The 55,720-nt window shown below is 64.1% G+C and carries 57 protein-coding genes, 3 tRNA genes and 1 pseudogene (1 of these 61 cut by a window edge); 30 read left to right on the forward strand and 31 right to left on the reverse strand.

The features are described 5' to 3' along the window. The coding region (locus CH306_RS09800) for a sugar phosphate nucleotidyltransferase (RefSeq protein WP_256981115.1) at positions 1–93 on the reverse strand (93 nt) is incomplete at its 3' end. A 150-nt stretch (positions 94–243) separates the two neighbouring features. Between CH306_RS09800 and CH306_RS29040 the strand changes: the two genes are divergently transcribed. The 3 genes from CH306_RS29040 to rfbB all read left to right on the forward strand — a co-directional run bounded on the left by CH306_RS29040 (position 244) and on the right by rfbB (position 2,043). Further along, positions 244–438: a maleylpyruvate isomerase N-terminal domain-containing protein gene (locus CH306_RS29040; protein WP_179273023.1), complete on the forward strand. Its 195-nt coding sequence runs from the start codon at positions 244–246 to the stop codon at positions 436–438. Between the two features lie 93 nt (positions 439–531). Then, a complete protein-coding gene (locus tag CH306_RS09810) occupies positions 532–762 on the forward strand; it encodes a hypothetical protein (protein WP_094646474.1) in 231 nt (76 codons plus the stop codon). Between the two features lie 276 nt (positions 763–1,038). Further along, the gene (gene rfbB / locus CH306_RS09815; protein ID WP_037188736.1) at positions 1,039–2,043 is read left to right on the forward strand and encodes a dTDP-glucose 4,6-dehydratase; all 1,005 of its coding nucleotides are present in this window, start codon (positions 1,039–1,041) and stop codon (positions 2,041–2,043) included. A gap of 8 nt (positions 2,044–2,051) precedes the next feature. On the opposite strand, the gene CH306_RS09820 is transcribed toward rfbB, so the two are convergent. Genes CH306_RS09820 through CH306_RS09840 form a run of 5 tightly spaced genes read right to left on the reverse strand, consistent with a single transcriptional unit; the run spans position 2,052 to position 7,606 of the window. Further along, entirely contained in the window at positions 2,052–2,888 is an 837-nt protein-coding gene (locus tag CH306_RS09820) for a glycosyltransferase family 2 protein (protein ID WP_094646475.1), read from the reverse strand. After that, positions 2,885–3,352, reverse strand: a complete 468-nt coding sequence (locus CH306_RS09825) for a GtrA family protein (protein ID WP_032395526.1) — start codon at positions 3,350–3,352, stop codon at positions 2,885–2,887. Before CH306_RS09825 ends, CH306_RS09820 begins: the two co-directional genes overlap by 4 nt. Continuing rightward, positions 3,349–4,290 (reverse strand): NAD-dependent epimerase/dehydratase family protein, encoded by a 942-nt coding sequence (locus tag CH306_RS09830; RefSeq protein WP_032395525.1) that lies wholly within the window; start codon positions 4,288–4,290, stop codon positions 3,349–3,351. The genes CH306_RS09825 and CH306_RS09830 overlap by 4 nt, the downstream gene beginning before the upstream one ends. Continuing rightward, positions 4,287–5,339, reverse strand: coding sequence for a glycosyltransferase (locus tag CH306_RS09835; protein WP_179273022.1), 1,053 nt, complete (start codon positions 5,337–5,339; stop codon positions 4,287–4,289). Before CH306_RS09835 ends, CH306_RS09830 begins: the two co-directional genes overlap by 4 nt. Positions 5,340–5,353: 14 nt before the next feature. Then, a complete protein-coding gene (locus CH306_RS09840) occupies positions 5,354–7,606 on the reverse strand; it encodes a hypothetical protein (protein ID WP_094646476.1) in 2,253 nt (750 codons plus the stop codon). 149 nt (positions 7,607–7,755) lie between these two features. Here CH306_RS09840 and CH306_RS09845 point away from each other — a divergent pair, with 149 nt between their 5' ends. The 4 genes from CH306_RS09845 (at position 7,756) to CH306_RS09860 (ending at position 12,994) form a co-directional block, all read left to right on the forward strand. Beyond that, entirely contained in the window at positions 7,756–9,558 is a 1,803-nt protein-coding gene (locus tag CH306_RS09845; protein ID WP_094646477.1) for an N-acyl-D-amino-acid deacylase family protein, read from the forward strand. Then, entirely contained in the window at positions 9,555–10,160 is a 606-nt protein-coding gene (locus CH306_RS09850; RefSeq protein WP_094646478.1) for a TetR/AcrR family transcriptional regulator, read from the forward strand. Before CH306_RS09845 ends, CH306_RS09850 begins: the two co-directional genes overlap by 4 nt. After that, a complete protein-coding gene (locus tag CH306_RS09855) occupies positions 10,157–10,990 on the forward strand; it encodes an alpha/beta fold hydrolase (protein WP_094646479.1) in 834 nt (277 codons plus the stop codon). The genes CH306_RS09850 and CH306_RS09855 overlap by 4 nt, the downstream gene beginning before the upstream one ends. A gap of 111 nt (positions 10,991–11,101) precedes the next feature. Next, entirely contained in the window at positions 11,102–12,994 is a 1,893-nt protein-coding gene (locus CH306_RS09860; protein ID WP_094646480.1) for a glycosyltransferase, read from the forward strand. Here the strand turns inward: CH306_RS09860 and CH306_RS09865 are convergent, their stop codons facing one another. Genes CH306_RS09865 through CH306_RS09885 form a run of 5 tightly spaced genes read right to left on the reverse strand, consistent with a single transcriptional unit; the run spans position 12,995 to position 17,159 of the window. Then, positions 12,995–13,858: a TylF/MycF/NovP-related O-methyltransferase gene (locus tag CH306_RS09865; RefSeq protein WP_094631896.1), complete on the reverse strand. Its 864-nt coding sequence runs from the start codon at positions 13,856–13,858 to the stop codon at positions 12,995–12,997. It abuts the gene before it with no gap. Between the two features lie 52 nt (positions 13,859–13,910). Beyond that, positions 13,911–14,813: a galactofuranosyltransferase GlfT1 gene (gene glfT1 / locus CH306_RS09870; RefSeq protein ID WP_032395519.1), complete on the reverse strand. Its 903-nt coding sequence runs from the start codon at positions 14,811–14,813 to the stop codon at positions 13,911–13,913. Further along, positions 14,806–15,645: a galactan export ABC transporter ATP-binding subunit Wzt/RfbE gene (wzt, locus tag CH306_RS09875; RefSeq protein ID WP_094646481.1), complete on the reverse strand. Its 840-nt coding sequence runs from the start codon at positions 15,643–15,645 to the stop codon at positions 14,806–14,808. Before wzt ends, glfT1 begins: the two co-directional genes overlap by 8 nt. A gap of 11 nt (positions 15,646–15,656) precedes the next feature. Continuing rightward, positions 15,657–16,538, reverse strand: coding sequence for a galactan export ABC transporter permease subunit Wzm/RfbD (gene wzm, locus CH306_RS09880; protein WP_032395645.1), 882 nt, complete (start codon positions 16,536–16,538; stop codon positions 15,657–15,659). A 36-nt stretch (positions 16,539–16,574) separates the two neighbouring features. Next, positions 16,575–17,159, reverse strand: coding sequence for a bacterial proteasome activator family protein (locus CH306_RS09885; RefSeq protein ID WP_032395518.1), 585 nt, complete (start codon positions 17,157–17,159; stop codon positions 16,575–16,577). A gap of 176 nt (positions 17,160–17,335) precedes the next feature. Between CH306_RS09885 and CH306_RS09890 the strand changes: the two genes are divergently transcribed. After that, positions 17,336–18,541 (forward strand): cysteine desulfurase-like protein, encoded by a 1,206-nt coding sequence (locus CH306_RS09890; RefSeq protein ID WP_032395644.1) that lies wholly within the window; start codon positions 17,336–17,338, stop codon positions 18,539–18,541. A 75-nt stretch (positions 18,542–18,616) separates the two neighbouring features. On the opposite strand, the gene CH306_RS09895 is transcribed toward CH306_RS09890, so the two are convergent. After that, positions 18,617–19,606 carry an NAD(P)H-quinone oxidoreductase gene (locus tag CH306_RS09895; protein WP_094631898.1) on the reverse strand — a complete coding sequence of 330 codons (990 nt, stop codon included), beginning with the start codon at positions 19,604–19,606 and terminating at the stop codon, positions 18,617–18,619. 113 nt (positions 19,607–19,719) lie between these two features. Further along, the gene (mgrA, locus tag CH306_RS09900) at positions 19,720–20,754 is read right to left on the reverse strand and encodes an L-glyceraldehyde 3-phosphate reductase (protein ID WP_094646482.1); all 1,035 of its coding nucleotides are present in this window, start codon (positions 20,752–20,754) and stop codon (positions 19,720–19,722) included. A 77-nt stretch (positions 20,755–20,831) separates the two neighbouring features. Here mgrA and CH306_RS09905 point away from each other — a divergent pair, with 77 nt between their 5' ends. The 3 genes from CH306_RS09905 (at position 20,832) to CH306_RS09915 (ending at position 22,428) form a co-directional block, all read left to right on the forward strand. Continuing rightward, on the forward strand, positions 20,832–21,344 hold the full coding sequence (locus CH306_RS09905) for a MarR family winged helix-turn-helix transcriptional regulator (RefSeq protein WP_045198045.1): 513 nt from the start codon (positions 20,832–20,834) through the stop codon (positions 21,342–21,344). 59 nt (positions 21,345–21,403) lie between these two features. Next, positions 21,404–21,493: transfer RNA gene (locus tag CH306_RS09910), tRNA-Ser, on the forward strand. A 122-nt stretch (positions 21,494–21,615) separates the two neighbouring features. Next, positions 21,616–22,428: a formate/nitrite transporter family protein gene (locus CH306_RS09915; protein ID WP_094646483.1), complete on the forward strand. Its 813-nt coding sequence runs from the start codon at positions 21,616–21,618 to the stop codon at positions 22,426–22,428. Positions 22,429–22,436: 8 nt separating this feature from the next. Here CH306_RS09915 and CH306_RS09920 read toward each other — a convergent pair. Beyond that, positions 22,437–23,316: pseudogene (locus CH306_RS09920) on the reverse strand (pseudouridine synthase). A 141-nt stretch (positions 23,317–23,457) separates the two neighbouring features. Continuing rightward, a complete protein-coding gene (locus CH306_RS09925) occupies positions 23,458–23,808 on the reverse strand; it encodes an excalibur calcium-binding domain-containing protein (RefSeq protein ID WP_094631903.1) in 351 nt (116 codons plus the stop codon). A gap of 142 nt (positions 23,809–23,950) precedes the next feature. Between CH306_RS09925 and CH306_RS09930 the strand changes: the two genes are divergently transcribed. After that, positions 23,951–24,154, forward strand: coding sequence for a DUF3072 domain-containing protein (locus CH306_RS09930; protein ID WP_032395510.1), 204 nt, complete (start codon positions 23,951–23,953; stop codon positions 24,152–24,154). A gap of 291 nt (positions 24,155–24,445) precedes the next feature. Further along, positions 24,446–25,492, forward strand: a complete 1,047-nt coding sequence (locus CH306_RS09935; RefSeq protein WP_032395639.1) for an alpha/beta hydrolase — start codon at positions 24,446–24,448, stop codon at positions 25,490–25,492. Here the strand turns inward: CH306_RS09935 and hisC are convergent. Continuing rightward, positions 25,481–26,533 (reverse strand): histidinol-phosphate transaminase, encoded by a 1,053-nt coding sequence (gene hisC, locus CH306_RS09940; protein ID WP_094646582.1) that lies wholly within the window; start codon positions 26,531–26,533, stop codon positions 25,481–25,483. The two genes, CH306_RS09935 and hisC, sit on opposite strands and share 12 nt — an antisense overlap. A 93-nt stretch (positions 26,534–26,626) precedes the next feature. Between hisC and CH306_RS09945 the strand changes: the two genes are divergently transcribed. The 5 genes from CH306_RS09945 to CH306_RS09965 all read left to right on the forward strand — a co-directional run bounded on the left by CH306_RS09945 (position 26,627) and on the right by CH306_RS09965 (position 30,329). Further along, positions 26,627–27,391: a dienelactone hydrolase family protein gene (locus CH306_RS09945; RefSeq protein WP_032395509.1), complete on the forward strand. Its 765-nt coding sequence runs from the start codon at positions 26,627–26,629 to the stop codon at positions 27,389–27,391. A 123-nt stretch (positions 27,392–27,514) separates the two neighbouring features. Continuing rightward, positions 27,515–27,604 (forward strand) — tRNA-Ser (locus tag CH306_RS09950). A gap of 50 nt (positions 27,605–27,654) precedes the next feature. Then, a tRNA-Arg gene (locus CH306_RS09955) sits at positions 27,655–27,727 on the forward strand. A 130-nt stretch (positions 27,728–27,857) separates the two neighbouring features. Beyond that, positions 27,858–29,477, forward strand: coding sequence for a BCCT family transporter (locus tag CH306_RS09960; protein WP_094646484.1), 1,620 nt, complete (start codon positions 27,858–27,860; stop codon positions 29,475–29,477). 171 nt (positions 29,478–29,648) lie between these two features. Further along, positions 29,649–30,329: a hypothetical protein gene (locus CH306_RS09965; RefSeq protein ID WP_094646485.1), complete on the forward strand. Its 681-nt coding sequence runs from the start codon at positions 29,649–29,651 to the stop codon at positions 30,327–30,329. 134 nt (positions 30,330–30,463) lie between these two features. Here CH306_RS09965 and CH306_RS29485 read toward each other — a convergent pair whose 3' ends face one another. After that, positions 30,464–30,592 carry a hypothetical protein gene (locus CH306_RS29485; protein WP_256981119.1) on the reverse strand — a complete coding sequence of 43 codons (129 nt, stop codon included), beginning with the start codon at positions 30,590–30,592 and terminating at the stop codon, positions 30,464–30,466. A gap of 152 nt (positions 30,593–30,744) precedes the next feature. Between CH306_RS29485 and CH306_RS09970 the strand changes: the two genes are divergently transcribed. Next, on the forward strand, positions 30,745–31,335 hold the full coding sequence (locus tag CH306_RS09970; protein ID WP_094646486.1) for a GNAT family N-acetyltransferase: 591 nt from the start codon (positions 30,745–30,747) through the stop codon (positions 31,333–31,335). Between the two features lie 20 nt (positions 31,336–31,355). Here CH306_RS09970 and CH306_RS09975 read toward each other — a convergent pair whose 3' ends face one another. From CH306_RS09975 to CH306_RS09990, 4 genes are read right to left on the reverse strand one after another with little or no spacing between them, the layout of a single operon-like run. Next, on the reverse strand, positions 31,356–32,138 hold the full coding sequence (locus CH306_RS09975) for an SDR family NAD(P)-dependent oxidoreductase (RefSeq protein ID WP_094646487.1): 783 nt from the start codon (positions 32,136–32,138) through the stop codon (positions 31,356–31,358). 11 nt (positions 32,139–32,149) lie between these two features. Beyond that, a complete protein-coding gene (locus CH306_RS09980; RefSeq protein WP_094646488.1) occupies positions 32,150–33,481 on the reverse strand; it encodes an MFS transporter in 1,332 nt (443 codons plus the stop codon). Between the two features lie 23 nt (positions 33,482–33,504). After that, positions 33,505–34,944, reverse strand: a complete 1,440-nt coding sequence (locus CH306_RS09985) for an FAD-dependent oxidoreductase (protein WP_094646489.1) — start codon at positions 34,942–34,944, stop codon at positions 33,505–33,507. Then, the gene (locus CH306_RS09990) at positions 34,937–35,761 is read right to left on the reverse strand and encodes an SDR family NAD(P)-dependent oxidoreductase (RefSeq protein WP_254924417.1); all 825 of its coding nucleotides are present in this window, start codon (positions 35,759–35,761) and stop codon (positions 34,937–34,939) included. The genes CH306_RS09985 and CH306_RS09990 overlap by 8 nt, the downstream gene beginning before the upstream one ends. A 175-nt stretch (positions 35,762–35,936) precedes the next feature. Here CH306_RS09990 and CH306_RS09995 point away from each other — a divergent pair, with 175 nt between their 5' ends. Further along, positions 35,937–36,599: an IclR family transcriptional regulator gene (locus CH306_RS09995; RefSeq protein ID WP_179273031.1), complete on the forward strand. Its 663-nt coding sequence runs from the start codon at positions 35,937–35,939 to the stop codon at positions 36,597–36,599. Between the two features lie 19 nt (positions 36,600–36,618). Here CH306_RS09995 and CH306_RS10000 read toward each other — a convergent pair whose 3' ends face one another. Beyond that, entirely contained in the window at positions 36,619–37,038 is a 420-nt protein-coding gene (locus CH306_RS10000) for a nuclear transport factor 2 family protein (RefSeq protein WP_094646490.1), read from the reverse strand. A gap of 147 nt (positions 37,039–37,185) precedes the next feature. Between CH306_RS10000 and CH306_RS10005 the strand changes: the two genes are divergently transcribed. Further along, entirely contained in the window at positions 37,186–37,983 is a 798-nt protein-coding gene (locus CH306_RS10005) for an endonuclease/exonuclease/phosphatase family protein (RefSeq protein WP_094646491.1), read from the forward strand. Here CH306_RS10005 and CH306_RS10010 read toward each other — a convergent pair. Continuing rightward, positions 37,953–38,945, reverse strand: a complete 993-nt coding sequence (locus CH306_RS10010) for a LysR family transcriptional regulator (RefSeq protein ID WP_094646584.1) — start codon at positions 38,943–38,945, stop codon at positions 37,953–37,955. The two genes, CH306_RS10005 and CH306_RS10010, sit on opposite strands and share 31 nt — an antisense overlap. 138 nt (positions 38,946–39,083) lie before the next feature. On the opposite strand from CH306_RS10010, the gene CH306_RS10015 reads away from it, so the two are divergent. Together CH306_RS10015 and CH306_RS10020 are read left to right on the forward strand one after the other, a co-directional pair. Continuing rightward, positions 39,084–40,484 (forward strand): SLC13 family permease, encoded by a 1,401-nt coding sequence (locus CH306_RS10015; RefSeq protein ID WP_094646492.1) that lies wholly within the window; start codon positions 39,084–39,086, stop codon positions 40,482–40,484. Between the two features lie 114 nt (positions 40,485–40,598). Continuing rightward, complete coding sequence (locus tag CH306_RS10020) at positions 40,599–41,729, forward strand: PrpF domain-containing protein (RefSeq protein ID WP_094646585.1); 1,131 nt, start codon at positions 40,599–40,601, stop codon at positions 41,727–41,729. Positions 41,730–41,749: 20 nt separating this feature from the next. Here CH306_RS10020 and CH306_RS10025 read toward each other — a convergent pair whose 3' ends face one another. After that, complete coding sequence (locus CH306_RS10025; protein WP_032395496.1) at positions 41,750–42,646, reverse strand: LysR family transcriptional regulator; 897 nt, start codon at positions 42,644–42,646, stop codon at positions 41,750–41,752. A gap of 182 nt (positions 42,647–42,828) precedes the next feature. Between CH306_RS10025 and CH306_RS10030 the strand changes: the two genes are divergently transcribed. From CH306_RS10030 to CH306_RS10045, 4 genes are read left to right on the forward strand one after another with little or no spacing between them, the layout of a single operon-like run. Then, complete coding sequence (locus tag CH306_RS10030; protein WP_094646493.1) at positions 42,829–43,959, forward strand: PrpF domain-containing protein; 1,131 nt, start codon at positions 42,829–42,831, stop codon at positions 43,957–43,959. A gap of 45 nt (positions 43,960–44,004) precedes the next feature. Then, complete coding sequence (locus CH306_RS10035) at positions 44,005–45,120, forward strand: ABC transporter ATP-binding protein (protein ID WP_094631914.1); 1,116 nt, start codon at positions 44,005–44,007, stop codon at positions 45,118–45,120. Beyond that, complete coding sequence (locus CH306_RS10040) at positions 45,117–46,877, forward strand: ABC transporter permease (RefSeq protein WP_082073875.1); 1,761 nt, start codon at positions 45,117–45,119, stop codon at positions 46,875–46,877. The genes CH306_RS10035 and CH306_RS10040 overlap by 4 nt, the downstream gene beginning before the upstream one ends. Beyond that, on the forward strand, positions 46,877–47,983 hold the full coding sequence (locus tag CH306_RS10045; protein WP_094646494.1) for an ABC transporter substrate-binding protein: 1,107 nt from the start codon (positions 46,877–46,879) through the stop codon (positions 47,981–47,983). Before CH306_RS10040 ends, CH306_RS10045 begins: the two co-directional genes overlap by 1 nt. 53 nt (positions 47,984–48,036) lie before the next feature. Here the strand turns inward: CH306_RS10045 and CH306_RS10050 are convergent, their stop codons facing one another. Next, a complete protein-coding gene (locus tag CH306_RS10050; RefSeq protein ID WP_094646586.1) occupies positions 48,037–48,642 on the reverse strand; it encodes a TetR/AcrR family transcriptional regulator in 606 nt (201 codons plus the stop codon). Positions 48,643–48,703: 61 nt separating this feature from the next. Between CH306_RS10050 and CH306_RS10055 the strand changes: the two genes are divergently transcribed. Together CH306_RS10055 and CH306_RS10060 are read left to right on the forward strand one after the other, a co-directional pair. Further along, entirely contained in the window at positions 48,704–50,239 is a 1,536-nt protein-coding gene (locus CH306_RS10055; RefSeq protein ID WP_256981120.1) for an acetyl-CoA acetyltransferase, read from the forward strand. Further along, positions 50,223–51,032 (forward strand): enoyl-CoA hydratase-related protein, encoded by an 810-nt coding sequence (locus CH306_RS10060; protein WP_256981121.1) that lies wholly within the window; start codon positions 50,223–50,225, stop codon positions 51,030–51,032. The genes CH306_RS10055 and CH306_RS10060 overlap by 17 nt, the downstream gene beginning before the upstream one ends. 31 nt (positions 51,033–51,063) lie before the next feature. Here the strand turns inward: CH306_RS10060 and CH306_RS10065 are convergent, their stop codons facing one another. Next, a complete protein-coding gene (locus tag CH306_RS10065; protein WP_179273013.1) occupies positions 51,064–51,957 on the reverse strand; it encodes a serine hydrolase in 894 nt (297 codons plus the stop codon). Beyond that, complete coding sequence (locus CH306_RS10070; RefSeq protein ID WP_179273020.1) at positions 51,954–52,808, reverse strand: LysR family transcriptional regulator; 855 nt, start codon at positions 52,806–52,808, stop codon at positions 51,954–51,956. The genes CH306_RS10065 and CH306_RS10070 overlap by 4 nt, the downstream gene beginning before the upstream one ends. A 103-nt stretch (positions 52,809–52,911) precedes the next feature. On the opposite strand from CH306_RS10070, the gene bla reads away from it, so the two are divergent. After that, entirely contained in the window at positions 52,912–53,841 is a 930-nt protein-coding gene (bla, locus tag CH306_RS10080; RefSeq protein WP_094646499.1) for a class A beta-lactamase, read from the forward strand. Between the two features lies 1 nt (position 53,842). Here the strand turns inward: bla and CH306_RS10085 are convergent, their stop codons facing one another. The 4 genes from CH306_RS10085 to CH306_RS10100 form a co-directional block, all read right to left on the reverse strand. Then, the gene (locus CH306_RS10085; protein ID WP_045198085.1) at positions 53,843–54,295 is read right to left on the reverse strand and encodes a MarR family winged helix-turn-helix transcriptional regulator; all 453 of its coding nucleotides are present in this window, start codon (positions 54,293–54,295) and stop codon (positions 53,843–53,845) included. Positions 54,296–54,392: 97 nt separating this feature from the next. Then, positions 54,393–55,205 (reverse strand): HpcH/HpaI aldolase/citrate lyase family protein, encoded by an 813-nt coding sequence (locus CH306_RS10090; protein WP_094646500.1) that lies wholly within the window; start codon positions 55,203–55,205, stop codon positions 54,393–54,395. Further along, positions 55,202–55,687: a MaoC family dehydratase gene (locus CH306_RS10095; protein WP_369597439.1), complete on the reverse strand. Its 486-nt coding sequence runs from the start codon at positions 55,685–55,687 to the stop codon at positions 55,202–55,204. Before CH306_RS10095 ends, CH306_RS10090 begins: the two co-directional genes overlap by 4 nt. Further along, positions 55,684–55,720, reverse strand: partial view of an acyl-CoA dehydrogenase family protein gene (locus CH306_RS10100; RefSeq protein ID WP_094631921.1) — the final stretch only. Its footprint extends 1,130 nt past the window's final position; only the last 37 of its 1,167 coding nucleotides appear in the window; the start codon falls outside the window, past its right edge; the stop codon is at positions 55,684–55,686. Before CH306_RS10100 ends, CH306_RS10095 begins: the two co-directional genes overlap by 4 nt.

Consider the following 55,720-nt stretch of genomic DNA (forward strand, 5'->3'; position numbering starts at 1 on the left):
TTTGTCGTAGACCGGGACCAGCTGCTTGCTGACGCCCATCGTGATCGGATGAAGACGCGAGCCCGTGCCGCCCGCCAGAATGATTCCCCGCATGACGGCGAAGTCTTCCAGACCCTCCGATCACCCGCTCGCTTGTGCCGCTCCGTTTCCGCGCGCGATGTGGAATCCGCCTCTAAACTTCGTCCTGCCCCGCAGCTGTGGGGAACGGGACCGACTGACCACCGAGAACCGAGGACAAGCCACGTGACGACGACGAACCAGATCGCCACCGGTATCGATCAGGTCACCGCTCTGCTCTCCACAGTGACCGAAGCCGAACGCGCATCGGCGACGCCCTGCACCGAGTGGACCGTCGCCGACCTGACCGATCACCTGGTGAACACCGCTGCCAACCTGGTGACCATGGCTCGGGGTGGAGATATCGACTGGTCAGCGTGACCCGAGTCGTCCTCGGATCCGATTCCGCTGTGGACCGAGCGGACTCGCGAACTGCTGGCCGAGATCGACGCAGGTTCGCCGCTGCCGCTCGGCATGGTTGCCGCGGAACTCTCGGTGCACGCGTGGGATCTCGCGACCGCACTCGGTCGCGGCACCGATGATCTCGACCAGACCGTGCCCGAGGAGGGGATGGTGTTCATGTCGGCGAACATGACCGACGAACGGCGCGGTGGTGCCTTCGATCCAGAGCAACCGGCACCCGACGACGCGAACGCGTACGAGCGTTTGGCGGCTTTCGCCGGCCGCACCGTCCGAGGCTCCTGACAGTTCCGACGGCCGATCACTCAACCGAGTCGGCGACATCGGCCTACGTGATTCGGTAGGGCCGACACGGCACTCCCTCGTACGGTTCGGGCACTTCCAGTGCCAGCTGCGGGATTGCCCACATGAGGCCGAACAACAGCGCTATCGATGTCGCGAGACGAACAAGAATCTTCCCCAGACCCATCCGATTACTACTCCCCCGAAGTCGAGCAGAAGCTAGCACGCGTGGCAGACAAGATCGGCCCGCACGAGCATCCCCCGGTAAAGTGCCTGTTCATGAGAATTCTCGTCACGGGTGGGGCCGGGTTCATCGGCGCGAACTTCGTACATCAGACCCTCGCGCAGCGTCCCGATTCCCAGGTCACCGTGCTCGACAAGCTCACCTACGCCGGTAACAAGGCTTCCCTCGATCCGGTGGCCGATCGAATCGAGTTCGTGCACGGCGACATCGCCGACGCCGATCTCGTCGACCGCCTCGTGCGCGAGACGGACCTGGTCGTGCACTTCGCCGCCGAATCCCACAACGACAACTCGTTGACTGATCCCTGGCCGTTCGTACACACCAACGTCATCGGCACCACCACCTTGCTCAATGCGGTCCGCGAACACGACGTCCGCTACCACCACATCTCCACCGACGAGGTCTACGGCGACCTCGAACTCGACGACCCGGCGCGGTTCACCGAGTCCACTCCGTACAACCCGTCGAGCCCGTACTCGTCCACCAAGGCGTCGAGTGATCTGCTGGTGCGGGCCTGGACGCGTTCGTTCGGCGTCCGCTCCACCATCTCCAACTGCTCCAACAACTACGGCCCGTATCAGCACGTGGAGAAGTTCATCCCGCGCCAGATCACCAACATCCTCAGCGGCTCCCGGCCCAAGCTCTACGGCGCCGGGCAGAACGTGCGTGACTGGATCCACGTCGACGACCACAACAGCGCCGTCTGGGCCATCATCGACGGCGGCCGCATCGGCGAGACCTACCTCATCGGAGCCGACGGCGAAGCGAACAACCGCACCGTCCTCGAAGCGATTCTCGAAGAGACCGGCAACGCACCCGACGCCTTCGACTTCGTCACCGACCGCCCCGGCCACGACCTGCGTTACGCCATCGACTCGACCAAGCTCCGCACCGAATTGGGTTGGACGCCAACGTATGTCGACTTCCGTGCCGGCCTGAAGGCGACCGTCGACTGGTACCGCGAGAACGAGCAGTGGTGGCGACCGCAGAAGGACGCCACCGAGGCCGTCTACGCGGCGAAGGAGTCGGTCCTGCCCTGAAGCAGGGCCTAGCTGCTGCGCGACATCCGGTGGCGCAGCAGCAGGTACACCGCGCGACGCATGAACGACGTCATCAGTGCCTTGGCGTTTCCGATGCGAACGTCGTTGTCGGACAACAGGCTCGGGTCGCTGGCCTGTAGTGAGCGGTGGAAGTCGGCGGCCTGACGTGCCTGCTGCGTCGCAAGCTCCACACTCCACTGCCCCGAGTTGATGCGGAACGATGCCAGTGGTCGGGGAATTGCCACGATGTCGCCGCGGAGCGCGACAGCGATGAACGTGGCCTGATCGATCAGGTAGGGATGGCTGTTGTCCCACAGCCCGATTTCGCGGAGCTCCGCGAGCTTCATCATGACGCCGCCGGGTTCGCCGAAGATGTTGGCGCCGGCTCGGACTGCGGTTCGCGCGGCAACTCGACCCGAGACCGTTCCGTGCAGGCCGCCGAGCCCGCGGGCGGCGATCACCGTCTTGCCGTAGGCGTCGATCAACGTCCGCTGAGAGGCGACCAGAACGGCGGTCGGGTTGTCGTCGAATGCCTGGACCTGAGTCGCCAACGCGGTGGGCGCGATGGTGTCGTCGCCGCAGACGAGTTTGATCAATTCGCCGGTGGCCTCTTCGGTGACCCGATTCCAGTTGGCCTGCGCGCCGCCACCGGCCGGGGTCGTCAGCACACGAATGCGCGGGTCGTCGAATTTCTGCGCGACGGCGAGGGTGCCATCGGTCGACGAATGATCGGCGATGACCAGCTCGAAGTCCATGAAGGTCTGGGCGAGAATCGAATCGATGGTCTCGGCCAGGTACTCGGCGTTGTTGTACGCCGGGACGACGACGGATACACGGGGTGTCATGGTGTGGGGGCCTGGCTCTTTCTGCGGAACGAGAAGTCGCGGTAGCCGAAGAAGCTGACGACTGCCATCACTGCTGTGACGACCAATTGTGAAGGGATGGGCGGGAAGTGGAAGACGGATACGGCGATCGTCATCAGAGAGATGTTGGCGACGAACGCGCCGAAGTTCACGACGAAGAAGCGCAGCAGATCGCGTAGGAAGTGCCCACGCACGCGGAACACCAGGTATCGGTACATCGCGAACGCGCACAGCACGTTGCAGAGGTAGCCGAGCACGATCGCGGCGTGATATCCGTATCGCTCACCGATCAGCAACTGCCACAAGATGAACCACGCGGTACCCAGTGCAGTGTTGACGCCGCCGACGAGCAGGAACGCGATCTTCTGATTCTTGACGATGCGCATCAGCGGCCCCGGTGCGCCGTTCATCCCGGCCGGGGGAGCGGGGGTCTGTGGTTCGGTCATCGACCGACCCCCAATGCCTCACGGGTCGCGAACAGTGTGGAGGCGATTCCTGCGGGCAACGTGCGGTGCGTTCGACGATCGATCTGCGGCCAGACCGTCGAGCGCAGTCGCAGATCGCGACCTTGGAACACCGCGAGCGGCGACGCTGCCAGCACCACGTTCGGTCGACGGCGGAACACCGTCCGGCAGGCTCCGAGGATCGAGCCGATGGTGACGGCCTCACCGGAGGCGAAGATCTTTATCGTCGGCGAGTGTCGTTGCGTGGCAGACATACCGAGGGTGTCGGCGACCATCTCTGCCGCGTCGGACACGTAGAGATAGTCACGCAATGTGTCCATCGGTACGTAGATGGAGACGGGTGAGGCCATGAGGTAGCCCCGGCACAGGTGTGAGATCAGGCCCTGCGGTTTCGCGAGGTTCTGGCCGGGCCCGTAGAGGTTCGCGAACCGCCCGATGGCCACGTTGATCCCGGTGCGTTCACCGAACTCGGTTGCGATGGCCTCGGATTGCAGTTTCGCGAAGCCGTAGTCGCCCAACGGAACCGGCAGTGTCCCTTCGTGATGCGGGGCTCCGGTCGCGCCGGCGTAGACGCCTCCGGCGGACGAAGCGAGGAACACGGTTCCGGTGCCCGCGCGGTCGCCGGCGGCACTTTCGATGCGCGCCAACACGGCTCGGATCAGACCGTTCTCTTCGGCGAATTGCGCTGCGCTGGTTCCGTTCACACCCGCACCGGCGGCCCAGATCACGTTCCACGTACCGTCGGAGAAAGAGTCGAAGAACTCCGAACAGCGCTGCAGCAGAGCTTGTTCGGCAGATTCCCTGTCCGACCACGGAATGGTGCTGGTGTGCACTCGGTGCCCTCGACGACCGGCCTCGCGGGTCACCGCAGCGCCCAGGAGTCCGCCGCTGCCGACGATCCACGTGTGCGTTGCGGTCACGCCGACGGTGTGTTGTCGGTCGACTGTGGAGTTTCGCCTGATCCTGCAGGCGCGGTGCGTCCGAGTGGGCCGTTTCCCGGATCGGTGACGATCAGGTACGGCGGCTTGCCCATGGCCGTCTTGACGTTGACGCCCACGTACTCGGCCACCACACCGAGGGAGAACAGAGTCGCCCCGAACCCGAACAGCAGAATCACCATCGTCGATGCCCAGCCTCGCACCTCGGCACCGGAGTCGAAGACGAAGTACGACACCAGTACGTAGGCCACCAGAATCAGGCCGAGTACCGCGAAGGCGATGCCGATGAAGCTGACCAGCCTCAGGCCCTTGGTGCCGCTCGAGAGCACCATCCGCCAGAAATGCGAGAGCAAGGTGCGCAGGCGGTAGCCCGATCGACGGTCCACCTCTTCGCGCAGCGCCACCGGGCTGGTCGTGACGTCGCCCGCGATCCACCCGAGTGCGATGTCCAGGTACGCCTCCGAACCGGCGTAGGCCGCGACGGAGCGGCCGACCTCACCGAGCACCAGGCGATAGCTCTGATAGTCGACGGTGTTGTCCCCGGCCAGGGCCTTGGCGATCAGCCATTTCGCGCCGCGGGAGGCGGTGTTGCGCCACAGTCCGTGCGGTGCGACGTTGGTGGGCTTGGCGTAGACGACTGTGGACTGCCGGTCGAGGGCGGTGTCGAGCATGCCGCCGATGGCTGCCGGGTCGTGCTGCCCGTCCTCGTCCATCGTGACGATCCATTCGCCGCCGCTGGACGCCATGCCGGCGAGGGTGGCGGGGTGCTGACCGAAATTGCGACTCAGCCACACTCCACGAACGAACGGGTGCGCAGCGGTCAGCCGCCTGATCACCGCAGCGGAATCGTCGGGTCCGTGATCGAAGACGAGCAGAACTTCCTCGACGATCATCGGCCGCCCGACGGGGGTGTGAGTCACCTGCGTCAACGGAAGGATCTCGTCCATCAACGCACTGAGAGTCCGTTCACCCTGGTAGACCGGCACCACGATGGAAATGCGGTGCGGATCAGCAACAGAATCGTCGGACATCACGAGGGCCTACCCTATCCGTTCCCGCTGTCGCCATCGAACTCCGGCGCGGCAGGGCTTCTGCGTCGTCGCACATCGAGTACCACCAGACCGACCAGCAGCAGCACCCCGCCCGCCATCGCGGCGAGTCCGAGACGTTCGCCGGGCGGCCGGAAGGTGATGTGCAGATCTGCGTTCTCGGTACCGGGCGGCAGGTCGACGTAGAGGAAGATGTCGGCCAACCCCTTGGTCTGCAGCTCTTCACCGTTCAGGGTCGCGGTGTAGCCGGGCCAGGCCAGACGGGAGAACACGACGCTGCCGCCGTTCGGAGCGCTGACGTCGACGTGCTCGGAGTCGGCGTCGGACGATCGAGGTTCGGCCGTGGCGTTCACGGTCGCGACGACGCGTCCCGACGTGGCGGGAATCAGTCCGTCGACGCGTTCGAGGACGTAGATCTGGCGGGCGGACTCGGGCGTGGGAGCGGTCACCCACTCCCAGCCTGCGGGTGCGGGTCGTGAATTCGCGAGCGGATACTGGTTCTTCTGCAGCACGATTCGATCGAGTTGCATCAGATCGGCGTAGGTCTTGCCGGTGTACGGCTCGATCTCGAACACGCGCCGGAAGGCGTCCTCGCAGGTCGATCCCTCGTGCTCGAAGCACAGCAGGTTGGCGAAGTCGAGATATCCGACCGGGGTGTACGCGTTGACGTAGTCCAGGCCCATGATCTTGGCGGAGTTGCCGTACACCTGGGAGTGCCAGGGCAGCTTGGGGTCGTCGGGTCCGTCGGCCCCGGTCTCGGTGAGCGCACGGCTGCCGAGTTGCAGAGTCGCGCCCTGCCACTGCGGGAACTCGGCCTTGGCCTCGGATTGGGACGCGGGCAGCCACCACTTGTCGAAGGGCGGTTCGTAGGTGGCCACCTGGTACATCGCGACCGGCGCGATGGTCACCAGCAGCAGTGCCGCGGTCGCGCGCGTGGAGAACCGGTGGGCCAACAGCAGGGCGAGTGCTCCGACGAGCAGGATCACCAGCGCAGCGAGGACATGGCGGCCGAAGAACTCCGGGCCCGAAGAACCGGCCCGCAGCAGCAGCACCAGCGTCAACAGGCCGGCGGCGAGCAGCCGGGGCCGTAGCTTGTCGAGAGTGCCGTACCGGCTGATCAGGGTGACCACGAGAATCAGCGCGACGAGGGCGACGAACGGCAGGATGCGGGCGGGCCAGCGGATCGGCCCGATGTCGCTGGGGCCCGCGGTGAAGATCAGTGCGAACGCCAGCATGATCAGCGGGGCTGCCAGCTCGCGCAGAGCCGCGGGCACTCGACGCCATGCGATGAACGCCAGCGCGGGCACCACGAACCAGGCGATGTACGTGACCGGCGATTCGGTGGTCTCGCCCGCCCAGGATTCGATGCTCGTCACCGCCGTCGGGATGCTCGCGGTCAGCGATTCCGACCACGGTGCCGTCAGGAAGTTGTCGTTGAACGTGCCTTCGTCGCCGCTACGCCAGGTGACCGCCGAGGTGAGCACGCCGGGCAGGAACGTGACGGCCCCGCAGGCCGCGGCGGCGACGCCTACGGCACACACCTTCACTGCCGGACGCCACAGCCGCTGGAACAGGCGTTCGCCGATCGCGACGGATCCGATCATGACTCCGGCCATCACCGCGGCGTGGACGTATCCCACGCTGATGGCGAGGTAGAGGAAGACGAACGGCACGATGGGGCCGCTGCGGCCGCGGGCGTAGGACACCGAGCTCGCCCACGCGTTCATGATCCACGCGGTACCCATCAGTGCGGTCACCCACGAGGTGTTCTCGAAGAACAGCGTGAAGCCGACGAACGGTGCGCTCGCGCCCGCTACCGCAGCCCAGTTCGCCCGCGCTCCGTAGGCCAGAGCGACGCGAAAGACGCCCCAGGCCAACAGAATCGAGAAGCCGAGTTTGACGACCGTGGCCAGCAGCACCAAGTTGTCGATCGACGGCGAGATGTAGTTGATCGCCATCTGCACGGGATTCCACAGGCCGCCCTGGCCCTCGACCGGGTAGTTGCCTGCCATCCACTGATCGAGCACCAGCGAGGGGAAGTGCCCGTCGCGCATGATGCGTCCGAGCTGGAGCCAGTTGGGTACGGCACCCGATTCGGTGTCGTCGATGTAGAAGAAGCGGGGATCGACGCTGAGCACAAGGAGGTAGCCGAGAACGACGACTGCAGCGACCGCTGCTCCCCACGCGAGGCGCTCTCTCCTGCTGTCGGGCAGGGCGGCGCGCGCGATCTGGGTATCCGTGGGGGTCAAGGGTCAACTCCGTGAGTGCGGGCAAAGACACCCGACTGTAGCTCCCGAGGTGTCCGGGAACCGAAACGTCGACGCGTGTGACCCGCAGGTGTTGGCGGAAAACCGACTATTGCGAGCGATCACTCTCTAAGTTAGATTGACGTGACACTATGACGGAGGTCACATTGAACTCGAACACTGCTTTCGACGTCGTCATCACCGGCGGCACCGTCTACGACGGGTCCGGCGGTCCCGGAGTGCGAGCCGATGTGGGCATCGTCGACGGTGTCGTGCGGGCCGTGTCGGCCACGCCGCTCGAGGTGGGTCCGGCGACCGAGGTGGTCGACGCCACCGGCAAGTGGGTCACCCCGGGCTTCGTGGACGTGCACACCCACTACGACGCGGAGGTGCTCGTCGGCCCGGGACTCGAAGAGTCCGTCCGACACGGGGTCACGACGGTTCTGCTGGGGAACTGTTCGTTGTCGACGCTCTATTCCACTCCGGTCGACATCGCGGATCTGTTCAGTCGGGTCGAGGCGCTGCCGCGAGATCATGTGCTCAAAGCCGTCGATACGCACAAGACGTGGACCAGCCCCGACGAGTACATCGCTGCGCTCGAACGACTGCCTCTCGGTCCCAATATCGCTGCTCTGGTGGGACATTCGGATCTACGGGCGCACGTGATGGGCTTGGATCGCTCGACCGATCGCAGTCAGCGGCCCACCCGAGAGGAGTGGCGCGCCATGTCGGACGCGCTCGAGCAGGCACTCGATGCCGGACTGCTCGGGATGTCGACGATGACGAACCCGTGGGACAAGTTGGACGGCGATCGGTACCGGTCTCGGTCGTTGCCGTCCTCGTACGCGCGGTGGAGCGAGTTCCGTGCGCTGCACAAGATCCTGCGTCGACGCGGTCGGTTGTTGCAGAGCATTCCGAACCTGAACACCAAGTACGACATGCTGTTCTTCCTCGCCTCGGCCACCGGGATCGGCCGCACTCCGCTCAAGATCTCGCTGCTGGCGGCGGCCGATGCCAAGGCGTCGCCGTGGATTCATCGCGTCTTCGGCCCGCTCGCGCGCATGGTCAACGGACCGGGCAAGGGCCAGTTCCGCTGGCAGCATCTGCCCACCACGTTCGACGTGTACTCCGACGGCATCGACCTGGTGGTGTTCGAGGAGTTCGGATCGGGCCGAGCAGCTCTGCATCTACGAGAAGAGTTGGGACGCAACGAGTTGCTCTCGGACGAGGCGTACCGCCGCTGGTTCCGCGCCGACTTCGAGAAGAAGTTCAGCTCACGCGTCTGGCATCGAGACTTCGCCGACGCCGAGATCACCGAGTGTCCCGACGCGTCGGTCGTCGGCAAGAACGTTGCCGAGGTCGCGGCCGAGCGCGGTGTGCACGTGGTGGACGCGTTCCTCGATCTGGTGGTCGAACACGGCAGAAAACTGCGTTGGCACACCACGGTGGCGAATCATCGCAAGCGTCAGATGGACAAGCTGATCAACCAGCCCGGGGTGACCGTGGGGTTCTCAGACGCAGGCGCTCATCTGCGCAACATGGCGTTCTACAACTTCGGTATCCGGTTGCTGCACCGCGTGCACGATGCGCAGGGCGATCGCAGGCCGTTCATGACCGTGGAGAAGGCCGTGCACAAGCTCAGCGGCGAGTTGGCCGACTTCTACGGTGTCGACGCCGGACACGTGCGGGTGGGTGATCGAGCCGACATCGTGGTGATCGATCCGAATGGGCTGGACGAGGAGGTCCTGGCCTATCGAGAGGAGACCATGCCGGAGTTCGGGGGCCTGAGCCGCATGGTCAACCGCAACGATCGCGCTGTCGCCGCCACTCTGGTCGCGGGCCGAGTGGTGTTCTCCGGCGGCACCTTCGCTCCGTGGTTCGGTGTGTCGGAGCGGGCCGGCAGTTTCCTGCGGGCGGGTACCCCGACGGCTCCTCGTCGCCGGGAGCGTGTGTGAGCCCGAGTCAACAGCAGCGCCGGACCGAGACGATCGGAAAGTTGCTCGACGCGACGATCGCGTCGTTGTGCGAGAAGGGCTATGCCGCAACCAGTGTCAGTGAGATCGTCGGCCGCGCCGGGGTGTCCTCCGGTGCCATGTTCCGACATTTCGACACCAGGCTCGACCTGATCGTCGCTGCGGCCGACGAGGTTCGTCGCCGCCAGTTCGGCGAGTTCCGTCATGGCCTGTCCGGTTTCGGTAGCGCGTCGATCGAACACTGCCTCGAACTGCTCAGGGCTGCGTGCCGAGCCCCGATCAACGGTGCCTGGTACGAGCTCCTGACCGCAGCCCGCAGTGACGAAGAGCTGCGAGAGAGGCTGCAGCCCTTCACCGTTCGCTATCACGAGCAGATCGCCGAACTCGCTCGCACACTACCGGTCGCAGGCGTGCTCGACCCACGGCATCTCGAGACGGTGATCTTCAGCGTGGTGCATCTGCTCGACGGCGAGGCGTTGGCCGCCGTGGTGCACCCGCAGCCCGAACAGGAGGCCATGCGGCTGAGGATGATTGCGCACCTGTTGCGCGGTGGCACTCTGCATGCCCTGAGCGACGCGGGATGACCCACTGGACGGTGCGCACGCCCGGCGCAGAACTTCCCGTCGTCGAGCACGGGAACCCGGAGGCGCGCTCGACGGTGCTGCTGGTGCACGGCTATCCCGACAACCGCCATGTGTTGGATCCGCTGATCGCCGAGCTCGGCGACCGGGTCCGGGTGATCGCCTACGACACGCGAGGCAGCGGAGCGTCCGCGCTCGAGCCCGCAGCGGACGTGTCCATCGAGCAACTGGCGCGCGACGCCTTCGCGGTGGTCGAGTCGATACCGGGGCTCACCGGGAAGGTCCACGTCTTCGCCCACGACTGGGGGTCGGTCCAGATGTGGGAGGCGATGGCTTCGCCTCGCGCATCCACCGCTTTCGCGTCGTACACGTCGGTATCGGGCCCGAGCCTGGATCACCTGCGGCAGGTGGCGCGGGCGCGGCTGGTGCGACCCCGTTGCTGGCCGTCACTGGTCGAGCAGTTGGCGCGGTCCTGGTACGTCTTCGGGTTCCACGTGCCCGTGCTGGGCAGGCGGGTTCCGGGATTGCTGGCGCGCCTGAACGCCCAGGGTGAGCCGACCCCGACGGCGGCCGACCAGCAGCGCGGCATCGCCCTGTACCGCGCCAACGTGCTCAGGCGTCTGCTCGGCGGACCCTTCCCGCAGTGCGCCGTCCCGACCACCGTGGTCGTCCCGACTGACGACCGCATGCTCTCGCCCAATCTCACCGACGGTCTGGATCGATGGATCCCCGACCTGCGCGTCGACCAGGTCGATGCGGGCCACTGGTGGCCGTACACGCACCCGGTCGACGCCGCTCGCGTGCTGATGGCGAGGGTGCGGGAAGCGGAGTAGACGGCGAGCGTCGGACGGATCGGTCGGGGGCTGTGCAACCATGGTCAGTGGTCTTCTTCTCTCCACGGCCGCACAGAGCCACTACTCGAACTGGATGGGGTACTTCTCGGTATGGACGGCACTGCTCTCGATCGTCTCGGCTCCGCGTCGAATTCGTCGGCTGTTGCCGGCGGTGACGGTGAGCCCGAACTGACAGTCCAGAGACTGCTGTTCGACGGTCCGTCGCCCCTGGTCAGTGCCGATATGTACAGCTCGGTCGGCAAGGGCAACGCCGAGCGCACCCGTACGGGCGTTCGGATCGCCAAGCGCAGCGTGGTGCACACCAACAGCTACTTCGGACGGTTCCCGGCCAGCTACTGGCAGCGGTGGACCACCGTCACCGAGGTGGTGTTCCGGGCGAGCGTCGCCGGTGCCGGTCGGATCGATCTGGTGGCCACCGATTACAAGGGCCACGAGCGCACGATGGCCAGTACAACGGTCGATTCCGCGAACGCGTCGACCCAATTGGCCGTTCCCGTCGCCACCACGCAGTTCCTCGACGGCGGTGCGTTGTACGTCCGCTTCACCACGACCTCGACCGAGTTGTCGGTGCAGGACGCGGAATGGACCGTCGCCGCGCCGGAGAAGCTGCGTCCCACCTCGGTGGTGATCTGCACGTTCAACCGCGCCGACGACTGCGCCAACACCGTCGCTGCCATGGCCGACGATCCCATCGCCCTGCTCGGGGTCGACAACGTCTACGTCGTCGATCAGGGCACCGATCAGGTGCAGACGCGCGAGAAGTTCCAGCGCGTCGCGGCGGAGCTCGGCAGCAAGCTCGTCTACATCACTCAGCCCAACCTCGGCGGCGCAGGTGGATTCACCCGCGGGCTCTACGAGGTGCAGGGTAAGGGCGGCGACCCGGCCAATGTGATCTTCATGGACGACGACGTGCTGTGCGAACCCGAGGCGATCGTGCGCATGAACTCGTTCGCCAACATGACCGTCGAGCCGGCGATCATCGGCGCCCAGATGCTGTACCTGTTGCACCCCGATCGCGTGCACGTCGGTGCCGAGGTGGCGAACCTGCAGAAGCTCGAAGCCGGAGTGCACGTCAAGAACGCGATCTCGGACAAGAGTGCGTTCAAGCGCAAGCGTCAGCAGGACGTCCGGGTCGACGCAGGCTACAACGGTTGGTGGTCGTGCCTCATCCCGTCCGAGATCGTCGGGCAGGTCGGCTACCCGCTGCCGCTGTTCTTCCAGTGGGACGACATCGAGTACGGATACCGCTCGCGTGCAAACGGATTCGCCACCGTGACGCTCCCGGGCGCAGCTGTGTGGCATGCCGACTTCGCGTGGAAGGACTGGGACGAGTGGCACCGCTACTTCAACCTGCGCAACGGCATGATCACCGCCGCCCTGCACATCGAACTCGACGGTAAGGCGCTCGCCAAGCAACTGTTCACCGATCTGCTGCGTTACCTGGTGTCGATGCAGTACGGCATGGCGTACACGCTGATCAAGGCCGTCGAGGACTTCCTGGCCGGTCCGGATTATCTGCTCGACGGCGGAATGGACGCTGCCGGTTCCATCCGGCGCGAGCGGGCTGCCTACGGAGAAACCAAGCGGCACAACGCCAATGACGTTCCGGGTGTGCGTCCGGCGGATATGTTCATCACTCCCGCCGGTCCGCATCCGAAGAAGAGCATGGAGTTCGCAGTACTGGCCAAGCGCGTGCTCAATCAGTGGCGTGGCACCGTGAATCCGGGCCCGGTCGCCATCTCGGCCGACGATGCCCACTGGTGGCACGTGTCGCTGTTCTCTCACGCCATCGTCACCGATCGCTCGCAGGAGGGCGTCCGAGTTCGCAAGCGCAACAAGGCGCATGCGACCGAACTGCTCAAGCGCGGCGTCACCGCACTCAAGCGTCTGCGCACCGAGACGCCGACGGTCGCCGCATCCTACCGCGCCGCCGTGCCGCAGCTCACGAGCCGAGAGAACTGGGCTCGCCTGTACGGGCAGTAGCTAGTTCGCGCGGACCTTCGGGGCCGTGCGAATACGGACGACGACCTGTTCGTTGTCGGCGGTGTAGCCCAGGTAGTCGAACTCGGTGCCGGTGCGTGCGACGAATTCCGTCCACGCCCGGTATTCGTGGTTGCGCCAGCCGGGGAAGTTGAAGTATTCGTCGAACACGATGACGGTGCCGACGGCGAGTCGATCGGCCACCAGATCCAGCACGGTGACCGTCGACGAGTACAGGTCCGCGTCGAGGTGCAGGAACGCCAACTTCTCGTGGTGCCCCTTCAGAAAGCCCGGCAGCGAGTCCTCGAACAGGCCGGGGACGATCTGCGCGCCCGGCACTTCGGGGATGGTGTCCTGCTCGAACAGGCCCTTCGGAAAGCCCGTGCGCCACGTCTCGGGTAGGCCGGAGAAGACGTCGAATCCGGCGACGACGGTGATGTCCTTCCGCGCGCTCAATTCCTCGGCGATGATCTCGAGCGTCGTCCCGCTGGCGACGCCGAACTCGAGCGCCATGCCGCGAATGGAGACCTCGCCGAGGGCGAAGCGCAGCGTCGCGTGCGGCCGTAGGAACGTCGGGGCCTGCGGCATCATCTCTTCGGCGAATTCTGCGCTCTGGGCGGCGGCTTCGACGTCGGAGGCGTACGGGATGTCCCGACGCATCCGCATCTCGAGACCGCGGATGAACGCGTGCAGATCGTCGATCTCGCGTCGTTGGCGTTCGAGGACGTCGAGCAGTTTCGCCTGCTGATCGCTGGTCTGCTCGGCCAGCTGGGCGGTCTGCTGAGCCAGAACCTCGCCGATCGCTCGTTGAAGCTTCTCCCGTGCCGACGACTTGATGCGATCAGCGAGCTTCCGAGGTTCCGTCATGGGCACACGGTAGCGGTATCACGCGGGTGCGCGCACCCCATGGTGGACGGCTCTACGGTCGACGAAAGTGTTCCCGACGCCCCAGCCCGCGCAGCCGGAACCACTCGGCCAGACCCTTCGGGTTGCGGGTGGTGATCAGGAAGAACCAGGTGAAGCGAATCCACTCCTGCGGCAGCAGCTTTCGCATACCTGGCTGCGACATCAGGTAGCCGCGGTTGCGGTACGTGAAGTAGCGCTTGGTCGCGTCCTCCGGGTACTGCGTGTGCATCCGGCCGCCGAGGATCGGCTTGAACTCCTCGGCCCCGTTCGGGTGGACGTAGGCGGCGGTGAGGCAGGTACCGAACTTCAGGCCCGAGCGCTGCAACCGACGGTGCACCTCCACCTCGTCGCCGCGGACGAACAGGCGCAGATCCGGCACGCCCACCGCATCGATCGTCGACGCCTTGAACAGAGCGCCGTTGAACAGCGACGCGATGCCTTCGAGAAGATCGTCGTCCGGGTTCGCCGGGTCGATCAATTCGGACCGCAGCCGACGCCATTCGACGCCGCGGCGCAACGGGAAGGCCAATCGGTCCGGATCGTCGATGTCGCAGACGACGGGGGAGACCTCATCGAGTCCGTGGGTCAGAGCGCAGTCGTAGAGAGTCTCGAGTACCTGCGGGCCCTCGGGGCGGCCGTCGTCGTCGGCGAGAAACACCCAATCGGCACCGAGGGAGAGCGCATACAGAATCCCGAGCGCGAACCCGCCTGCACCGCCGAGATTGTGCTGCGAGCCGAGATACGTCGTCGGCAGGTCGATCGACTCCACCAGTTCGCGTACAGCGGGCTCATCGGCATTGTCGACGACGACCAGATGGTCGAGCGGACGCGTCTGCGCGCCGATCACGTCCAGCGACAGTGCCAGCAACTCACGCCGCTTGTGCGTGACGATGACGCCGACGATCTTGTCAGCCACCGGCCGTATCCTCTGGTCGTTCCGTAGGCTTCACTCCTGCGTCCTCCCGCTCGATCTCTTTCAAGATCTGGGCGACGTGGTCTCCCGCGTCATCACCGTCGTACGCCCGCACCACGTCCTCGATCCCGCCCTGTTGGCGAATCTGGCCGTGATCGATCCACATCGCGGTGTCGCACAGCTGAGCCAGGAATTCGTTGGAGTGGCTGGCGAACACCAGGATTCCCGAGCGCTTCACCAACTCCTGCAGCCGATGACGCGCCTTCTTCATGAACTCGGCGTCGACGGCTCCGATGCCCTCGTCGAGCAGCAGGATCTCCGGGTCGATGCTGGTGACCACGCCCATCGCGACGCGCACGCGCATGCCCGTCGAATACGTGCGCAGCGGCATGTCGAGATAGTCACCGAGTTCGGTGAAGTCGGCGATCTCGTCCATCTTCGCGAGCATCTGCTTGCGGGTCTGACCCAGGAACAGGCCGCGGATGATGATGTTCTCGTAGCCGGAGATCTCCGGGTCCATACCGACGCCCAGATCGAACACCGGCGCGACGCGGCCGCGGATGGTGGCGCTGCCCCGCGTCGGCTCGTAGATGCCCGAGAGCAGACGCAGCAGCGTCGACTTGCCCGCACCGTTGTGACCGACCAGTCCGACGCGATCGCCGTCCTTCAGGTTCATCGTGATGTTCTTGAGTGCTTCCACGACGACGACGTCGGAGGAGTTGCGGTCGATCGCGCCACCGGCCTTGCCGAGGAACGCCTTCTTCAGAGACCGCGTCTTGGCGTCGAAGATGGGGAAGTCGACGCACGCGTCATGGGTGCTGATGCTGATGGACAACTCGAATACCCCTAAACCCAGTAGGGCACGCGGGCCCGGTACTTCTTGAGTGCGACGATGGCCAGCGCCCATCCGACGACGGTGAAGCCGAGCACGATGTACCAGTGGTACGCCTGCTGATCCTCGCCGATCAGGGGGGCCCGGATGATGTCGAGGTAGTGAAAGAGCGGGTTGATCTCGACGAGCTTGGCGCGATTCGCAGCCTCACCGCCCATCGACTCGAGTCCCGAGGTGGTCCAGACGATCGGTGTCATGAAGAACATCAGCGTGACGAAGCTGCCGAGGATCGGGGCGATGTCGCGGTAGCGGGTGGCGACGATGCCGAACAGGATCGACACCCATATCGCGTTCAGCAGAATCAGCACCAGCGCCGGGATCGCGAAGACCACGGTCCAGTGCAGACCGCCCTCGGGCCAGAAGATCGCGATGATGATCACGTAGATCAGCATGTTGTGGCCGAGCAGCAGCAGCTGACGCCACACCAGGCGATAGACGTGCACACTCAGCGCGCTGGGCAGCTGTTTGATGAGACCCTCGTTGGCGACGAAGACGTCTCCGCCTTCGAGGATCGCGGCACTGATGAGGTTCCAGATGATCAGACCGACGGTGACGTGCGGCAGGAACGACCGCAGGTCGATGTCCAGGAGTACCGAATACAGAAGGCCCATGGCGATCGCCTGCACACCGGTGGCGATGGTGATCCAGAACGGACCGATCACCGATCGGCGATACCGCTGCTTGATGTCCTGCCAGCCGAGATGCAGCCACAGCTCGCGCTGAGCGAAACCGGTTCTGAGGTCGCCGAACGCGCGCCGATAAGTCTGTGAGTCCGAAACCGGAGCAGGCATCTGTTCTCCTGCCTCGCTCTCGGGATCCTTCGCTGGTGCCGACACGACGGTCGACACTACCTCTTCACAGGTGTCGACTCTTTACAAGTACTGGCCGGTGCCACTACCACCGTGACCTGCGCCACCAGGAGCGCCCATCACGCCGGGAGGCAACGCGCCCTGCCGCATCTGCTCGAGTTGAGCTCGCGCGGCCATCTGCTGAGCGAACAGGGCCGTCTGGATGCCGTGGAACAGGCCTTCGAGCCAGCCGACGAGTTGAGCCTGCGCGATGCGCAGTTCTGCGTCGGTGGGGACCACGTCGTCGCCGAAGGGCAGAACCAGGCGCTCGAGCTCGTCGCGGAGCTCCGGTGCCAGGCCCTGTTCGAGTTCGTGGATGGAGGACTTGTGGATTTCCTTCAGCCGCGTCCGGCTCGCGTCGTCGAGCGGTGCGGCGCGCACTTCCTCGAGAAGCTGCTTGATCATCGTGCCGATACGCATCACCTTCGCCGGCTGCTCCACCATCTCCGACAGGCCGGATCCATCGTCCGATCCATCGTTCGTGGAGGATCCGGCGGCGCGGGCCGCAGCGGCCGTCGCTTCCTCGCGGCTCAGGGCGAGCGGTTCTCCGTTGGGGCCGATCACAACAACGTGGTCGTCGGGCGCACTGTTCGGCTCGGATTGAGTCATATATCCATCTTTACGCCTCGCTCGCCGTTGCGCGATCGTCTGGGGCGATTATCCTGGTTCGGTCGTCGGGAACAAGTGGAGGCCGGGAGGATCGAGCGTGCGAGGTGGGCAACCGTTCCCTGGCGAAACAGGACGTGGAACACATGCTGCACCGGTCGGCGCTTAGAGTGTCCGGCATGGGTTACGACGTCGCGCGAGTGAGAGGGTCCATCCCCTCGCTCGGCGACGGGTGGATTCATCTCGACCCTCAGCTGGGCATGCTGATCCCGGACCGCGTGTCGACCGCCGTGTCCACCGCTTTCCGGCACAGTGCCTCCAATCATTCGGCCGGCAACACCGCGGCCAAGCGCAGCGCAGCTCTACTGGAATCCGCTCGCGTCGCCATCGCCGATCTCGTCGGTGCCTATCCGTCCGGTGTGGTCATCGGTCCCGACCGAGCGACGCTGCTGTCCTGGCTCGCGGATTCGATGAGCTCGCGGCTGGGGCTCGGAACCGGCTTGGTGCTCTCGCGACTGGACGAGGAAGCGAACGTCGCGCCGTGGCTGCGGGTCGCCAGCAGATCCGGCGCGCACGTGCGATGGGCCGAGGTCGAAATCGATACGTGCGAGTTGCCCACGTGGCAGTTCGATGACCTCATCACCTCGACCACTCGGCTCGTCGCGGTCACTGCGGCGTCGCCGATCGTCGGCAGTGCACCTGATGTTCGGGTCGCAGCGGATCTGGTGCACGAGGTCGGTGGGCTGATCGTGGTCGACGCGGCCGGAGCGGCCCCCTACGCCCACGTCGACATCAAGGAACTCGGAGCCGACGTCGTCGCGATCGACACCGCCGCATGGGGCGGGCCGTCGGTCGGTGCGCTGATCTTCCGCGATCCGACGCTCCTGGAACAGTTGCCTTCGATGTCGCTGAACCCGTCGGCGAAGGGGCCTCAGCGGCTCGAGGTCAGCGCGCATCAGTACGCGTTGTTGGCGGGTGTGGTCTCGTCCATCGACTATCTGGCCAATCTCGACGACGCAGCGACCGGGACGCGTCGCGAGCGCCTCGAGCTGTCGATCGGATCCCTGCAGCACTACCACGACGGCCTGTTCGATTACCTGATGAAGGCGCTCGAATCCCTGGACCACGTCATGGTGCTCGGCAATGCGCCGACGCGTATTCCCACCTTGAGCTTCACCGTCGATGGTGTTCCCGCGGTGAAGGTGTCCGAGCAACTCGCGCAGGCCAGAATCGGCAGTGTCAGCGGAGTCCACGGTGGCAGTCGGTTGCTCGACGCACTGGGCGTCAACGACGAGGGTGGTGCCGTCACCATCGGTCTGGCTCCGTACACCACCCGCTACGAGATCGATCAGCTCCAGGCTGCGCTGTCCGCTCTCGCGCTCTAGCGGGAGCGGCTCCGCCGCACGTGCATAGAAGTTCGTAGTGGGCTACGAACTTCTATGCACGACCTGAGGCGCACATCACTGCACGCGCAGGATCACCTTCCCGATGGTCTCGGCCTCGTCGAGCATTCGATGTCCTTGCGCTGCTTCGGTTATCGGGATCTCGGCGTGTACGACGGCGGTGACGCGTCCCTCGGAGATCATCGGCCACAGGTGTGCGGTCATGTCTGCGACGATGTTCGCTTTGCTCGACGGCCCGGTTTCGGGGCGGCCACGCAACCCGGCTGCGTGCACCGAGCCACGCTTGGCGAGGAGTTTTCCGAAGTTCAGCTCGCCCTTCACGCCGCCCTGCATGCCGATGGTGACGACGGTGCCGTCCATGGCCAAGGCGTCGATGTTGCGGTCGAGGTACTTCGCCCCCATGTTGTCCAGGATCAGGTCGGCACCGTGATCCTGTGTCTGTGAACGTATCTCGGTCACGAAGTCCTGGTTCTTGTAGTCGATCAGGATGTCGGCTCCGAGGTCTGCGCACATGTCCAGCTTGTACTTCGAGCCGGCGGTGACGGCGACGGTGACGCCCATCTGCTTGGCCAATTGGATTGCGTGCGTTCCGATTCCGCTACCACCACCGTGGACGAGCAGTACCTGGCCCGAGCGCATGTGTGCATCCATCACCAGGTTGGACCACACTGTGGAGGCGACTTCCGGAAGTGCTGCTGCCACATGCAGATCGAGGCCCTGGGGGATGGGAAAGAGCTGGGTGGCGGGTACGGCGACCTGCTCGGCGTACCCACCGCCGGCCAACAGAGCGCACACCCTGTCGCCGACGTTCCAATCGCTGACGCCCTCGCCGAGCTCGGAGATGATGCCCGAGCATTCGAGTCCGAGAATGTCGCTGGCACCCGGGGGCGGCGGATAGTTGCCTTGACGCTGCATGAGATCGGCACGGTTGACGGCGGTGGCCGAGACGTCGACGATCACCTGCCCGCGGCTCGGACGTGGGTCGGGAACCTCGGTCCATTCCATGACGTCGGGGTCACCGAATTCTTTGAGTGTGATGGCACGCATGTCTCCATAGTGCGCCTCCGGCGGCAGGAGTGGAGCCTGCGGCACGACCCAGATGAGCAGTGGTGCGGTTAGGTGCCCCAGGGGGCACTCGCCCGCACCACTGCCGCAGGCACCTACAGGTCCCAGAGATTGATTCCGAAGTCCTCGGCATGCGTGTCGATCTCGGCGAGTTCTGCGTCGCTGAAGTCCAGGTTCTGCAGTGCCGCCACGTTGTTCTCGAGCTGTTCGACGCTCGATGCGCCGATCAGTACCGAGGTCACGCGCGGGTCGCGCAGTGCCCAGCTCAGGGCGAGTTGTGCGAGGGATTGGCCGCGAGTCGAGGCGATGTCGTTCAACGCCCGGAGATGTCCGATGTGGTCGTCGGTGAGCCAGTCCGGATTCAGGGATTTGCCCTGCGCTGCTCGCGAATTCGACGGGACGCCGTCGAGGTACTTGTCGGTGAGCATGCCCTGGGCCAGAGGTGAGAACGCGATGACGCCTGCGCCGACGGCATCGAGGGTGTCGAGCAGTTCGGGTTCGATCCACCGATTGACCATCGAATAGCTCGGCTGATGGATCAGCAGGGGAACGCCCGCGTCGGCGAGGAGGTCCGCCATCTTCTGCGTGCCCTCGGGCTTGTACGAGCTGATGCCCGCGTACAGCGCTTTGCCCTGCTGGACAGCGCTGATCAGTGCGCCTGCAGTCTCTTCGATCGGGGTGTCGTGGTCGGGCCGGTGGCTGTAGAAGATGTCGACGTGATCGAGTCGCATCCGCGTCAACGACTGCTCGAGCGAGGACAGTAGGTATTTCCGAGAGCCACCGAAGCCGTAGGGGCCGGGCCACATGTCCCAGCCGGCCTTGCTGGAAATGATCAGCTCGTCGCGATACCCGGCGAAATCCTCGGAGAAGATGCGGCCGAAGTTCTTCTCCGCGCTGCCGTACGGCGGGCCGTAATTGTTGGCCAGATCGAAGTGCGTGATACCGAGATCGAATGCGCGACGCAGGATCGCGCGCTGGTTCATCAGCGGTACGTCGTCACCGAAGTTGTGCCACAGCCCCAGTGAGATCGCCGGTAGCTTCGGCCCGCGGGACCCCACTTGCCGGAAGAGCATGGACTCGTAGCGATCGGCGGCGGCGACGTACGGCGGGTCGATGTTGGGATCGGTCATACCTCGACCATAGGGCGCTGCACCGAACTGGGCCTCGAACCGCGTCAACCTACTCGCCGGTAGATTTCTTGCCTAAGATGACACGCGTGACGGCCGAATTAGCCATTGGTCCCGGGGGGGACCCGCAGTGGCTCGACACTGCGGAAATGAAAGCATGGCGCGCCTATATGGACGGCGGGCAACGATTGATGGGGGTATTGAACAAGGATCTGCAGGATCGCCACGACCTGTCGATGGCGGAATACCGAATCCTGGTGATGTTGTCGGAATCGATCGACGGCTCCATCAGAATGAGTGAGCTGGCCGACGGCGTCCTGTCCTCGAGAAGTCGCCTGACGCATCAGATCAGGCGAATGGAACTCCAGGACATGGTGACTCGCAGTACCTGCGTCAACGACGGCAGAGGCGTGCTCGCGGTGATCACCGAGGAAGGCCGTCGGCGATTGGCGGAGGCGGCACCGACCCACGTCCGCAGCGTCCGTCGGCACCTCATCGACATTCTCTCGCCCCACGAACTCGAGGTGCTCGGAGACATCTTCGAGAAGGTCGACGCCGCGATGGACGCGTCCGGTTCCACACCGCGACGATGAGCGGCGGACGACGAGGGGCGATTGGGCCTCGGCCCGCCGGGCCGTTTAAGATCGCACACGGAAGCGTGGCAGAGCGGCCCAATGCACTCGCCTTGAAAGCGAGAGACGTGTAAAAGCGTCCGGGGGTTCAAATCCCTCCGCTTCCGCCACATGTTCGTTTCGGAATCCGGTCCACCCGCATGGGTGGACCGGTTTCGTTTGTCCCGGTCGAAGCTGAGCTCCGACGCGACCTGCTTGGTATCGAAACCGGCTCAGTGGGTACTGCCTGTTGATGAGTGAACAAGCGCGGCGCAACGACGGCGACAACGAGGGGCCTCTGGAAGAGGAGCTCGAGGACAGTTTCGACGCTGTCGTCGAGGAAGGTGCAGAGCGCTTGAATCGCACCGTGCGTACGGTCCTGATCACAGGATTGTTCGGCGGGCTCGAAGTTTCCCTGGGTGTGATGGCGTATCTGGCTGTGCTGGACGAGACCGGCAGCCATCTGCTGGCAGGTCTGGCGTTCGGCATCGGCCTGGTGGCCATCTACCTGGCACACGGTGAGCTGTTCACCGAGGACTTCTTGATGCCGATCGCCGCGGTGGTGGCCCGCAACGGAACTCCGCTGCAGCTCGCGAGGCTGTGGATCGGCACGCTGCTGGCGAATCTGCTGGGTGGTTGGCTCGTGATGTGGTTGATAGCGCACGCATTTCCGCAGTGGCAGAAGGTGTTGTCCGAATCCGCGCAGCATTTCGTTCACGCACCGCTCGATCTTCGGTCGGTCTGTTTGGCGGTTCTCGGTGGCAGCACGATAACGCTGCTGACGCGCATGCAGCAGGGTACGACGTCGGATGTCGCGCGGATCATCGCCGCCATGGGGGCAGGGTTTCTGCTGGCCGGATTGCAGATGTTCCATTCGATTCTCGATTCCCTGCTGATCTTCGGAGCCATCCACGCAGGCGCAGACGTGAGTTATCGAGAGTGGATCGACTGGTTCGGATACACGGTGCTGTTCAACATCATCGGTGGCGTCGTGTTGGTCACCGCGCTGCGCTTGGTGCGCACCAAGGAGCTTGTGAAAACAGAACGTCACCGCAATTCCGAGTAGTCGAGCGGTCACGCCCTGCCATCCGAGATCCAACGCTGCAAGCCCAATCGCGTCTCGAAGCGTCGGATTGCCTTCGAGATCGGGTCCGTGAATTCGATTGCACTGGCGAGCAATTGGAGTGGATCGGTGAAATCGTCGACGGCTCGGCCGGTGGCCGTCGGGTACAGGTCGTCGCCGAGGATGGGCACGCCCAACGAGTTCATGTGCAAGCGCAGTTGATGGGTGCGACCGGTCAACGGCGTCAGTCGATAGCTACCGAGTCCGTCTCGATGCTCCAGTAGTTCGACGGTGGTGTGCGCGTTGGGTTCTCCGGGCACCTCACGGGCGGTGAAGTCGCCTTTTTCCGTGACGATTCGGCTGCGAACGACGGTCGGCAACACGAGCGACGGTCGGCAACACGAGCGACGGGTCGAAGCGCGCAATTGCCTCGTACTCCTTGTGGACCTTTCGATCCTGGAAGAGCGTTTGATATGCGCCGCGCAGGGTCGGATCGACGACGAACAGGACCAGGCCCGCCGTGACGCGATCGAGTCGGTGAGCGGGCACCAGTTGTGGCAGGTCGAGTTCGAGACGCAATCGCACGAGCGCGGTCTGCAGAATGTGGCCGCCGCGGGGGATGGTCGGAAGAAAGTGGGGCTTGTCGATCACCAGCAGCGCGTCGTCGCGGTACACGATCGAGATATCGAAGGGCACAACGGTTTCCGACGGCAGATCGCGGTGGAACCAGACCGCCTCACCGGGAACGTACGGTGCATCCGGTGCGATGGGGCCTGTCATGTCGACGATGTCACCGGCCGCGAACATGGCCTCGATCCGTTCTGGAGGAATCCGTGACTCGGTGGCGGTGAGAAAGTCGCGGACGGTGCGCCAGGTTCCGTCCTCCGGCATCCGGAGTCGGGCGGGATCGAGACCGTGCCGCTTCGCCAGGGGTGGTTGCTGGCGTCGTCTCACCGAGTGAGCGTATCCGCCCGCCGAGATCGCACTCGAGCAGACGAAACGGTGTCTTCTGCCTGCACGAGTGCGAATTCGCTATTCGCAGCCGATGCCGTCGTCGTCGCGATCGAGATGAGGCCCGTAGCCGTACTCGTCCCGATAGACCGGAGCGGCACCGGCGTCGCGGGCCGCATCGCAGTTCTCGTACTGGAAGGCGCCGCCCTGTTGGGGTGCCGGGGCAGGAGCACCTTGAGGCTGTGGTGCAGGAGTGGGTGCCGCCAGCGGGGCCGGAGGCGGTGGGAGCACCGGGCAGAACTGAGCCGAACCGCTGTTGCAGAGGAAATCGGTGATCGGATCGGCCGAGGCGACGGCCGGTGCGGACACCAGGACGGCTGCAGCGATAGCGCCGCTGATGCCGAGCTTGACCAGCAGATTCTTCGTCTTCATGAGGCTCCAATCGAGGGGGTGTGATCTGGAGCATCCTCGACCATTTATTGAACTGTCAATCAAGTCATTCGGGTGATCGACGTCGCGACCAACAAAACCCGAGCGTGTTTGGAACCTGCCGATTCGGCGTATCTACGAACGTATGAGCGAAAACGAGCAGGTCAACCAGAACCCCGAGAAGGATCCCGACGATTGGGTCACCGGTGACGAGCCGATGACCGGCCCACAGAAGAGCTACCTGAGCACCCTTGCGCAGGAAGCCGGCGAAGAAGTTCCCGAGGGTCTCAACAAGGCGCAGGCTTCGGAGATGATCGACAAGTTGCAGGGCGAAACCGGCCGCGGCTGAATCGACCCCCAGAGGTCCACTCGATGTGACATCGACCCCCCGAAAGTCCACCGAATGTCACATCGAGTGCCCTCGTGGGAAGTGTGTCCACGAGTGCATCCGACCAGGTAGACCGTTCTGTCTCGAGTACATGTAACAAAGGATCACGCGGACTTTTGGACCTGCATGTGCGCGGCTATTGTGAGCGAACCCACAGCTTTAGCGTGCGCGCATATCGGTGGGTACGTTGAGTGACGGATGTTGTTCGTGTTGCGCCCCGTGAGGGTGCGCCGGGGGAGGATGGGCAATCTGATGCACCGCCGAGTGTTGGCAGTAGCGGGAACTGCTCTGGCAGTGTCGCTGCTGGGGTCGGGTCTCGCCGGGGCGCAGCCGCTCCCCGGTACCGGCAGTTCCGATGGCGGCGGTGTGGCTCCCGGAATCACAGCTCAGTCCCTGCCTCTGGCATCGGCACGGATCGATCGTGTGGACATGTTGACCGACCGCCGCGCAGCGGTGTGGGTGGAGTCGCCTGCCATGGGCCGCGCCATCCAGGTTCAGGTTCTTCTTCCGGCCGCGCAAGCGGTGTCACGTCCGACGCTCTACATGCTCGACGGTGTGAGTGCCGGCAAGGAATCCGATTACAAGGAAAGCACCTGGACGCAGAAGACCGACATCGTCGACTTCTTCGCGGACAAGCAGGTCAACGTCGTGCTCCCGGTCGGTGGATCGAGCAGTTACTACACCGACTGGAATGTTCCGGATCCGGTGCTCGGTGTGAACAAGTGGGAGACGTTCCTGACGTCGGAGCTGCCGCCGCTGATCGATGCGCGCTTCAACGGCAACGGCACCAACGCGATCTCGGGTGTCTCGATGGGTGCCCAGGCCGCGATGGACCTGATCACCCGTCACCCCAGCCTGTACACCGGCGTCGCCGGACTGAGCGGTTGCTACGACAATTCGCAGACCAACTTCAAGGATGCGGTGCGCGCCACCGTCGCCACCAACGGCGGCAATGCCACCAACATGTGGGGCGAGAACACCGATCCCCAGTGGGTCGAGCACGATCCGTCACGTAACGCCGAAGCACTCCGCGGCAAGGACGTCTATCTGTCCGTCGGCACCGGCCTGCCCGGTCCGTACGAGCTCGGCCCCGGTGGTAGCGGAGTCGAGGGTGCGCTGATGGGCGGACCACTCGAAGCCGCCGCGCTGTACTGCACGACCGTGTTCGATACTCGACTCCGGTCGCTGGACATCCCCGCGACGGTCGTCTATCGCCCCTACGGCATCCATCAGTGGCCGTACTGGCAGGACGACCTGCGCGAATCCTGGCCGACGCTCGAGCGCGCGCTAGGGCTGTAGAGCGAACTTCAGAAACGCGTCGTTCTCGTGCGGGTCGCCGATGGTGACCCGCACTCCGTCGTTTCCGTAGGCGCGCAGCAGTACGCCCTGTTCGGCTGCAGCAGCGGCGAATTCACCCGAGCGTTCGGCCAGCGGCAGCCAGACGAAATTGGACTGTGATGCGCCGACGTCGTAGCCGCCCGCAACCAGAGCATCGCGTACCCGGTCCCGTTCCACGATGAGGGCATCGGTCCGGGCCAGCAGCTCCGCCGACGCCTCCAACGACGCCACCGCCGCCTGCTGTGCCACGGTGCTGACGGCGAATGCGATCCGCACCTTGGACAGCGCCGTGATCACCTCGGGATCGGCCACCGCGTAGCCCACCCGCAAGCCGGCAAGTCCGTAGGCCTTCGAGAACGTCCGCAGCACGATCACGTTGCGTCGTCCGCGTGCCAACTCCACTCCGTCGGTGTGATTGCCTGTGTCGGGTCGGGTGTACTCGAAGTAGGCCTCGTCGAGGACCACGAGAATGTTCGACGGCACCGCGTCGAGAAACGCGTCGAGCTTCTCGCGCTGGACGACGGTTCCGGTCGGGTTGTTCGGGTTGCAGACGAAGATCAGCCTGGTGCGGTCGGTGATCGCGGCGAGCATCGCGTCGAGATCGTGCACATGGTCGGCGGTCAACGGAACCAAGACGGGTGTCGCGCCTGCGACGCTGGTGACGATGGGGTACGCCTCGAACGAGCGCCAGGCGAACAGCACTTCGTCGCCGGGGCCGCAGGTGATCTGAACGACCTCCTGGCACAGCGAGACGGAACCACTTCCGACAGCGACGTTCTCCGTCGCAACGCCGAGTTTCTTCGCCAGTGACTCGACGAGGGCGGTCGCTCGATTGTCGGGGTAGCGGTTGACGCCGCCGACGGCCTCCGCGATCGCGTCGCGCACGCTCGGCAGCGGTCCCTGCGTCGTTTCGTTGCTCGCCAGTTTGATCGCACCAGGAAAGGTGCGGCCGGGAACGTAGGCGGGGATGGCGTCGAGGTCGGGGCGGATGCGCGCGGTCACGGCTGCCATTATGCGCCCAGGTTCGGGGTTGACTTCTGCGCGTCCGTGATATTGCTGTGCGCGGCGGGGCAGATCGTCCTATCTTCGGTAAGTATGTCGGGAATCTTCAGCGACGCCGCAGTCCTTCGTTCCGCCACCGCGCCGACCATCGGCGCGGACGACGAGGTGGATACGTCCGCGCACGAATCTCCCCCGCAGGAAAAAGTACCGCTGACCGCCGTCGAACCCGATGGACCACCTCGCGGCGGAATAGTCGTACTGCACGAGGCGCGTGAGGTGCCCGAGTCTCTGCTCGACCTACTCCGTGCACTGGCGTTGGAAGGTTGGCTCGCCGTCGCGCCGAACCTGTTCCATCGAGGCCACGGCGACGAGAAGGAAGTTTTCGGAGACGACCTCTTCGCGGACTTCGACGCCACCTCCGACTGGCTCGTCCAGCGCGGTGTCTACCCCGATTGTGTCGGGGTGATCGGGTTCGACGATGCAGGTACGGCAGCGTTGATCGTGGCCACCAGTCGTCCGGTCGGGGCGGCGGTCAGTGTTGCGGCAGCGGGCATCGTCGAGCCGCTCAACTCCGACGCGGTCGCGTTGGTCGAGGCCGCACCCAAGCTGCAGGCCCCCTGGCTCGGTCTCTACGGCGAGGACGACCCCCACACCCCACCGGATCACATCGAAGCCCTTCGCGACGCCGCCACGCGTGCCTCAGTGGCCACGAACGTCGTCAGCTATTCGGGCTTGAAGCACCGAGCCGATCATCCCCGCGAACAACCCGGCAGTTCCGATCACAGCGACCCCGCAGCGGCCGCGCTCGTCGACGCGCAGACCCGAATCTTCGATTGGTTCGACAGCTTCATGCGCTGACGAGCAACAAGCATCTTCTACGGGAACGCCGCGCGAACCGGAGGCGTCGACCAGCCGTTTTGCCTTCTGGCCTTTGCCGTGTGTAATCTCTTTCCTCGGCGGTCCGAGAGGGCCGGCAGCCTAGGAGGCGTGCCAGAGCGGCCGAATGGGAGTCACTGCTAATGACTTGTCCTTTCACCGGGACCGGAGGTTCAAATCCTCTCGCCTCCGCCACGAACGGTAGATCGTTACCGTTCTGCTAGACCAGTTGGATAACTGAACATGCGCCCGTAGCTCAACGGATAGAGCACTTGACTACGGATCAAGAGGTTAGGGGTTCGAATCCCTTCGGGCGCACAGAAGAAGAAGCCCCGAACTGCAGCGATGCGGTTCGGGGCTTTTTCGTCGGCGTGGTCGCGGCACGTCCCAGGTACGACTTGGTGTTCCGAGTTGCCAACGGACGAAATACGGCGTTACCTGGGCATCTATGACTTCCCGAACTCACATCCCGGTCGGCTCTTCCGACCCTGACCGTCACGAGGTCGACGCCGGGCAGAACGGGACGTCGACCTCCGCCATCCGCCCGCCTCGACTCGACAGAGTGGTCTTCGGTGTTGCAGCCGTCGTTGTGGTTGCCATCATCGTGTGGGGCCTGGTGGTGCCGGACAATCTCGAGTCCGTCTCGTCCTCGACACTGAACTGGCTCGTGACCAACCTCGGCTGGCTCTTCATCCTCGCCGCCACCGGGTTCGTGATCTTCTCGCTTTATCTGGCGGTGTCCAAGTTCGGACGTATCCCGCTGGGTGCAGACGGCGAGAAGCCCGAATTCAAGACCGTCAGCTGGATCGCGATGATGTTCAGTGCAGGCATGGGCATCGGCCTGATGTTCTACGGTGTCTCCGAGCCACTGACTCACTTCGTCACACCGCCTCCGGGAACGGGCGGTGGCGTCGGAACTGCCATGGCCACCACCATGTTCCATTGGAGTTTGCACCCGTGGTCCATTTACGCGGTGATGGGCCTGGCCATCGCGTACGGCACGTATCGCCGCGGTCGCAAGCAACTCATCAGCTCTGCGTTCATTCCTTTGATAGGTCGCCGCGCCGAAGGCCCGATCGGCAAGATCATCGACATCCTGGCCATCTTCGCGACGCTGTTCGGTACTGCAGCATCGCTGGGACTCGGTGCGCTGCAAATCGGTTCCGGATTCGAGGTGGTCGGCTGGATCGGTGAGACCGGCACACTGTTGCTCGTCGCCATCGTCGCGTTGTTGACGTTGGCGTTCGTGGCATCGGCGGTGTCCGGCGTCTCCAAGGGCATTCAGTGGCTCTCCAACACCAACATGGTGCTTGCGTTGGTCCTTGCCATCTTCGTGTTCGTCGTCGGCCCGACTGTGTTCATCCTCAACATCATTCCGACGAGTATCGGCGACTACGCGTCTCAACTGTTCGACATGTCCGCCCGGTCGGCGGCGAACTCGGATCCCGAGACGGCTTCGTGGCTCTCGTCGTGGACCATCTTCTACTGGGCGTGGTGGATCTCGTGGACCCCGTTCGTCGGAATGTTCCTGGCGCGCATCAGCCGTGGCCGCACCATTCGTGAATTCATCGTCGGTGTCATCCTGATCCCGAGTGCTGTGTCACTGGTGTGGTTCGCGATCTTCGGCGGTGCCGGTATCGGTGAACAGCAGGACGGCATCGACCTCGCGACCCGCGACAGCACCGAGTCGCAGCTGTTCGGAATGCTCGAAAACCTGCCCCTGTTCGGCATTTCGACCGTTCTCGTCATGGTGCTCGTCGGTATCTTCTTCGTGTCCGGTGCCGACGCGGCGTCGATGGTGATGGGATCGCTGTCGCAGCGCGGAACGCTCGAGCCGAGCAAGTGGGTTGTGGTGTTCTGGGGCACGTTGACCGGCGCAACAGCGGCGATCATCCTGTGGACCGGAGGCTCCGACGCGCTCAACGGCCTCCAAACGATGACCATCATTGCAGCGGCACCCTTCGTGGTCGTCATGATCGGGTTGTGTGTCTCGTTGTACCGGGACCTCAGTAACGATCCGATGATTCTGAACCCGCCACCTCACCGCAAGAAAGACAGGGTGGCTTAGGGGCCGCTCGAGATCTCAATCCCTTCGGCGTAGGGACGACGAGGCCCGAACTGCAGCGATGCGGTTCGGGGCTCTGTCGTTGTGCGCGGCGTGTGCGGCCGACTCGGCAGATACGTGGACAATCGAAACAAACCGGGCGTAGGGTTTGCTGAGACCTTCGAGGGAGGGCGCGTGAGCGATCGACCGGACAGAATCTCGAGCGAACGCGGTCGGCTGGGCGGGGTCGGGGCCGATCCTCGACCGCATGCCGTGCCCGCGCGGTTGTCCGTCCCGCTGTTGATCATCGCGGTGACGTTCATCGGCGCGCTGCCGTTCTACGTTCGGCAGCCGTTCGGTTCCGGGGAGTCGGTATCGAGTCCGATGTGGTTCGGCGGATCTGCGTATCTCGCATCACCGGCAGCGGGTCTCTATTGGCTGATTGCGCTGCCGGTGTGCATCGGGGCGGTCGCTCTTTACAGCACATGGAGTGAACGTAGATCGGGCACCGAACTGCGCGTTCGTGTCTGGCTCGCGGTCAGTGTTGGATTGTGCGTTGCCACGGTCGTTGTCGTGCAGGGCGGACTGCTGTTCTACATGGGCAACTTGACGATTCGTGGACTTCTTCCGCTGTTGACCATGTCGGTAGCGGTGTTGGTCTGGGGAGTTGCTCTGCGGTCGCGAGGAGTGGTCGCAGTAGGAGTCGCGGCCGTCGCGGCGAGTCTGGTGTCGAATCTCCACAACGTGGAGAATCTTGTGCCACAAACGCTTACATTCGACAGCCGCTTCAGCTTGTGGTCGAACATCCTGCTGACGGCGCTCGTATTCGTCGTCGGGGCAGCCGCGTCCGTGATCGGCGAGCGATCCAAGCGCTGACTTCCTGCAATTCGATCGGCCATACTCAACTGCTACCTCCTGCGGGAGTTGGAGCGGTTGAGCACGGCCCACAGGAGTTCGTACAATCCGCACAGGGCAACACTCGTCAGAGCCACCCACCAGAACCCGACGTTTCACACGACGAAGGCAATGAACTGATAGATCACCATGCATCCGAAAAACACTCGCCACCAACGCTGCTTGCGCTTTTCCGCTCCCGAAGTCGACTGCTCCACGTAGTCGATCGGTGGCATGGGTTCCATCGCCACACCTTCATGCATGTGAGGTGAAGGGGAGGCAACCTGGCGTTCCGGTGGAGACACAGCACAGGGCCCGAGACATACTTCGGCTCTTCAACGGCGCGTGGGACGGCGCATCGATGCAACGCATCGGGTTGTAGCTAGAGTTGTCGCATGTGAATGCGAAACCGACAATTCGTCCTGCAGTTCCGGCAGACGTGGACCGTGCTGCCAAGTCACTGGGCCTTGCTTTCTCGGACTATCCGTTCACTCGGCACACCGTCGCGGCCGATGATCACCACGAGCGGGTGACATCGCTGCAACGCATCTATCTCGATACGATCGGCTTGCGATGCGGCCGAGTGTGGGTCTCCGATGATGTTGCGGCGGTGGCGGTATGGCTCACCCCGTCTTCGGTTGGCGTAGTACAAGCAGTCGAGTCTGTCGCCGAACGCATCGAGCAATTGCATGGTGACCGCATCGATATCGCGCGAAGAGCAGACGAAGCCACCGAATCGTTGAAGCCGTCGGAGTCGGTGTGGCTGTTGGCGACGGTAGGCGTCGATCCATCCGTGCAAGGGCAGGGCTTGGGGCGCGCCGTCCTCGAACCCGGTCTTCAGCAGGCCCGCGAGCACGGTTGTCCGGCCTACCTGGAGACGTCGTCGACAGCGAACCTCGCCTTGTACGAAGGGTTGGGATTCCGGGTGACCGCGTCTGTGCAACTCCCCGACGGAGGACCCGAAGTGTGGGCGATGCTGCGCGCATAGCGGCCGCGGCGTGGCAGGTGTCAAATGGTCGCCTTCAACTCGTCGGTGATGCGGTGATAGATGCCGCCCGACGTCAGTCCACCGTCGATGACGATTTCGGTGCCGGTGATGTACCGCGATGAATCCGACAGCAGGAACGCGACCGATTCTGCGATTTCGTCGGCGTCCGCGACGCGCCCCGCGGGTACCGATTGCAGACTGGTCTCCACGAAAGCCGATGAGCCGGAATGCAGTAGGGGAGTATCGACCAGACCGGGGTGGATCGAATTGACTCGGACCCCGTACTCGGCGAATTCGAGCGCGCCCACCTTGGACAGACCACGCACTCCCCATTTGCTGGCACCGTATCCTGCCGCGAAGTAGCCGAGCATCCCGGCGATGGAGGACACGTTGACGATCGAACCGCCGCCACCTTGTTTCAGAAGTGGCGCACAGGATTTCATTCCGTAGAACACCGAGCTCAGATTGATGTTCATGACGCGGTGCCAGTCGTCGACGGTCGTGTCCTCGATACCCGCTCGGTGGCTGACCCCGGCGTTGTTCACCAGCCCGTCGAGGTCACCGTCCGTTGACTCGATTGCCTTCGCCAGCGCCGTCCACGATTGCGGTGCGGTGACATCGAGCTGGAAGAACTCTGCCCGGCCGCCCGCATCGAGGATGTCGGCCACGACGGCTTCACCTGTGGCCGTCGAGATGTCGGTGACCCAGACCTTCGCTCCCCGGCCTGCCAGCATCTCCGATTCGACTCGACCCATGCCGCTGCCTGCGCCGGTGACGACGATGGTCTTGTTCTCGAAGTTCATGCGAGGGCCTCTCACTCTGTTTTCAGTTCGGTCCCCTTCGTCTCGGTCACGAAAAAGACCGTGGCGAAGGTGACGACGGCGCAGAACACGAAGTAGCCGGCCGGTGCGAGCGGATTACCGGTGAGCGAGATCAGGTAGGTGGCGATGAAAGGCGCTGTGCCACCGAGCAACATGTTCGTGGTGTTGTTCCCCAGAGCCAGGCCGGTGTACCGCACCGAGGTCTTGAGCATCTCCACGTATGTCACGTACGAGGCCCCGTTCACCACGGACACCGCGATGAACAACACCGACTGTCCGACGACGGCCTGCCACAGAGTGCCACCGGCCATCATCATGAACATCGGGACACCGAGAACGATGGCTGCGAAGCTGCCTGCGAACAGCACGGGCTTTCGGCCGTACCTGTCGGCCATGTAGCCCGAGATGGGGAGGGTGATCACTCCGAGAACCAAGGCAAGCGACGTCGACAGGAACGCTGCCTGAGAGGTCTGGCCGCCCTCGGTCCTGAGGTACGTGGCCGCGTAGACCGATGCGATGTAGTAACCACCGGTGATGAGCGCGCCGAGCAGGATGATCTTCACGACACTGCCGCCGGACGTGCTCAGTAGCTCCGAGAGGGGAAGCTTCTTCGTCTCTCCCTTGTTCTCGAGTTCCTTGAATTCAGGGGTGTCGTCCAGGCGGTTCCTGATCCAGATGCCGACACCGCCGATCACCAGGCTCAGCAGGAACGGGATCCGCCACGCCCAGGAGAGGATCTGTTCGTCGGTGAACACCGAGTTCAGTGCCAGTGCGCACAGCGAGGCGAGCAGCGATCCGATGTAGGTGCCGGTGTTGACCATCGACGTCTGGGTCGCGCGCCACCGCGTCGGCGCGGACTCGGAAACGAACGCGTTGGCTCCTCCTAGTTCGCCACCTGCAGCGAAGCCCTGCAGGCATCTGCACAGGACGAGAACCGAGGTGGCCCACACTCCCAGAGTGACGTACGTCGGGAGCAATCCGATTCCGGCGGTGGCGATCACCATCAGCAGGATGGTCCAGGACAGCGCGTTCTTTCGGCCGTACTTGTCGCCGATGTGTCCGAAGAAGATGCCGCCCGGAACTCGCAGGAAGAAGGCGACGGCGAACGCGGCGAACGTGCCGAGAAGCGCGGCCGTCGGATCGTCGGACACGAAGAACAGCGCGGCGATGATGGTGGCCATGTAGCCGTAGATACCGAAGTCGTAGTACTCGACGACGGTCCCGACGACGGCGGCACGGATTACTGTCAGGGGGGATTGCTTCGGGTTCGTCCCGGGTGTGTGTGCGTCCGAGTCGGGCTGCACGGCAGGTTCGTTCGTAGTCATCGGTGTCCTCGAAGTCAGGGTGGTCAGGCCGTCAGTGGCTGTGCATCGACGGAGTGGAGGGCGGCGTTGCGACCGGCGATCCGGCCCATGGTGAGTGCATTGGCCACAGCGTTGCCGCCACCGACGTAGCGCTGCCCGAGAACTCCCGCTCCTGCCTCGCCTGCAGCGAACAGGCCGGGTACGCGGGTGCCTCGTGTCGAGAGCACGGCGGAATCGGAATCGATCTCCAAACCTGCATGTGTGCAGACCAATTCGGCGGGGAAGATTCGTGCGGCATAGAAGGGGGCGGTGTCGATAGGTTCGGGATTCGACGTACTGCCCTTGTTGGCGAGTGTTCGGTGGCGAAGGAAGTCGGGGTCCTCGCCGTGGGGCAGATGCGCGTTCCATCGCTCGACCGTGGAATCGAGGGCCGCGGCGGGCACCGCCATGAGTACGGCCAGCTCCGCGAGGGAGGATGCGCGAAGCGTCCGGCCGGCGTCTGCCTCGTCCTCGATGCGATCGGGTGCCCAATCGGCATATCCCGCAGGCAGATTCTGTCGAGCGCTGTCGTCGAAGATCATCCAGGCGGAGCCACCCTGACCGTCGATGATTCCGGTCGAGACGGCGTACGAGGCGTCCTCGTCCATGAATCGACGCCCCGCAGCGTTGACGTGAATACGTGATTTCGGGGGGAACCCGGACTGCCAGTGGTGGTATCGCTGAAAGTAGACGGTGGGCAGCATGAGTCCCCACCCGTCACCGGTTATGGACGCGTCCACCGACGGTGCATAGCGCAGGTGGTCGCCGCGACTACCCTCGGCAGCAACGACGAAGGCAGCGGAGCCGGCTCGATTGGCTGCCGGAAAATGAAGATCGACCAGCTCGGGATCTCGGGCGAAACCACCGGAGGCCACGACGACTGCTGCAGAACGGAGTTCGACATCGTCGGCTACGACACCCACGACCCGGTCGCCCTCGGTGAGGAGCGCTTGCACGCGAGTGTCGAGAACGACCTCGATTCCGTGCCTGCGGCGCGCTGCGTCCAGAACCTGGACGAGTCCGTATCCCTGGTCCTTCGGGACGTGACCCCTCCAGACGTCCTCGACGCCCGCCTGGCTCAGTCCCGGTTGATGCGCGTTACCGGAAATCTTTGCGGGAACGTCCAATCCGAGGCCGAGAAGCCACTCCAGTGTCGGTCCGGCCTGCTCGCAGAAGGTCCTGATCAGGCCGGGCTTGAGCATCCACTGGTTGAGATCCATGTAATGCTGGAAGTACTTCTCTGCGCTGTCGTCGATTCCGAGGTCGCGCTGAACGCTCGTCGCTGCAGCGGTGAACAATCCGGCCGACAGGGCCGTCGATCCACCCAGTTCTTTACGCGCCTCGAAGAGAATCACGGACGCACCGTTCTCGGCCGCCGTCACCGCCGCCGCCAGCCCAGCTCCACCGCCACCGATGACGATGACGTCGTAATCGGTGTCAGACATGACGCGACCCGCCGTCCACCGCGATACTGTGCCCGGTCACGTAGCGAGCACTGTCCGACAGCAAGAACAGAAGAGGCCCGAAGACTTCTTCCGGTGCTCCGAGTCTGTGCAGAGGAACCGAATCCAGAGCTTTGGCAAGCGCTTCGGGATCTTCCTGCACCCACCGCGTCATTTCGGTGTCGATGTAGCCGGGTGCAATGGAATTGACGCGAATACCGATATCTCCGAACTCGACGGCAAGGGATTCCGTCAGGTGGGCGACGGCTGCTTTGGACGTGCAGTAGGCACCGCGGCCCTTACGGACACGAAGTGCGGATACCGAGGACATGTTGACGATCGCGCCGCCTTCGCGCATGTGACGACCCGCTGCTTGCGAGCCGTACAGAACGCCTTCGACGTTCACGCCGAGCGTGGCACCCATCTGCTCGGGGGTGATGTCCGCGGCGTAGGCGAACGGGAAGATTCCCGCGTTGTTGATCCAGAAGTCGATCCGGCCGAATTCGGCCAGGGCCGTCCGGGCGAGAGCCTCGTGATCATCGGCGACGGTGACGTCGGCTCGTGCGCCGATGATCGTCCCGGGTCGTTCGACCAGTGAGTCGGTGCTCAGCTCCGTATTCAGTTGCTCGGCCGTCTCTTTCATCCGGGCGTCGTTGATGTCGGCACCGACGACGTGTACGCCGCGCGCCGCAAGTCCCTTGGCGAACACCGATCCCATGCCCTGGGCGGCCCCGGTGACGACGGCAACCTTGCCCGCCAGTTCGGGGTACACCGCAGTCATCGTGCGATCGACGACGCGTCCTGGATTGGGGTTGTTCATGGCGCTCTCCTCGTGCAAAAGATCTCGGCCGGGTCCGTTTGCACCGACCTCGACTATGTGCGATAATCGCACGCAGTGTGCGATTCAGATCGAACTGTAGGTGGTCCACCTCACAGTCGTCAACAGGGGGCAGTGCATGACCGACGGAAAAACCACGGTGTCCATCGATTCGGGGATGTCCAAAACGCTGCATCACGGCCTCGTCGTGCTCGAGCTGTTGGCCGAGCATCCGAACGGCTTGTCGATCACAGAGATCGCCGACGGGATCGGTGTGCACCGCACCGTTGCGCATCGGCTGGTTCGCACGCTCGAGGCTCATCATCTGTGTCGGCGAGACGAGTTCAAGCGAATTGCCCTCGGTGCCGGGCTGGTGGCACTCGCCGAACCCGTCGAGCAGGATCTGCGAACCGTGGCACGCCCGGTACTCGAAGAACTGGCGGATCAACTGGGTGCGACCGTCCATCTCGTCGTTCGCGAGAATGCAACGGAAGTAAGGGCTTTGATGGTTGTCGAGCCACGAGGGGCGAAGGTTCACGTGGCATTTCGTGGAGGGCAGGTCGACCCGATCGACCGGGGGTCTGCAGGCCTGGCAATGCTCGCGTCCTTGCCCCCGGAAGATGGCGAACGTGTGGAAGTGGCGCGGGCGCGAAGCGTTGGATACGCGGTCACCCACGGCGAAGTGATTCCATCGGTCGGCGGAGTGTCCGCCGTGGTGCCGGGTCGCCGCGGAGACGCGATGGCGAGTTTGGGTGCGTCGGTGTTCGAGATCGACGACGAAGAACAGCTCGGTGCGGCCGTCGTCGCTGCAGCGGCGCGGTTGGGGCGTTTGCTGCGCTAGTCAGCGACGACGGGTCGTGTCAGGCGTCGTCGCGGGTCACGGTCCTGTGCTGGATGCGCCACCGATCATCGACTCGCACAACACGATCCCGGACCGACGTGAATCTGACGAGGCGCGTTTCGCCGCCGCGCGGTGTTGCCATGATCTGGAGGTAACAGTCGACTGCGAGTTCATCGACGCTCACGAGATCGACGGCAATGTTCGTGATGACGTGCCGACGCCGCTCGTTCGCGTCGGACGCGCTGTCGAAGAAGCGCTGCGCAAAGGCGATCAGCCGGTCCCTCCCCGCCTCGGGTTCGGGGTAACTGGGTGAATCGAAGACACCGTCTGCGGTGAATGTCTCTGCCCATTCCGTTGCGCGTCCGGAATCGATTGCGTGGCTCTGCCTGCCGTACAGGAGTTGAATCTCGGCAACGGTTGCCGCGTCGGGATCGGTCATCCATATCTCCTTCGGTGCGTTATTCGCACGACTAGTGCGCTTCGGTATCGACGTTACGTTCGATCCGCCCGGTGGGCGAGTTCGGGTACACGCGCCGCGACCGAAAACGGAGTGCGCGGCCGGCGATGCGTCTGACACCATGTCGCCGTGAAGATCATCTCGATCAATGCATGGGGCGGCGCGATGTTCGACGAGCTCGTTGCCTGGCTCGACACCGTTGACGCGGAGGTCATTTGCCTTCAGGAAGTCACGCGTACTCCGCATCGGTCGGGATGGGCGACGTTCGCCGACGGTGAGCGCACACTGCCGCAGCGGCTCAACCTGTTCGACGACGTGTCGGCCGCGCTCCCCGGGTACACGCCGTATTTCGTCGCCAACGACACCGGACCTGTCACCGACGGTGAGGGCGTCGAATTGCGTCAGGACTTCGGGATCGCGACCTGGGTGCGTGACGACGTTCCCGTCGTAGGGCTCGACGCGCGGTTCGTCCATTCCCGGTTCGTCGATCACGCCGAGTGGAGCGCGACCGATCGCCCACGAGCTGCCCTGGCGGTCACCGTTCGGGATCGCGTCGCAAGTAAGTCCGTATCCGTCATCCAATGTCACGGTCTGCGCGATCCAGCAGGTAAGGGCGACAGTCCCATTCGGCTGGAGCAGGCCAGGAAATTGGCGGAGATGGTCGAGCATGTTCGTCCGTCGGTTGACGTCGTTGTGCTCTGTGGCGATCTGAACCTGCTGCCGACCAGCGAGACGTTCGCACTGCTGGCCGAACATGGGATGACCGACCTCGTGGGAGACGCCGACACTCGAACATCCATCTACACCAAAGCAATTCGCAGTGCCAGCTACGTGTTGGTGTCGTCACCGACCGCCGTACGAAGCTTCGAGATCGTCGCCGCGCCGGAAGTGTCCGATCACCGGGCTCTGGTGCTAGAACTTCTTTGATCCTTGTCTGCAGTGCCGACAGCTGTTCGATCCGACCCCGCGGGCGTCTGCGCACTGCGTTCGGCAGCACCGCGTAAAGCGTTCGAGATCGCGTACATAGCCGGGGTGTACTGGCGCCGCGCGAGTGAGGCGATGTATATGACCCGGGTCGGAACACGATCGGTGTCGAGGAAAGCGATGGTGGTGACGTCGGGTCGGTGGTGGACCACCGACAGTCGGGGGACCATGGCGATGCCGACGCCTGCGGCCACCATGGCCTCGATTTCCTGGTAGTCGTGGGCTTCGTACACGACGTCGGGCTCGAATCCTGCTACGCGGCAACTGCGATAGAGAACCTCCGCTGCCGGGTGGTCGTTGCTCCGAATGATCCACCGCGCGCCTCGGAGGTCGTGCAAGGACACATCCCGTCCCCGGCGATCGTCGTCTATCGGAAGCAGCAGCACGGTCTGGTCTTCCATCAGTGGCTCGAGTGACAGCGATCGTTCTGCCTCTTCCGTCCAGGCGTAGCTCCACAGCAGTGCCAGGTCGATCTCGCTCGAATGGAGCATGTCCAGCAATTGCGGTCGAACGGCCGACCGAACACGAACGTCCACCCCCGGCCATCGCGAGTGATAGTCCTTCAACGCGTCGGAGAGCAGCGACGCACTGACCGTGGGAAACGAGCCGAGCCGGACCGATCCACGTTCGAGGCCCCGGATGGCCTCCAGGTCGCCGCTCGCGGCACGCATCTCGCGGCGAAACAGGCGGGCCCGGCTGGTCAGGATCTCGCCGGCCTCGGTGAGTTGTACGCCGCGCGGCAGGCGAGTGAGGACCGGCTGTTTGATGCCATGTTCGAGTTTGCTGATGCGTTGGGACGCTGCCGAGGGAGTCATGTTCGCTCGCTCGGCACCTGCGGTCAGGGAGCCGGCCTCGGCGATGTCGAGCAGAAGGAACAACGTCACGACGTCGAACGTGTGGTTCATGCGCACATCTTTCAGCTCAGCTAAACGACCGGGTAGCAAAACGATATTGTCCTAAAAGTGTCGCGTCAATAATGTGACAGGGACAACGTTCGAGTGCGGATGTAACCGAGCACTTACCCAGCCACCCGAAAGACGCCCATGACTTCCATCGAGATCCTCCCGCTCATCGCGTTGGTTGCGATGTTCGTGATCGCAACCTTCTTTCCGATCAATATCGGCATCCTCGGATTCATCGGTGCCTTCGTGGTCGGATACTTCGCGCTGGGATTCGACGACAAGGAGATCTTGAACGAGTTCCCCAGCTCGATCGTGTTGACCATCGTCGGCGTCACCTACTTCTTCGGCATGGCCAAACGCAACGGCACCATCGATCTGCTGGTGAACAGTTGCATCAGGGCGGTGCACGGTCGGGTGACGGTGGTGCCCTGGGTGTTCTTCTTCGTCGCCTCGGTCTTGACGGCGCTCGGCACATTCAGCCCCGCCGCGGTCGCATTGATCGTGCCCGCTGCCATGGCGTTCGCAGCACGAACCGGCATGAGTCCCCTGGTCATGGGCATCATGGTGATCAACGGTGCGCACGCTGGGGCGTTCTCCCCGATCTCCGTTTCCGGCGTTCTGGTTCGTGACATCGTCGAGAACAACGGACTCGCGCTCAACCCGTGGACGCTGTTCTTCGCCAGTTACGGCATCAACCTGCTGCTCTCGGTTCTCACAGTGACGGGCTACGCGGCCCTGGCCCGGATGAAGGGCTTCGAGTACACCGCAACAGGATCCACCGATCCCGCACCCGGCAGTGGCCCGGTGGGCGGATCACCGATCGGGACGTCCGTCCCCACCGGTGGCAGCACCGGAAGCACCGGCGGTGGCAGCACGGCAGGCGGCAGCACTGCGGTACTCACTCGTCCGACGACAACCACGCTGGTCGACGCGCCGGCCCCGGTCACGTTCGTGCAGAAGCTCACGCTGTTCCTCATCGGCGCACTCCTGGTGCTCGTTCTCGTCCTGCACCTGCCGATCAGCTTCATCGCCATCGGAGCCGGAGCAGTCCTGGCGTTCACGGATCTGAAGAAGCAGAACGAAGCCATCGCAGACATCAGTTGGTCGACGGTTCTGCTGGTCGCGGGCATGGTCACCTACATCTCGATCCTGCAGGAAGTCGGCACCATCGATCATCTCGCCGAGATGGCGATCACCATCGGCGCTCCGATCATCGTGGCCATCGTGCTCTGCTACGTCATCGGCATCACCTCGGCATTCGCGTCCTCCACCGCCCTGCTGGCCGCGGTCATTCCGCTGGCCATGCCCTTGCTCGGGACCGGTGCACTGCCGGTCGTCGGTGTCGTCGCTGCTCTGGCCATCTCGGCCACCGTCGTCGACGTCTCGCCCTTCTCGACCAACGGTGCGCTCGTGCTGGCCAACGCGCAGAACATCGAACGCCCACGCTTCTATCGCCAGTTGCTGCTCAATGCCGGAGTCGTCGTGGCCATCGCGCCGGCTCTGTGCTGGCTGATCCTGGTCGTCGTCCCCGCCCTGTTCTGAACCGGTACCAGTGCATTAAGCGTTGCTGCACGGCATGAACATATTTCGTAATTGTGCTTGATCATCCTCTGGCCCAGGGTGGAAGCATCGGATCCTGATCGGAAGGCACAGCAGATGTTCACTCTTCGTGGAACCTGGATGCGTGGGGGGACCAGCAAGTGCTGGTTGTTCAACGCGGTCGACATCGACCCGTACGTCGCCGAGGCCGGCGGGCTCGACAACATCCTCACTGCCGCGTTCGGTTCCGGCGATCCACGGCAACTCGACGGAGTGGGTGGGGGCAGTTCGACGACCTCCAAGGCCGCGATCGTTCGTCGCTCCAGCGCTCCGGGTATCGACGTCGATTACCTCTTCGCTCAGGTCGCCATCGAGAACCGCACGGTCGAGTGGGGCAGCAACTGCGGAAACTGTGCGACGGCGATCGGGCTGTACGCCGTGCAGACCGGTCTCGTCGCCGTCGACGATCGCGTCACCGTGGTGCGCATGCGCAACGAGAACACCGGTGCAATTCTCACCGCGGAGATCTCGACCCCGGGCGGACGCATTCCCGCCGAGGGCGGCGCGGCTGTCCCCGGAACCACGGCCCTCGGTGTGCCGGTGGGGCTCACCTTCACCGACCCTGCCCCTGACCGACCGACGATGCTTCCCACCGGCGCAGAGATAGATCGAGTTACGCTCGGCGACCGTGAGTTCCGAGGAACATTCGTTCGTGCCGGTGCACCCGCCGCGTTCTTCGATGCTGCCGATTTCGGGCTGGACGGTTCGGAAAGCAACGATGTCGTCGCCGCGCACGTCCCCACACTCATTGCGCTGCGTAGGCTGGCAGCGCTGAGAATGGGACTGAGCAAGCCCGAAGAGCCCGTCTCGCATGCCGTTCCGAAGGTCGGAATCATCGGACCTCCCGTGGGCTACACCACGACCACCGGTGAGCGCGTCGCCGCTGCGGACTACGACATCTCGGTGCGCATGCTCTCCATGATGGCACCGCACCCGGCGATAGGACTGACGTCGGCGGTTGCTGTCGCAGCGGCCGCCACGGTCACGGGTGGTGTGGTCATTGCCAACGCCCGCATCGGCTGGCCCGGATCGCTCCGCATCGGCACAGCGGCAGGTGTGCTGGACGTCGACTACGTCACGGATCGGGACGGATTTCTGCTATCGGTCACTCTTCATCGAGCGGTGCGTCGTATCGCCACCGCCGATCTGTTCGTCGTGCCCATGCCCACTCTCGTCGGTGCACAGTAGGCCCTGAGCGACATCGCTTCTCAGAATCGGGCGGCGACGTCCTCGAACATCTTCAGTAGCACGGTCGCACTCGGCGAGAGCTTCTGTTCCGCCAAGTGGGCCAGCAAGATCCGACGCGACGGTGCGCCCGTCAACGGGACCAATCGCACATCGTCTCGAATATTGGACAGCGCCATCCGGGGTGCGAACGACACGCCGAGGTCCACCGCCACCATGGCCTGAGCCTCCTGATAGTCGTTCGCTGCGAACGACACCGACGGCGAGAACCCGGCAGCATGGCATGCCCGTTCGAGCGCTGCACCCACCGGATGAGTGTCCTCTCTGGTGATCCACTGCTCGTGTTCCAGCTCGTTCATGTGGATCGAACTACGCTCGGCCAGATGATGATTGACGGATACGACGAGCATGGGTGGGTCGATCATGAGTTGGTGCACCGTCAGGTCCGAGTCGGTGATTCTGGCCCACTCGTAGTCCCAGAGTAGGGACAGCTCCACCTCACGGGTGTCGAGCATTCCCCGGAGCCCGGCGAATCGCGAGCTGCGCACCGTCAGTGCCACCGCAGGATGACGAGATTTGAACAGCTTCACCACGGGCGGTAGCAGACTGGCCCCTGCGGTGGGGAAGGTTCCTATTCGCAGCGTCCCGGCGCGCAGGCCGGAGAGGTCTTCGAGTTCGTTTCGTGCAGCGAGCAATTGCGTCTCGATTCGTTCTGCATGACGCACCAGAACTTCACCCGCCTCGGTCAGTCGAACTCCCCTGGCGTGGCGCTCGAGCAGTGGTTGCCCGGCTTCGATCTCGAGCTTGCTCAACTGCTGCGAGACCGCAGATGTGGTGAAGCTCAAGCGAGTTGCGGCCGCCGTGATGGATCCGGTTCGCACGACCTCCACCAGAAGCAGCAGGCGTCGGGTGTCGAACATGATCGAACCACCTTTAAGTGAAAGTTAAGGGATCTCGACTTTTTCGTAATTGTACTCGACGGCTGTGTGATGCAGGCTATGAACAGCAACCGCACGAGAGCTGCGTCACATGACCGCACGGCTCCCTCGAATGTTCAACTCCAAGAACATTTTCGAGAGTAACGATCGGAAGGTATCCGAGGATGTATTCACTGCGTGGCACGTGGATGAGGGGCGGGACCAGCAAATGCTGGCTCTTCAGCTCCGTCGACGTCGAGCCATTGATCGAACAAGCAGGATCTCTGGACGAGATTCTGGTCTCCGCCTTCGGATCCGGCGACCCCCGCCAGCTCGACGGCGTCGGCGGCGGCAGCTCGACCACTTCGAAGGCGGCCATCGTCAGCAGGTCCTCCGAGGACGGAATCGACGTGGACTACCTCTTCGCTCAGGTTTCCATCGGTGACCGAAAGGTGGAGTGGGGAAGCAACTGTGGCAACTGTGCCACCGCGATCGGCCTGTACGCACTGCAGCAAGGACTGGTGCCGATCGATCCGATCACCACCGTCGTACGGCTTCGTAACCGCAACACCGGTGCGGTGCTGCTCACCGAGATCGATACCCCGGGCGGCGTGGTTCCGACCGAGGGGTCGGCCCAGGTTGCCGGAACATCGGCCCTCGGCGTTCCGGTCGGGCTGACGTTCATCGACCTGGGTGCCGATCGCACTCGGCTGCTCCCCACCGGGGCGGTGGAGGACACCGTGGAGCTACATGGATCGCAGTACCGCGGCACCATGGTGGTCGCCGGCGCCCCCGCTGCGTTGTTCGATGCATCCGACCTGGGTATGACCGGAGCCGAGACCGCCGCCCAACTGACCGAACGTGTTCCGCTACTGGTCGAATTGCGCCGTAGTGCAGCACTGCTCATGGGACTGTCGCGCCCGCAGGATCCGATCACGCACGCAGTGCCGAAGGTCGGCATCATCGCGCCTCCGGTGGATTACCAACTCGAAGACGGAACGCTCGTCTCGGCGGGCGAGTACGACGTGTGCGTGCGCATGCTCTCGATGATGGCACCGCATCCGTCCATCGGCCTGACGTCGGCGGTCGCGGTGGCCGCTGCCGCAACCGTACGCGGCGGTGTGGTGGATCGGGTCGTCCACGGTGCCACCACCTCGACGCTGCGACTGGGGACGCCGGCAGGTGTGTTGGCCGTCGATGTCGATATCGCTTCGGACGGCAACCTCACCAGCGTGACCCTGCACCGCGCTGCACGACGTATCGCGACAGCAGAACTGTTCGTTTCCGCTGCGGCAACGGCACTTTCGATCGGATAGCTCGACCTGTGAACACGGCTTCGACGACTGAAGAAAAGGAAGATCATGAAGGTTAGCATCGAGAATCTGAGCCTCGCTTACTCGGGAAACACTGTTGTCCGCGACCTCGACCTGGAGATCGCCGACGGAGAATCCCTGGTGCTGCTGGGGCAGTCCGGCTGCGGTAAGACCAGCACGATGCGCTGTGTGGCAGGGCTCGAAACCCCAAGCGCCGGGCGCATCACGATCGGTGACCGCGTCGTCCACGACTCCGACAAGAACAAGACGATCCCGCCGCACAAACGCAACGTGGGTATGGTCTTTCAGTCCTACGCAGTGTGGCCGCACCGGACCGTGTTCGACAACGTGTCGTTCTCCTTGAAGATGCAGAAGGTCAACAAGACCGAGATGAACCAGCGCGTTCTCGAGGCCCTCGACCTCGTCGGGTTGGGTGAAATGGCCCACCGCGGAGCGAGCTTGCTCAGTGGTGGTCAGATGCAGCGGGTGGCGCTGGCTCGGTCCTTGGTGATGCGCCCCAGCGTGCTCCTGCTCGACGAGCCGCTGTCGAACCTCGATGCCCGACTGCGCGAACGACTTCGGATGGAATTGCGAGAGCTTCAGCTCCGACTCGGACTGACCACCGTCTACGTCACGCACGATCAGGTCGAGGCGTTCGCCCTTGCCGACCGAATCGCGTTGATGCAGAACGGCCGAATCGTGCAGATCGGTACCCCCGAGGACATCTACACCTCGCCGATGTCCGCCTCGGTGGCCGAGTTCCTCGGTGTCGGCAACATCTTCCGCGCCACGCCTGCCTCGGGCCCGCGCTCGACGATGGAGCTGACGGACTTCGGGCAGATTGCAGTGTCGGTCGATGCAGCGTCGGCGGCCGACGGGCCCGTCGTGGTGTGCCTGCGGCCCGAGGATCTGTTGGTCACCCCGCTGGACGATGCCGAGCCCGAGGGCCAGTCCTGGATGGGCACAGTCGATGTCGCCAGCTACCAGGGTGCGTCCATTCGATACCGCGTCACACTGGACGACGGCCCCGAGATCGAAGCCGTCGCCACCGGACACGCCAGCCGAATCCTGGGAATGGGAGAACGCGCACGGGTCACAGCAGTAGCCGGCGGAGCTCAGGTTCTCGTCGACGATCGCGTCGCCTCCGAGGCGGTGCCGGTATGAGCGCCCCCACCGACAATCGGCCCGTCACCACGACGAAGCCGCCGGTCGACACCCCGACACCCCAACGCAGGCCGGGTCCGAAGAAGTGGATTCCGACGCTTCTGCAGTTGGCTCTGCTCACCGTGATCGTGCTGTTCCCGATGTTCTTCATCGTGATGGGCGCATTCACCGACAACGCCGAGCGCACATCGCTGTTCGACTTCGGTAACTTCACCCTCGACAACTTCGCACTGCTCGGATCCTCGACGGCACGCAGTGCCCTGTGGAATTCGGCACTGGTGGGTATCGGGTCATCCATCGTCGCGCTGGCGATCGGGTGCACGCTCGCCTTCCTCGCAGCACGTACCAACGTTCCGGGTCGAAAGATGATCTACGGCATCGGTATTGCGCCGTTGTTTCTCCCGGCGCTCGTCGGGGCACTTGCCTGGGCACTGCTGGCCGGCCCGGCCACCGGTTACATCAACCTGATTCTGACTGCCATCGGTCTGCCCGGCTTCATCGACATCTACAGCTTCGGCGGAATGATCTTCATCCTCGGCATCTACTACGCGCCGTATCCGTTCCTGATGGTCCACTCGGCGCTCTCGTTGATGAACCCGGACCTCGAAGACGCCGCCAGTCTGCACGGTGCGAAGTTGACGAAGATGCTGAGCAAGATCACGTTCCCGCTCGTCATGCCTGCCGTGATCGGCTCGGGAATACTGGTTTTCGCGCTCACCGTGGAGAACTTCCCGGTGGCACAGGTGATCGGTGTGCCCGGCGGAGTCGACACACTGCCGACCCTGATCTACCGATTGATGAACGCATCGCCTGCCCGCGGTAACGACGCCGCCGCTGTCGCAGTGGTTCTCACAGTCCTGTTGGTCGCCGTCGTCGCGTTCCAGCAGCGCGCGATGAGCAGCAAGGAATACACCACCGTCAGCGGCAAAGGTGTTCGGGCGCGTCAGGTTCCGCTGCGGGCATGGCGTATCCCGGCTGCCGTGTTCGCGTGGGTGTACTTCACCCTCGCCGTTCTCCTGCCGCTCGTCGCCCTGGTGTTGGCGGCCCTGCAGACCAGCCCGTACGTCGCGAACATCGGTCAGCTCTTCGACTCGGGAGCGCTGTCGTTCTGGGGACTGGGAGAAACGTTGCGCAGTGCCGACTTTCACAGCGTGATGACCAACAGCGTGATCGTCGGTGTCGCGACCGCCGCGATCGGTACCGCGTTCTGCTTCGCCTTGGCGTACACGAGGTACCGCACGAACGCTCCGGGCCGAAAGCTGTTGGAGTACCTGGCGATGTTGCCGCTGGCTGTTCCTGCCATCGTGCTCGGCCTGGGTCTGCTGTGGACGTGGCTGGCGCTTCCACTGCCGATCTACGGAACGCTTGCGGTGCTGGTGATCGCGTTCGTGGCAGTGACGATCCCGCAGGGGTACCGCGGTGTCTCCGCGTCGATCATTCAGTTGGACAAGGACTTGGAGGACAGTGCCGTCATGTTGGGTGCACGGCGGCACCGGGCGATCTCGTTCGTCACCGCTCCGTTGCTCAAGGTCGGTCTGTCCTCGACCTTCCTGCTGCTGCTGATGCTGTCCATGCGTGAGCTCACCGCCGCGCTGTTCCTGTTCACCTCCGACACCCGGCTGCTGTCGATCGCGATCTTCGACGCCTACGACAATGGCTCGTTCCAGTCGGCTGCCGAGTTGAGCCTGCTGTACTGCGTCGTGATCGGTGTGCTCGCCGTCCTCTCGCGTCGCTTCGGATCCAAGGAAACTGTCTGATGAGAAAATTGGTTTCAGCAATCGCGTTGGGTATCGCAGTGGCAACGGCCACGGCCTGCTCACCGCCACCCGAACGCCCCGCTCTGGCTCGAGCGGCGGAGGAGATCGTCACCGACAACGGCCTCGTGATCGACGGCGAACAGATCGCCGATCCGGATCTGTGGACGCGGGCCCAGGCCGAGGGTGGCATCACCCTGTACAGCGGCTACACCGCGGTCACCGAGGCCACGGTGCTGAAGAACTTCGAGAAGGACACCGGACTCGACGTCAAGCTCGTGCGCCTCACCCCTAACCGGCTCTACGAGCGCCTGGTGGCCGAGTACGGTGCCGGTCGCCTCGATGCGGACGTCGTCAGGATTTCCGACGCCGGCTTCGTCAGCGGACTCAGCGAGCGTGGTGTGTTCCAGCCGTACACACCGCCCACGGCCGGCGAGCTGCAGGACGACGTGGTGTTCGACGGTGGCAACTACTACCGCACCTTCGATCCGATCTACACGATGGGCTACAACAGTGCGCTCATCGAGGGCGACGACAGGCCGGCGTCCTGGGCAGATCTTCTCGACGACCGGTGGAAGGGCAATCTGGGTATCGCTCAGGCCGGAGCCGGCGGTAGTGCACTGGCGCTGACTCGGTTCCAGCGCGAGGTACTCGGCGACGACTACCTCCGCGAGTACTCCTCGGAGGCAAGGGTGTTCGACTCCATCGGAGCTCAGCTCGATGCGCTCGCCCGCGGTGAGATCGAAGCAGGGACCGTCGTGGTGAGCAGCGTCAACATCGCCAACAACGAGAATGCGCCGGTCAACTTCGTGGTACCGGAGGAGGGACTGACCGCCTACGACTACTACACCGGGGTTGCATCCACAGCGAAAAACATTGCGGCCGCGCAGGTCTTCATGAACTGGAACCTCTCCAAGAGGGGACAGCAGGTCTTCAGTGATCTCGGTGAGTACTCGGTGCGCAACGATATCGACCCGCCGGTGATCCGCGGAATCGAACTGCCGAAGTTCACCGACCCCAAGGTCAACCGAATCACGCAGTCCGAGTCGATCGAGAACTCCGCCGACGACCAGGAGGCCTGGAACGCGATCTTCGGTTACAACGAGTAGTAGACCAGCTCATGTGCGGCCGCCGAGTCCACCGGACTCGGCGGCCGCACGTGTCATGTCGTGCCGATGCCATCCAGGACCGCGTCGACCAGGTTTTCGGCGTAGGCGCGGTCGGTCTCGGCTCTGTCGGCATCGGAGCGATGCGAGAAGATGACATGGCTGAATACCGCTCCGGTCACCAGTTCGAGGATTCGGGTGGTATCGGCGGACTCCGGTAGTTCACGTCTAGCCTGAGCTCGATGAACGATGAGGCGCGCTGCGACCAGTCGGCTCCGATTGAGAGTGTCGATCATGTGTCCGAGAAGATCGGGGTGCACCCGCGCATCGAGGGCGACCCTCAGACTGACCAGACCAGCTGTCCCTCTGTAACCGTGCAGAAGCTGCACTGCCAGTTCGACGAGATCCGCCCGCAGCGTGCCGAGATCGATCGGCGTCGCGAGTGGACTCCTGGCTTCCAGCGCATCGACGACCAAGGCCCCCTTGGATTCCCATCGACGATAGAGCGCGGCTCTACCGACCGAAGCACGGCGGGCAACGGCGTCGAGTGTGAAACCGGACCAACCCTTTTCCCAGTACACCTCGAGCACCGCGTCGTAGACGCGGTCTTCCAGGTGCGGATCGCGAGGACGTCCTCGTCGGCTTTTGGCTTCGTCGGTCACCCCCGGATTGTCGCACCTGGTGGCATTGCGGACAATCTCTGTCTGTAATAGGTTTGCGTCCATGAGTGCTGTACGCCAGGAGGCGTCGACGGTGGATCCGACGCGTATTCCGGTGATCGTGGCTGTCGGTGAAACAAGCGGCCGCGGCGAACCCGTGGGCGTCGAACCCATGGAACTGATCACGCTCGCTGCGACTGCGGCAGTCCAGGACTCGCCGACCTCGGAGCCGTGGATTCGCCGCGCGGACAGCATCGCGTTCTGCCATATCGCCAGCTGGGCCTACGCCAGTCCCGCCGCGGCGCTGGCACGTATCTTCGGTGCCACACCAGCAGACGTGTTCGACGCTCCGATCGGTGGACAATGGCCCGCCCGACTCCTCGATCGCGCGGCCGCACGCATCGCTTCCGGAGAGTCGGCGGTGGCGGTGATCGCAGGCGGTGAAGCCCAGGCCTCGATGAGCGCACTGGTCAAGGCAGGTCGAGACCCCGTCGACGACGGCGGGTGGAGCACCGATCCGGGCGGTCCGCCCACCTTCGACCTCGATCAACTCGGCAGCGCTGCAATGCAAGAAGCCGGTCTGATCTCACCGGTCCGGATCTATCCGTTGTTCGAGAGCCGATTTCGCTTCGAGTCCGGCGTGGATCCGGTAACGCGGCAGGCCGAGTGCAGCGAGCTGTATGCGACATTCTCCGTTGTCTCCGAGAAGAATCCGTACTCGTGGAACGGAAGAGCGAGGACGGCTGCGGACATCGGAGCGCCGTCGCCGAAGAACCGCATCGTGTGCGAGCCGTATCCGCTGTCGATGAACGCCATGCCGTTCGTCGACCAGGCGGCGTGCATCGTTGTGACGAGCTTGGCCGAAGCCCGCGAACGTGGCGTGCCCGAGAGCGACATCGTCTACGTCTGGGGCGGTGCCGGTGCCGAGGACACGGTCGACATTCTCGACCGCAGTAGTTTCGGGCGGTCCCCAGCGATGGAAGACGCGATGGACCGCGCGTTGCACGGCGCGGAGATCGGGGTCGAGCTACTGGACGTGTTGGACGTCTACAGCTGCTTCCCGATCGTGCCGACCCTCGCAACACGCCACCTCGGGACGCCGAAGTCGTTGATTCCCAGCGTGACCGGTGGGCACTCCTCTTTCGGTGGACCGCTCAGTAGTCATTCGCTGCATTCGATCACCGCATCGGTTCGGGAGATTCGTGGCGGGAAGAGCCTTGCGCTGGTGCACGCGAACGGCGGCTATCTGACGTACCATCACTCCGTGCTGTTGGCCGGCGACCAACATCCGCTCGGCTACACCGGAAATCCCGAACCTGCAGTGCTGAACTCGGATCCGCCAGCGCGAGCACCTGTCGAGGACGGGGATCTCGTGGTGGAGACTGTCTCCGTCGAGCATTCACGGCAGCAGGAACCGAACCAGGCCTTCCTCGTCGGGAGGGACGAGCGCGGACGACGCGTTGCCGCGCAGACGGCACCCGGAGACACGGCCAGTGCGCATGCGTTGTCCCTCTATCGAAGCGAACCTGCACGCGAAATCATCGGAGCAACAGTCAGTGTCGAGTCGAACGAGGGGAACATTCGTGTCCGAGGCCGATAGCATCGAACCTGTTGTACTGGCGAGGCGTGAAGGTCATGTTCTCGTCGTCACGATCAACCGACCGAAAGCTGCCAACAGCATCGACGCACGCGTGCACACGCTGCTCAGGCAGGCCTGGGAGTCGGCCGAGGCCGACCGCGACATCCGTGCCATCGTCTTGACCGGTGCGGGATCGGCGACCTTCTGCGGGGGTGCCGATCTGAAAGCCCTCGGCGCCGGAGGCCCCGGCGCCGTGACCCCGCCCGAGACCGAGCATTGGGGGTTCGCCGGGATTGTCCAACACCCGATTTCGGTTCCGATCATCTCGGCGGTGAACGGGTCGGCGATGGGAGGTGGAACCGAGATCGCTCTGGCCTCGGATATGGTCGTCGCCTCGGACACGGCAGTATTCGGCCTACCCGAGATTCGCCGCGGACTCGTCGCCGGTGCTGGGGGAGCCTTCAGGCTCATGACTGCGGTGCCGGAACACATTGCGTTGGAGATGATCCTGACGGGCCAGCCGATCTCCGCGCAGGAGGCTGCACGATGGGGATTGGTCAACCGGGTTGCCGCGCCCGACGACGTCCTCGATACGGCACTCGGTCTCGCTCGCCTGTGCGCGGAGGGCGCGCCGCTCGCGGTGCGCGCATCCAAGCGGCTCGCGCGACGTATCTCCGACGGCACCATCGCTCACGAGGAACAATCGTGGCAGCAGAACCGTCGGGAATTGGATCGACTCGCCACCACGATGGACGTCGTCGAAGGAATCACCGCATTCCTGCAGAAACGCGATCCGACATGGACCGCGCAGTGACCGCTCGGACCCGCGAACCACTGGGGTCTACTCAGCGCGAAGCCTGACGTACTGCTGTCACTGCGATTCTGGCCGCATGGCCGATGGCCTGATCGACCAGCGGGAGGTTCAGGTCCATCCGCGCTGCCCTGGTGAACACCGACACCGCGACGGGCGTCTCGCCTGGAAACGACACCACGGCGACCTCGTTGCGAATGGGCCCGATGGTGCCGGTCTTGCCCGCGACCTGCACATCCGGGTACGGGATTCCGCTACGAATCCTGTGCGGCCATACCTGCTGAGACAGAACCTCCTTCATGTACCGGCACTGCGCCGGCGAGGCCGCGGTGCCCAGCCAGACCGAGCGCAGAACGGTGTTGCTGTCACGGGGTGTGGTGCAGGAGGTGTACGCCGGATCGAAGCCCGAGCTGTCGACCACTGTGTAGTTGCTGGCCAGTAGACCCACCGCTTCGTCCGCATTCAACCGGCCGGTATCACGGACGATCTGATCACCCAGTTGTTTCGTGCCACCCACGATGCGCGTGTGTTCGAGTCCGAGATCGTCGATCACTCGGGCAACTGCATCGAGCCCCACTGCGCCGAGAAGTGCGTCGGCAGCGGCGTTGTCGGAGACGGTGATCATCGAGCGTGCGATGTCACGCCAACTCATGGTCACCGGATCCGCGAAACTTGCGATACCCGTCGGCCCGGGACTGCACTGCGCCGGAACGAGTCGCACCGAATCGGTTGCAGTCAAGGATCCTTCGTCGAATGCGCGCGCCACAGCAACGAGCAGCACGATCTTCCACACCGACGCGGCGACGACGGGGTCGTCTCCCTCGTAGTCGACGACCGTGCCCGTGCCGTCGATCCGCTCGGCGCGCACCCAACCACGACAGCCTGCGTCGGCGAATACGGCGCGCAGCTGTTCGTCGGTCGTAGTCACTTGCCGGCCTGCAACAAGATTCGGTCGATGAGATTCACCAGAACCTCGGCCTCGTCGTTGCGGCGCACGATACGCACTCGCAGGGCAACGTCGTCGGAAGAGAGGTCGAGATGTTCGGTGCCAGGCAGTACTGGACTCGCGGCAGGTACGAGCCCGAAACATCGACCTGACGCAACGCTGATCGTGACGGCGCGAAAGGTGTTCGCAACGAACACCTCTGGATCGAGAGCGCGGCGCCGAAACGCATCGAGCAACAGGTCGTGTGCTGGTGGATTCGCAGCCCGCGGTGTGGTGGCGAAGACGAGGTCGGACAACATGGTCAGTCGCGGCCGCGCCGCTCGGGCCGACCTGTGACCGACTGGAACGCTGACCCGCCGGGGTAGCGCAATCACTGGTCCGGCCACCAGTCGATCGAGTACCACCGGGTGATCGATCACGGCAACATCGAGTTCGTGTGATCTCACACGGTCCAGCAAGGACACTGCTCCGCCGGTCTCCACCCGCGCTTGGACTCCGACGGACGCGGCGATACGTGCGGCCAGTGCATCGTCCAGTTGGGGAATGAGGCCGATGCGGACCGTCTCGGACGCGGTGAGCGACTCTGCCGTGGTGGTCAATCGGCGTGCATCGTCGACGATCAAGCGAGCCCGTGGCAACAGTGCAGCCCCGTGTTCGGTGATGGCTGCACCGTCGGGTGTTCGCTCCACGAGTACGAGACCGAGGTGCTTCTCCAAGGTCTTGATCGCCCGAGACACGGGTGGCTGCGTCACCCCCAGAGTCGCCGCTGCGCGGCCGAAGTGGCGTTCCTCGGCGACGGCGACAAAATACTCGAGATGGCGAACAAGATCCATCGACCTATTGAAACACGTCCACCAGCTGCGATACCGAAGAGGAATGACGATGTCATGCCTCGGGACTTGGCCCGGAGGCAAGAGGGTGTGATCGCATGACCCCATGCGTACCTCGACATCCACCCGACTGATCATCGTGATCGCAGCGGCAACGCTGACCGCCGGCGTGGCCTGTTCCTCGACGGCCACCACCGAACCGCCGCGATCCGACACGGGCAGTGCCCAGTCCACGAGCGAACAGCCCAGTGCCGAGCAGGCGTATCTCGAGCTCGAGGCCAGGGATACCGCGCGGCTCGGCGTCAGTGTGCTCGATCTCGAGACCGGTTCCACGCAGAGTTACCGCGGGGGCGAACGTTTCGCGTTCTGCTCCACCTTCAAGGTGTATGCCGTCGGTGCCGTACTCGCCGCCGTCGATGCAGGCAGGTTGCAGCTCACCGATACCCGAACGATCACCGCCGAGGACAAGGTGCCCGAATCCGCGGTCGATTGGGAGCCTGGCTCGGTCGTCACCATCGCAGACTTGGCAGTGGCCGCACTGACCAAGAGTGACAACACATCCGGCAATCTGCTGATTCGCGAGGCAGGCGGCACCGCGGCGCTCACCGACTTCGCACGATCACTCGGTGACACCGAGTTTCGCCTCGACCGCATCGAGCCGGAATTGAACACGGCGATCCCGGGTGATCCACGGGACACCACAACACCCGACTCGCTGGCCGCCGGCTACCGAACCCTGCTCGACGGCGACGTTCTGACCGAGGCCTCGCGCAAGCAGCTGCTCGAGTGGATGGGCGACACCGAGACGTCCGCCGCCCGGTTCCGGGCGGGCATTGCGCCACAATGGACTTCGGCCGACAAGACCGGCACCGGAAGCTACGGCGTATCCAACGACGCCGGACTGCTGCTCGGGCCGGACGGGCAGAGGATCCTGCTGGTCGTGCTCAGTGCGACGACGTCGGGGGTGGAAGACTCGCCTGCCATGAATCCCTTGGTGGCTGACGCGACCAGAGCAGCCGTGCAACAGGTGGAGTGAATCAGCTTGCTGCGCGTCGAACGGCGTCGACCAACGGAACGAGATCCGGCTCGTCGGATGCGTCGTCGAGAGCCTCGCGCAACGCCGCGTCGTTGGTCGGCCGCGCGGCCTCGAGCAGGGCCAGGCCTTCTTCGCTGACGTCGGTGTAGATGCCGCGTCGATCGGTGGGGCACAGGTATCGCGTGAGCAGCCCTCGGTCCTCGAGGCGAGTGACCAGGCGAGTCGTGGCGCTCTGGCTCAGTACGACGGCATCGGCCACCTGCTTCATCTGAAGGTGGCCGCCGACCCCGTCGTGCTGCCTGCCCAGGACGTCGAGCAGCCAGTACTCACGCGCGCTGAGATTGTGGTTGGTCTGTAGCGCACGCTCGATGCGGCTCTCGATACGTCCGTGCAGGACGGAAAGCGCAAGCCAATTCTGCGCAAGGGCAGTCAGGGCGGGGTCGTGTGCGCTCATGTGTCGTGCCTCTCGGTACCTGTACTCGTGACCACCCACCATACCGCGCCGGCAATTAACGGCGCGTGCAAGTACTGGGCTAGGAGAGGGAACTGGGCTAGGAGAGGGAACTGCGCGCGACGATGCGTCGAGCATGCGCCAGCACCGGGGCATCGACCATCCGGCCGCGGAAGGTGAAGACACCGCGATTGCGGGAGACGGCGTCGAGCACGGCGGTGGCCCAGTCGAGTTCCTCGGCAGTGGGTGCATAGGCCTCGCGAATGACCGGGATGTGGCTCGGGTGAATGGCCACCTTGCCGTCGAAGCCGACGGCCACGGCGTCGTCGGCCTCCGCGCGCACCCCGTCGAGGTCGGGGATGTCGAGGAACACCGAATCGAGCGCGAACACCCCGCGTGCCTTCGCGGCCAGTAGCGTTTGCGACCGAACATGCTGTGCGACATCGCGGTACGAGCCGTCGGCCTGCCTGCTCGAGTTACCGCCCATGGCGGCCACCAGATCCTCGGCACCCCACATGACACCGATCGCATTGTCGGCGGAGAGGGCGTCGAACACAGTCATCGCACCGAGCGGGGACTCGATGAGCGCGACGACATTCAGCGGAGCCAGGGCCGCGATCTGTTCGGCCGATTCACATTTGGGGAGCATGACGGTCGTGTATCCGGTGCGCGTCAGCGCCTCGAGGTCCGCAGCCTGCTCGTCGGTGCCGTGTGCGTTGACTCGAACGATGGTGCGCGACGGGTCCAGTGGGGTAGTGGCCACGGACTCACGAGCACCCGCTTTGTCCGCTGCACCGACGGCATCCTCCAGATCGAGAATGACCACATCTGCTCGCGCTGCGGCCTTCTCGTAGCGCTCGGGACGGTCGGCCGGGCAGAACAGCCACGCCGGCCCCGGCGGAACCCAGCTCACGACGCGTCCTCCGGTGGTTGCATGCGGACGAGCGTCTTGCGCACCGCCACTGCGACGATGTCCCCGTGCTGATTACGGCCGGTGTGCGTGAAGGTCACGATGCCCTCGCCGGGTCGGGACTTCGATTCGCGTTTGTCCGAGATCACGGTCTCGGCGTACAGGGTGTCGCCGTGGAACAGTGGCTTGGGAAACGACACCTCCGAGAAGCCGAGGTTCGCCACGATGGTGCCCTGGGTCAACTGCGTCACCGACAGTCCGACAAGGGTGGAGACGGTGAACATCGAATTCACCAGACGCTGGCCGAACGCTGTCGTCTCGCTGTAGGCGGCGTCGAGGTGCAGGGCCTGAGTGTTCATCGTCTGCGTGGTGAACAGGGTGTTGTCGGCCTCGGTGATGGTGCGTCCCGGCCGGTGCTCGTAGACGGTGCCGAGCTCCATCTCGTCGAACCACAGGCCGCGCTGGCGAATCCGCTTGTCGCTCACAGTCCCAGGCTCCGTGCGATCAGCATCAGCTGA

Source organism: Rhodococcus sp. 15-725-2-2b, assembly GCF_002259075.1.
Lineage (GTDB): Bacteria > Actinomycetota > Actinomycetes > Mycobacteriales > Mycobacteriaceae > Rhodococcoides.

Excerpts from the sequence above, each read along its gene's own strand:
- CH306_RS09810 (WP_094646474.1), top strand. The coding sequence starts at position 532 with ATGGTTGCCGCGGAACTCTCGGTGCACGCGTGGGATCTCGCGACCGCA.
- rfbB (WP_037188736.1), top strand. The coding sequence starts at position 1,039 with ATGAGAATTCTCGTCACGGGTGGGGCCGGGTTCATCGGCGCGAACTTC.
- CH306_RS09820 (WP_094646475.1), bottom strand. The coding sequence starts at position 2,888 with ATGACACCCCGTGTATCCGTCGTCGTCCCGGCGTACAACAACGCCGAG.
- CH306_RS09825 (WP_032395526.1), bottom strand. The coding sequence starts at position 3,352 with ATGACCGAACCACAGACCCCCGCTCCCCCGGCCGGGATGAACGGCGCA.
- CH306_RS09835 (WP_179273022.1), bottom strand. The coding sequence starts at position 5,339 with ATGTCCGACGATTCTGTTGCTGATCCGCACCGCATTTCCATCGTGGTG.
- CH306_RS09845 (WP_094646477.1), top strand. The coding sequence starts at position 7,756 with ATGACGGAGGTCACATTGAACTCGAACACTGCTTTCGACGTCGTCATC.
- CH306_RS09855 (WP_094646479.1), top strand. The coding sequence starts at position 10,157 with ATGACCCACTGGACGGTGCGCACGCCCGGCGCAGAACTTCCCGTCGTC.
- CH306_RS09860 (WP_094646480.1), top strand. The coding sequence starts at position 11,102 with ATGGACGGCACTGCTCTCGATCGTCTCGGCTCCGCGTCGAATTCGTCG.
- CH306_RS09865 (WP_094631896.1), bottom strand. The coding sequence starts at position 13,858 with ATGACGGAACCTCGGAAGCTCGCTGATCGCATCAAGTCGTCGGCACGG.
- CH306_RS09885 (WP_032395518.1), bottom strand. The coding sequence starts at position 17,159 with ATGACTCAATCCGAGCCGAACAGTGCGCCCGACGACCACGTTGTTGTG.
- CH306_RS09890 (WP_032395644.1), top strand. The coding sequence starts at position 17,336 with ATGGGTTACGACGTCGCGCGAGTGAGAGGGTCCATCCCCTCGCTCGGC.
- CH306_RS09895 (WP_094631898.1), bottom strand. The coding sequence starts at position 19,606 with ATGCGTGCCATCACACTCAAAGAATTCGGTGACCCCGACGTCATGGAA.
- mgrA (WP_094646482.1), bottom strand. The coding sequence starts at position 20,754 with ATGACCGATCCCAACATCGACCCGCCGTACGTCGCCGCCGCCGATCGC.
- CH306_RS09905 (WP_045198045.1), top strand. The coding sequence starts at position 20,832 with ATGACACGCGTGACGGCCGAATTAGCCATTGGTCCCGGGGGGGACCCG.
- CH306_RS09915 (WP_094646483.1), top strand. The coding sequence starts at position 21,616 with ATGAGTGAACAAGCGCGGCGCAACGACGGCGACAACGAGGGGCCTCTG.
- CH306_RS09925 (WP_094631903.1), bottom strand. The coding sequence starts at position 23,808 with ATGAAGACGAAGAATCTGCTGGTCAAGCTCGGCATCAGCGGCGCTATC.
- CH306_RS09930 (WP_032395510.1), top strand. The coding sequence starts at position 23,951 with ATGAGCGAAAACGAGCAGGTCAACCAGAACCCCGAGAAGGATCCCGAC.
- CH306_RS09935 (WP_032395639.1), top strand. The coding sequence starts at position 24,446 with ATGCACCGCCGAGTGTTGGCAGTAGCGGGAACTGCTCTGGCAGTGTCG.
- CH306_RS09945 (WP_032395509.1), top strand. The coding sequence starts at position 26,627 with ATGTCGGGAATCTTCAGCGACGCCGCAGTCCTTCGTTCCGCCACCGCG.
- CH306_RS09960 (WP_094646484.1), top strand. The coding sequence starts at position 27,858 with ATGACTTCCCGAACTCACATCCCGGTCGGCTCTTCCGACCCTGACCGT.
- CH306_RS29485 (WP_256981119.1), bottom strand. The coding sequence starts at position 30,592 with ATGGAACCCATGCCACCGATCGACTACGTGGAGCAGTCGACTTCGGGA.
- CH306_RS09975 (WP_094646487.1), bottom strand. The coding sequence starts at position 32,138 with ATGAACTTCGAGAACAAGACCATCGTCGTCACCGGCGCAGGCAGCGGC.
- CH306_RS09980 (WP_094646488.1), bottom strand. The coding sequence starts at position 33,481 with ATGACTACGAACGAACCTGCCGTGCAGCCCGACTCGGACGCACACACA.
- CH306_RS09985 (WP_094646489.1), bottom strand. The coding sequence starts at position 34,944 with ATGTCTGACACCGATTACGACGTCATCGTCATCGGTGGCGGTGGAGCT.
- CH306_RS09990 (WP_254924417.1), bottom strand. The coding sequence starts at position 35,761 with ATGAACAACCCCAATCCAGGACGCGTCGTCGATCGCACGATGACTGCG.
- CH306_RS09995 (WP_179273031.1), top strand. The coding sequence starts at position 35,937 with ATGTCCAAAACGCTGCATCACGGCCTCGTCGTGCTCGAGCTGTTGGCC.
- CH306_RS10000 (WP_094646490.1), bottom strand. The coding sequence starts at position 37,038 with ATGACCGATCCCGACGCGGCAACCGTTGCCGAGATTCAACTCCTGTAC.
- CH306_RS10010 (WP_094646584.1), bottom strand. The coding sequence starts at position 38,945 with ATGAACCACACGTTCGACGTCGTGACGTTGTTCCTTCTGCTCGACATC.
- CH306_RS10015 (WP_094646492.1), top strand. The coding sequence starts at position 39,084 with ATGACTTCCATCGAGATCCTCCCGCTCATCGCGTTGGTTGCGATGTTC.
- CH306_RS10020 (WP_094646585.1), top strand. The coding sequence starts at position 40,599 with ATGTTCACTCTTCGTGGAACCTGGATGCGTGGGGGGACCAGCAAGTGC.
- CH306_RS10025 (WP_032395496.1), bottom strand. The coding sequence starts at position 42,646 with ATGTTCGACACCCGACGCCTGCTGCTTCTGGTGGAGGTCGTGCGAACC.
- CH306_RS10030 (WP_094646493.1), top strand. The coding sequence starts at position 42,829 with ATGTATTCACTGCGTGGCACGTGGATGAGGGGCGGGACCAGCAAATGC.
- CH306_RS10035 (WP_094631914.1), top strand. The coding sequence starts at position 44,005 with ATGAAGGTTAGCATCGAGAATCTGAGCCTCGCTTACTCGGGAAACACT.
- CH306_RS10040 (WP_082073875.1), top strand. The coding sequence starts at position 45,117 with ATGAGCGCCCCCACCGACAATCGGCCCGTCACCACGACGAAGCCGCCG.
- CH306_RS10045 (WP_094646494.1), top strand. The coding sequence starts at position 46,877 with ATGAGAAAATTGGTTTCAGCAATCGCGTTGGGTATCGCAGTGGCAACG.
- CH306_RS10055 (WP_256981120.1), top strand. The coding sequence starts at position 48,704 with ATGAGTGCTGTACGCCAGGAGGCGTCGACGGTGGATCCGACGCGTATT.
- CH306_RS10070 (WP_179273020.1), bottom strand. The coding sequence starts at position 52,808 with ATGGATCTTGTTCGCCATCTCGAGTATTTTGTCGCCGTCGCCGAGGAA.
- bla (WP_094646499.1), top strand. The coding sequence starts at position 52,912 with ATGCGTACCTCGACATCCACCCGACTGATCATCGTGATCGCAGCGGCA.
- CH306_RS10085 (WP_045198085.1), bottom strand. The coding sequence starts at position 54,295 with ATGAGCGCACACGACCCCGCCCTGACTGCCCTTGCGCAGAATTGGCTT.